A 56,437-nucleotide genomic window follows, 5' to 3' on the forward strand; every position below is an offset into this window, starting at 1 on the left:
TGTCAAAATAACTGGGTAATTTTGTTTACCCTTTGCAAGACTAGTGCCGTAACTCCCTGGTTTCACGCCAAAGCTGCCGCTTCCCAATATATTCACGCCAATGCCCTGGACCACCAGTTGAATTTCACAGGAAAACCAGAATTCCGCATGTTCAAGACCAAACTGGACAATAGCCTTTCTCGCAGTTTCATAAAAATACTGAGAAAAGCCAAAACTACTCCAGATTGGTTTCTTTTTTTATAAAAAGACAATCTATTTTAAAATACGCTCAACCGTTTCACGCCGGATAACCATTTTTTCACGCCAAATCAGCGCCTTTTCACGCCGTACCTGTATAGCTGTGTTGCGTGAGTGCCCTTTTCACGCGGGACTCCGTGTTTTTCACGCCAAACTCAGCACAATTCACGCGCACTATCCTGCATTTCACGCCGTACACACCCTCTTTCGCGCCGATGCGCCTGTTTCACGCCATACCGGCTGACTTTCACGCCGTAACTCCTGGTTTCACGCCAAAGCAGCCGCTTCCCAATATAATTACGCCAATGCCCTGGACCACCAGCTGAATTTCACAGGAAAACCAGAATTCCGCACATTCAAGGCCAAGCTCGCCAATAGCTTTTTTAATCTAATAAAAATACGGGTATAACAAATTTTATATAGGTGGAGAATGTCAAAACCCCTGGCATGTATGAACGGATATACAGTATATTTATTCACACTGGTTTATATTACTAATGAAATAGGCATTACTTCCTGTTACCATTTACGTGTACTGACTTTAACAGGAGGTATAGAAATGAAGAATGCTGCAATCATTTTTCTTGTGATCATCTTCACCCTTTCAGGCATGTCAGCTGCTCAAGCAGCATCTAATCACACCGTAAAGCAGGGTGAATCTCTATGGAGCATCGCCCGTTACCATGGTGTACCGGTAGCAGCCGTGAAAAAAATCAACAACCGCTATTCAAATATGATTTATTCAGGGGAGCAATTGAAAATCCCAACTCCCGTAAGTTCTAAAGAGCGTGACTTGCTCGCCCGCCTTGTCCGTGCCGAAGCGGAAGGTGAACCGTATGCCGGTAAAGTGGCCGTCGCAACCGTTGTATTAAATCGGGTTGACAGCAAGAAATTTCCTGACTCTGTAACAGGCGTGGTTTATGAAAAATCCTACGGGCATTATGCTTTTACCCCTGTTAAAAATGGCGAAATCAATCGCCCTGCCGATTTCAAATCCAAAAAAGCCGTCAATGAAGCGCTTGCCTACAGAGGCCAGGGCAGCGGATCCCTTTATTTTTTCAATCCGCAAACTTCTGTAAGCAAGTGGGTATTCAGCCGGGAAGTGACGGTTACGATTGGCAAACATCGTTTTGCTAAATAATGAGTTACCCTTTTAGAATTCGTAAGAAAAAGGCTCTGCAAATGCAGGCCTTTTTCTAGTTTAATAGTCTTGTTTTCTGAATTCCCCGTATGAAATATTCCGAAGAGGGACCACATCTCGTATAAATTCATGATATAACTCATTTACCTTCGGATCCTTATCAAATAGACTCATCACTTTTTTGGCGTGACTTTCCGACTTGAATTTGACGATCCCCAACCATATTTCTTCTTCGTCTTCCGGATTCAACAGCCGGCCAATGGAATTGAGCCCATAATCTTTTGCTGCGCTTTCCAGTTTGAAAACCTCTTCAGGTTCTCCGCCATACTCCTTATATTTTTCACCTGTTTGACGGAGTATCTCAAAGAACTTGTCACCGCGGGCAGGCTTCAATTTGTAAAAATATAATAAGTGATACCCCACTGAATCTCCCCCTTAAATTCCCAGCAAGTGATCATCATTTAAATCAATGTTAAATTCCACAGAGCTCCATTCGATAAACGAACTCCATATCAAGCTTGCATTCTTTTTGACTTCATCAAAATCATTGTTTTCAAACAACTTACGGATGGTTTGTTCATAATTCACCGGCAACAACTTTAGTAGAAAACTGTCTTCAATCTTGAACTTGTTGGATTTGTACCTCATTTTGTTGGCCAACCCGACAGTGATCGCACACCAGTATGCTATATTTGCAAACGGTAGACTTCCCTCATTTCAGCAATTTCTTTACTTGAAAAGTCCGTATGGAATTCAATTTTCATCACATTCTCCCCATCCAGCTGCGAGTCTGTTTGCTATAACCAGCGACACTGGCATAATAATAAATATTACAACTGCCAGGGACACTATTTCAGTGAAGGTGTTCCAGGGAATGTAGCGGTTATAAAGAAATCGATACAATTGGAAAAGGATAAAAAATGATCCCCCAAAAAGTGTCCAGAATAAAACAGTGTTCTTCTTCATTATTGATCTCACCAAAACAAACCATCCCTCCCGCATAATAATGGACTCGTTAAATTGAATGATAATACCTTATTTTTATGCCACACAAAAAGGATCTGCCAACACTCCCGGATCATGTTATGGACTGCAATGAAATAATGTAATCATTCACATGTTTTTTATTTAAACGGTGCACAAATTCACCATTTTGCTAAAAGCTGTTCCTCTGGCACAAACAAGCTTCCTTTTCACCTCATATAATATAACAGCAAAAAAGAAAGGAGTGAATGTATTCAATGAAGAGAAAAATCAGAAATACGGAACTGGCTGATTTCTTAAATAACCGTCACAAGCATAGTAAATTCGCCGGGCAGCGCCGCAAGCGCAAACAAGACGATCGAGTGAGTGACCTGGAAAGTTTATGTGATAAATTTGCTGACATTCTGAAAGCGGACAGCAATGAAATTGTGAATGGTGTTTGTGTAGCTACTCGCTTCCGGAATGAACTCAAACCGACCATTTTAAATCGGAAAACGGTCTCACCATTATCTATTGCGGCCCTGTTTTCATTTGAAGACCTTGATAGCAAGGGGAATGCATTGAACCTTGGAGAAACAGTCATTTTGCAAGAAGAGACACAAGAATTCATCAGTAAACTCCGCGAACAGGATTTAATCGTAACAGCCTTGCACAACCACTGGCTCTTTGAAAATCCGCGGCTACTGTATATTCACTGGGAATCAGTTGAACCGCCACTTGAGTTTGCCAGAAAAACCGCGAAAGCATTCAAGGTTTTGTAAAAGAAGACTCTATTTATTGCTCCTCTTTTCCCGGGGAGCATTTTTTATCACTTTAGAGAATGCAAGAGTTTGTTTCAGATATTCATCAATTAATTTTTGACTGCCTTGAAACGCCCTCCAGTTGAAAATGCGGTTCTGCGATTTTTAAGCCTTTCGTTTCCTTATACTTATCTTACTTGCAAATCCCAGCCATAATAGAAATGGTGGAATGAATAGAGTTTGAGGAAGCTTTACACCTTCCTTAATATAAAGACTGAGGGCTATCGTCAAGGCTATTAGCTAGCACAATATAAATAATCAAAGAACCAGGCAATGTCAAAATAAATATAAGTCTTACTCCAAATGAAGGAATGCCAAAAAATTCTGAAATTCCACCGCAGACACCATTTACTGATCTATCTCTGGACGATTTTTTCAACTGACTCTTGTTCAAATTAACCCCACTCCCTTTCCCAGTGCATCTTGAAATACTGCGGGGGATTTTTAAGCTGAGTGATTATAGCCGGCTCGAATTTTTCCGTTCCCCTTTAGCCGCTGCCTTCTTATCTGCTTTTTAAACCTTTTACTTAATACCAATTATTTCAAATACACGAGCCGAACTCAATCATTATTTTCATTAAAGAGGAGGCTCATTTATTACTCATATGCCTCTAATCGTACGACTTATCAAGTAGTTCTAAATAGTTTAAAGACAGGGCCTGAAAGTCTTACATAAATTGGTAATTTAAAGTAAAAAAGGTGCCCGGCCCCCGCTGTTCTATTGCGTAAGAGGGGTTCGGACACCTTCTTTTTATTCGACGAGTTCTGTTGCTTTTGCATTCATTTCAATCTGCTCCGCGTTTTTAGCACCCGGAATGACAGTCGTGACTGCCGGGTTTTTCAGGCACCATGCCAGCGCCCAGGAAGCCATCGGCACGCCTTCCGGAACTTCGCTGCGCTTGATTTCTTCCACCTGTTTCAACAGTTCGTCCGTCTTTTCACGGTCATGTTTTGAGCGGACGTCATCGTTCGCAAACTCAGCCCCGGGCTTGTATTTGCCGCTCAAATATCCGCTTGCCAGCGGAACGCGGGCGAGCACGCCGAGATTTTGCTCCTCGACCGCCGGGAATATTTTTTCTTCAGGAGCCCGGTCGAGCCTGTTGTAGACGACCTGGATTGCGTCAAAACCGTAGTCAGTGGCTTTCTTTGTCTGATAGTCGTCATCATTTTTGCGGAGGGATACACCAAGATGGCGGATTTTTCCCGCCTGGACCTGCTTATCAAGCATCGTCCAGAGGTCATCGTTATCAAATTCTTCATCAGAGCATGAATGGGCCTGATAAAGATCGATATAGTCCGTTTTCAGTGCCTTGAGCGATTCATCCAGCTGCTTGAGGACATCTTCAGGATCCCAGTGTCTCGTTCTGTCAAAGTTGCCATGGAAGTGGTGCCCGAATTTCGTTGCAACCACCCAGTCCTCACGGCTGCGGCGGCTCAAATAATCACCGATCAGCCGCTCCGATAAATGATCTCCGTAACATTCCGCCGTATCAATCAGATTGATGCCGACTTCCTTTGACTTATCGAGGATGCCGTCTACTTCATCCTGGGAAAATTCTTTTCCCCATTCTCCTCCATATTGCCATGTACCGACTCCAACGACAGAAACATCCAGGTTTGTCTTACCAAGTGTACGATATTTCATATGATCACCTCGTCTTTTTTTTTATGGAATATAACTCTTAATCTATGGATGGATATGTGTCTTTCCACGGCTTTGCTTTCTCGAGCTGGCCTGCCAGGCGGAACAGTGTTGCTTCATCACCAAACGGAGCCATGAAATGAACACCAATCGGAAGCCCTTCCGAATTTTGAAATAAGGGCACAGACATTGCCGGAATCCCGGTCGTATTGGCTAACGGCGTATACGGCACCCACCCATTCAGGCGGTCCACATATTCATCAGGGTTCCCTTGATAAGCCAGTTCACCTATTTGCAGAGGCGGTTCAGCAAGGGTCGGCGTCAGTAAGAGGTCATAGTCAGAAAAAAAACGGGCCATCATTCTTGCGGTTTGCTGCATGTAGCCAAGCGCAAATAAGTATTCTGTACCTTTGATTTCACTGCCCCGTTTATAAACCTCCCACGTATAAGGCTCAAGTTCATGTTCTTCCGGTGCCCTTCCAAGCATTCTGGACAGGGATGTGAGCCCTTGCGCCAAAGAGGTTTGCCATAGCACACTGAAAGCCTTGTTGAACTTTTCAACATGAATGGAAGGCCCCGCTTCCTCAACTTCATGACCAAGTCCGCTGCATAGTTTCACTGTGTCCAGTACCGATGCCTCACAATCAGGATGGATTTTTTTGCCGTCAAACCCTGTCGTCAGGAACGCGATTTTCAAGTTGCCGGGTTCACGGTTGACTTCACTTGCATAAGACCGTTCAGGGGGCGGGGCGCTGAAAGGCCCTCCCGGTGCGCTTCCCCTTGTGGCATCAAGAAGAGCCGCACTGTCTCTAACAGATCTTGATACACAATGATTGACCGCAAGTCCGACGGTGTCCGGGTTTCTCGGATTCCGGCCTCTGCTTGGCTTAAGGCCGAACAACCCGGTGCAGGAAGCAGGGATCCGAATCGAACCTCCCCCGTCGGAAGCATGCGCCATTGGCACGATTCCGGCAGCAACCGCCGCTGCCGAACCGCCGCTCGAGCCGCCGGCAGTATGGGCCAAATCCCATGGATTCCGGGTAGCCCCGTATGCAGCCGGTTCGGTTGTCGGAAGCAGCCCGAATTCACATGTATTTGTCTTGCCGACCGTGATCAGGCCGGATTCCCGTATCCTGGCCGCATAGTCACTGTCTCCCGGCGCAGTAAAATCTTTCAAATACCGGGAACCCGCTGTGTAGCTTGTCTCGCCGAAAAATTCAAGGTCCTTCATTAAAAAAGGCACACCGGCAAACGGACCGGTAACATCGCCTTTCCCGGCAGCCGCAAGCGCCTCTTCAAACATTTCAGCGGTGACAGCATTAATGGCAGGATTGATGTTCTCAATCCTGTTAATTGTCGCCTTGATCAATTCTTCAGGGTTAATTTCTTTTTTTCTAATTCGGTCTGCCTGTTCGACTGCATCCATCCATTCAAATGACATATACTCCCCCCTGTCGGTCCGTGTATCTCCTTGTTCAGCACGAGCATGCCAATTATTGATACCTGTGCAAGATTTTCAAATCGATTCGATTTTTCAAATGCCAGACCCAGCGCCCCATAAATGTCCGTTTTTTAAACAGAAGAATGCCTTCCCTGTTTCCGGATGAGAGGATAGATCTCTCACCTCTCGGCGGCTTGACCCGTTCTCCTTCTCCCGACCCCAAATATCCTTTCAGGTTCTCAAAAAGAATACGGCCTTCCTCAAGGGCATAGGTTTTATTTTTCACCGTTTTTGGATACTTCGCCAGCGACATGCAGTCTCCTGCCGCAAAAATAGCTGGAAACTTCTTGACCTGCAGTGTATCTTCCACGAGCAAGAACCCTTTCTCATCGACAGGAAGGCCGGCAATCTTGAATAATTCATGGCCCCGAGGTTCTGTAATCCAGACTAATTTTTCAAACGGGATATCAAGATTGGAAGACGTGTGGATGACATTATTCTTTACACTTGTCACTCCTGTATTCGTTAAGAGATGGACCCCTTTTTTCACAACAACCTTTTCAACCTTTTCAGAAACTGACTCTTCGTTATCCGGAAGCAATCGGCCGGGACTGACCAGAGTGATCGGTGTTTCCGTTCCCCTGCTTTTCCGCCAGGCGTTCAACGATAAACAAAATTCAACCGCTTCCTCCCCGCTGCCGTTGATGACAACTTTTTCGGCATCCTCCACCTCGCTGACTGCTTCGATAAAGCGGTAGTTCGGCTTCAGCCAGAGCGCATCTTTTTCTTCAAAGACAACATCAGTGTCCGAAGTGAGCGATCCGATATTGAAGGAAACAAGATCATACGGTAAGATTTCGCCTTTATCTGTCAGCACCATCTTTTGCCGCGGATCGATTGCGGTGACAGCCCCTTTGAGCCACTTTACCCCCGCCGCTTCAGCCTGCTGCGTAAGATTGATGGTGATTTGTTTTTCATTATAAATTTCTTCTATGTAGCCGGGAAACATCCCGGAATAATACTGGAATTCCGAAGGCGATATCAATGTGACTTCGGTGTCCGGAATCGGATTATTTTTGAGCAGTTTCATTACTTGCAAGTGAGCAAGCCCGCCCCCTGCGAGTAATAGTTTCTTCATAGTGGATGCCTCGCTTCTCCGTTAATAGTGCAGCTGGAATTGCATTCTTTAGTTTGAAGTATACGCCCGCATTCGCTTGAGAGCAAAGAAATCAAGTCCGGCAAGCCTTATCCGCAAAAAACTTCCATTAAAAAACGATACTCAGACATGAGTATCGCAAGGAATTATTCATTCAAGCCGGTTTCTTCGGAGTCCGTGTGAAAAAGGAAAGGACAAACGCAGCAACAGGCACCAGGAGAAACAACAGGTACCAGCCCTGTTGGCTGGATAAAATAATCGCCGGGGTTAAGAAGGCAAGCCCGCTGTACAATAAATGTTTCCATGACCGATTCAGTAATCCGCTAACAAACAACACAATAGAAGCCACAATCAGTCCCCATACAACAAATCCAATGACAACGAAACCTACTTGATGAAGGAATTCCATCATAATGCCCTCCCAGATTAAATTAATAGGACTGGCCGGCTGTCATCAAAGGGATTTCTACACCTCTATTATACTGCGAATCCCGCAGCACTTCACTTCGTGAACTATGCGGAAAATGAAATTTACAAGAGGTACTTTCAGCGTCAGCTAATGTCATAGTAAAAAGAACCTCGTATCTTCAAAAAGAGAACGCATACTGCCTTTCTTTGCCGAATTGGACCTTGCTTCACTAAAATGGGTATGCATTCCGCTTTTCGTTACTGAAAAAGCCCTCGCTCCATTAAAAAGAGAATGAAAGCGACTGTCAATTTTGAGCGTCAATCTGGCATTTAGCCAGCATCGTTCTTTTCCCGCACCAATACGCGCTTGCTCTTACGCTTCCACTTTACCTAATACCGTTTGAATGCGCTCCGCTTCTTCCGTTTTATCATGATATTCAAAAAAACCAAGCCGATTTCCCCACGGATCTGAAAAAGTGCCCCATTTCACGGGTACTTCTTCTCTCGAGTGCACCTCGAAATCAGCCACGTTTAATTCATTCATAACTCTTTCTTTCGCCGCGTCTATATTTTTGACACCCATCCTTAACGGACCGCTGCCTTCAGATGGGGTTCCTTCGGCAAGCTGCAGCCAGCTGCCGGGGAAAAGTTCCCATTCTTTTATCCCGTCATGAGGAGCGAAATCCGCTTTCCGTTCGAATAGGTTTTCATACCACTCTCCGCCTGCCTTCATGTCCGGCACCCGAAACTGAATCGTCATTTCAAAAATCAAATCAAACCGCCTCCTAAAATATGTATACATTACTTGTTCAACATGACTTGGAGGATTCCCTGCTTTGTGCTCAGCTCCATACAAAAAGACGCCCTCCTCATATGGAGAAGCGGCTCTTGTATTCATTCCGTAATAGGCCATACACAACCATATCTTCATATGTGTCCAGGAGAAGACGGTCTTGCCTTAATATCCCTTCCTTCTGTAACCCAGCCTTGTCCAGGACAGTTGCTGAAGCATGATTCCAGGAGAGTGCAGATGCACTTATTTTATTCAGATTAAGTTCTTCAAAACCAAACTTGATGATTCTGTTCACGGCTTCAGTCGCAAACCCATTTCCCCAATAACCGGTGCCGACCCAGTAACCCAGCTCGCCTTTATTGTTTCTTTTATCAACCCTGATGGCGATTGTTCCGATTATTGCGTTTTGATCCTTCGAAACGATTGCCAGCGGATATTCAATCCCTTTTTTGATTGACTCCGGCTGAGCAGCTATCCAATCTTCGGCATGTTCTGCTTCATATGGATGCGGAAGGCCTAAAATTTCCGCTAATTGTTTATTGTTTGCTAATTCTTTTATTCTAAAAGCATCATCTCTCGTAAAAATCCGTAAAAGTAATCGTTCGGTTTCTAGTTTGATATTCATGAATACACCCTTTATCCTTTCTTGAAAATCACCTTCAAGCAGTTAGAAAAACTCCCGATCAATAGGCCAGAAGCCTCTGCACGAACAACTATATAACAATTTTATACTTCCTTCAGCATATATTCAGGCATGTTATCTTCCTGCATCATATCGTAAACACTTCCACCAGATTGCCGTTAAACTGAATCCATGATCATTTTTTCAGTTCTTCAAAAGCAATGGTGAAACCCAACGTGTTTTTCAGGTAATTGCGGCGGTCTATCGTCATCACATCAAACGAATCACAAATGGAAATGATTTGTCCCTGCAAGGTGATCTCATCCCCTGCAAGTCTGCGTGGATAGCCTTTACCATGCCTTGTGAAGTGCTACTGGCCTGTGATTATTTATCAAAAACATGGTTAATAATAAATAGTGGCCTGACATATGGAAACGATGGGATAACCAAAAAGGTAACCAGTCTAATTTGGTCACCTTTTATCGCATCTACTTAAAAACAGCCTGGCATGCGAGCCGATATCCGTTGCGGGAAAGTGTTCCCAATTTCTTTTGCTCAGCATCGTTTACGGAGGTAATGAGATCCTTCCCATTTAGTACTTTTACCTGGCACTTGCCGCAGGTCCCCTTTTTGCACTTATAATCCAGTTTCATGTTCTGGTCGAGTGCAGAATCGAGGACCGTTTTATTCCGAACAGGCATCACCTGATAATGGGAACGGTGCTGTTCAATTTCAAGAGGCTTTTTTTCAGGGGATGATGAAAAAGTTTTCCGTTCAAACGATGGTTTGCTGCCCTGCTTTAAAGATCCGATTGTTAACCGTTTTGTCATTCTTTTCACCGTCCTTTGTTAACGATTTGTGACCAAGACGCGAAGCCTATTGACCGTAACTTGTTTATCATTTACAATGATGATAATGAGAATCGTTATCATCAATAAAGGGGAGAGTATCATCATGAACAATCAAATTAACGGTTTTGACGATATGCACACCGTCCTTGCGAATGAAAGGAAAGTTGGAGGCGTGATTGAAAGCGATTACCTTCGCCTGTCATCCGGAGAAATGTTCAAAAATGTCGCCATTACTAAAGTCGAATTGATGGGTTCTGCTCTGTGTTCCATTGGATGTGTTACCGAAGAAGGCGAACTGCTGCTTATAAATGTGAAAGAAATCAGTATGATCCACCAGCCCCACCATAAGAAAATTTATGAAATGGCCAACCAGGCATACAAGCAAGTTAAGCTGCAAGAAAAAATGAAATATTTGAAGCGGCTCTTTGACTTAAATGACGGAAGTTACAACCCTCTCTTCGCAGAAGAAGCTATGATGATTATTGATGATATCGGTCTGCATAATGTGAAAAAAGAGTTGGATATCAGCAGCGTTTATCCTGATGAAAAAGTATATACCATTGCATAAATAGCAAAGTCAGGACTCAACAGGAGCCCTGACTTTGCTGCTTTACGGCTGAACCTTTACTCATCAGGATCTTCAAGTGTGCAAATTGCCGTAGGACGTTTTATTCTCAAAACAATGGATTCATACACCCTGAAGAAATAATTCATGTTTTCTTCATCTAAGAAGGCTGTATCAAAGTCACTGGCGATTGCCAAGTCAAGGTTTTGTCTGCCCGGGTCCAAGACAACACCCCGCTTGCCGCTGATCATCGGAGACTGGAAAACTCCGGCTGTCATCAGTTCGCGCACATGATCAATCTCCAATACATGGGTATCCTGGTGAACCCGATGGATAAGGGCATACAATTCCGGGGACAGAACAAGGGCAAACGGCCCCGTATGGCCCATCTTCAGCAGTTTGTTTCTGGCTTCCACCACATCAGAAAACGCATTGCCGGATTTCATCCAGTCACTGCGTATGTGAGAAAGGTTTCCTTTCACATTCATAATGCCTTTAAGGTTGAACTCTTCGGCCCCGTTAAAAATTAGATCATCTTCAACGAGTGCGCATTGCTGGGCGGCATTTGCCGAAGCAGAAAAATCAATCGGGCTGTTGAGTGTCTTCGCCTGTTGAATATCTCTCCTGTAAAGGACAAAGTCCTTATACAATAAAGGAATGGTCAGATTGACCCGCCGAGTGGGGTTGGAGAGCTCTGAATCAGCTCCGTGGATGCTCATGCCTCCGCGGCCGGGTGCTTCATAAATATCTGTCGGCACAGACTGGACCCCTTCTCCCAATGGTCCGTAAATGTCAATGAATCGCCTGCCGACCAGCTGTTTTTTCGCGTGATCGAACACCGTCTGATCCAGTTCATCCCACTCCGTATTGCTTAACGGCGAGTCAGCATATAAGCTTGTCTTCTGCATACATATAAGCCTCCTTAAGATTTCTTTAAGCTTCCGACTGTCAGTTTTGGCCTTGCTGAATTCATTTCCGGTTCATCCGCTAATACCGCTTCATTGTCCGGCTGTGAATATGACTCGACTTTCAAGTTTGCGTCGATTTCCTCTTTTTCATCAGTTGGAATGGAAGCATTCAGGTTGATCGTATCAAATTCTTCGTTCAATGTTTCCAAAAGCCGTTTTGACTGCTGGTAATCCTCTGCAGTCAAATCCCGCAATGCCTGAATCGGCTGTTCGAATTCAGTATCTTTGAAGGTGTACAGGGAGAGATCCAAGTGTTCTAAGAAGTTATGTAATCCGAACTTTTCCAGGCTGATGTCCTGCAAAAGGTGGACAAATTCGGTGCTGTCCGGTGAGACCTTCGATTCGCTGCTGCTGATTGCATCAAGTTTTGGCAATAACTGTTCCAGCCGGTCAAAACGGTGATCTTCCTCTTCATAAATATGATGCCAGTAGAGACGTTCATGCTCATCTTCGGCTTTTTCAATAACAGGCGTTATGATATCTTTAAATTCATTTAAAGCCTCTCGTGTCCGCTTGAAAATATCCTCTAATTCGGAAAAAGATGTTGCCATTATCATATCACCACCTATTTATTTTCACCTTGCCGGTTGAACAGTACACCAGCATCTATTCCAGTTCCAATGTAGTTTCCCAAAGACTTTTGGTTATATTCAACGTATCAAACATCCGGTTGAATCTCAAAGGAAAAGGCCACCCTATTGTTTCTGAATGGCTGAGATGACTGGAAACTTAAACTTGTAAATACCCTTACCTCGTTAATATAAAACGCGGAACGCATTACCGTATGATACGTATTCTGCATCTATATATCGTTTCCTGTCGAAATCGTTCGTAAAATATATCCCAATCATTTTTAATTTGTTTTATTCAGTTCCTTTGCCAGATCCGTAACGGCATGAACGAAATCAGCCTTACTTTCAGTATAAGCCTCTCTGTCATGCTTATATATTATTGCTGACCTCCGTTTTAATTTGGCATACTCGCTTGCTGCAGAAGGATTTCCTCTTAGAAAATCCCTGAAATACAAACGCTCCCATAAAAAATCCTGTGTTTTTGTTCCCATATGGATATGGAAAGATACGTTGTCCAGGCCGGCTGGCGTATAACCTTTGACAAACATTAAATGATTTTCCTGCTCTTTCATATGTATATAACCATTTTGATCCATCACATGGATGATCTTTTCCCGGATATCAGTTTCCTCCGGTATTTCTACTAATATGTCTATGGTCGGCTTGGCTGATAAACCTGGAACAGCGGTACTGCCAATGTGTTCTATACGTAAAGCAATCTCCGCACCAAGTATCTTTACTAGATCTTCCTGTTCCTTTTCGTAAATAGAGGGCCAACTTGCATCATAGGGGACTACCGTTATCGGATATAATTTTCCAAGCTCTTTTTTATTCATATATTCTCCTTTCAGTTCAATGACTTATCCTTTTGCTTTTGAAAACACGAAAAGGCAAATCCGATAAATTAGAATGAAAAAAAGGAATACAATGAAGACGGAAAGGAAAAATTGATTTGCATGGAACTCGGTTCCGCAGCAGTCAATGCCGTATACATAAGGCAGAGGGGATCGATTTTCGGCCATTTCAGTTCAATGAAGCCGATAGGAAAACCGATCAAGACAGGAAACGCATTTTCCAGCTCTTCGTAAGTCCGTATCTGTTTTCCGCCATATAACCGAGACATTATTACAAACACAAATGCGGTAATCAATAGGCCTGAAAAAACTTTAATCTCTTTTCTCATATCAATGCTCCTATCAATCATCGAGCTGGCTTGATTTTAAACCTGCCGGCATGTCTTCTGGATGTCAGCTTCGAGTTTTTTTCTCCAGAATCGCTTTTAAAACTTGAAGATTTTCTCCTACTGCTTTTTTCAGGTTGCCTTGAAAAATTTTCGCGACAAGCCCATTCATCCCTGAAGAATGAATGGTTACATTATTTGTTAGCATTGTCTTTTCGGCATCAGAAGTGATTTCATAGGCTACTGAATATGGAAACCAGCCTCCGCTCAATTCCATTGTCAGCTTCTTGTTTTCAATACGCTCCGTTACGGTCACATTTTCCATTCCCGGCCCGATCTGATTCCTATGTAACTGGTACTTCTCCCCTTCGGCGCCATAACCTGTCCTTTTGATTTCTGATACGGCATAATTCCACTCAGGGTAATTTTCCATCCTGTTTAAGTAATTGAATATTTCCTCAGGTGCAGACTTTATCATCAGTGTATTACTAAATTGAAGCATCATATTTACCCTCTTTTCATATGTAGTATAAAACTTAAAACTGTTATACAGATTAAAGCCAGCACTGACTATTCTTACTCCATACAACTGTTTTCCACCATTTCAATGAGTCCTTTCAATTTTTGAAGAGCATCTTTTGCATCCAAGTAGTACATGTGTTGTTTCCCGGCCTTTTTCATCTTAACCACCTTAGCCTCTTTAAGGATTTTCAGATGGTGGGAAATCGCAGGTCTTGATGTTTTCGTCAAGGAAGTGATTTCACTTACACTTAATCTTTCATGCTCAATAAGAATCATGATGATGTCCTGCCTTACTGGATCTCCAAGAGCTAAAAGCAGGGGAACGTTTTCCCGGAACGATTCCTTGATTGAGTTTGCAATTTCCATTTTTTACCCCCTAACGTTAACGTGTTTAAACTCATAAACATATAGTACCATTATAAGGATTCCATAACAAAATATAAGATGTTATTACATAATGAGCTAAGGACCGCTAAATAAGCTTGTTCTGAAACCGATATTAAAGAAGGAGGTGAACATAAATTGAACGTTTTTTATGCAATCTTTTTTTCGTTGATATCTTTTATTAATTATGCCTTTCTGTTTGTCCTTGCTACAGCTTACTTAACCTATTACATAACATTCGAGAGTGCAACCGGGATAATGAATTGGATGCAAATTGGCATGCCTGTCCTATCTATCATCCTCTCGATTTTAACCGGCATATTCTTCTACATACTATTTAAAAAAAGGCTTGATAAAGTAATAAACATTTTTGCTTCTCTGCAAGTTATTCTTTTTTTATATAGCATTTATAAAATAGTACTGATTCTAGGAAATAATTCAATTACTATCTATCAATAAGCTGCCAACTGGTACTTGGAGACAACTGCAGGTGAACAGGGGTAAAAAGTTAACGATCACCCAGGGCTGGAGTTACATATACTCTTAAACGAGTAAAGTCCATTGCAGCCGCCTTCAGTATTTCCAGGCGGCAGGAATCTATCATCACCTTCACGAATTTTTATCACTCACTAGAAGATAATTAAATGACCAGTTCATGCCTTTCAATCCAAAGTGGAAACCGTCTTTTTTGCCATAACTGCGAGTTCAAGCCTTTCAAGTGTTTTGCAGTACTCATTTTCAATCTCCCCATTAAGAAAATCCTCTGCCCCCTTAAAATAGTCCGCTACCTGTATTATATCTTCAAACCAATCCCCGGGTTCGGCCGCGGGATGTTTTATATTTTCCCAGGAACTCTCTAGAACGGGGCTGTATATTCTTCTTCCTCCCGGCCGCAGTTTGCAGCCTTTCAATTGAAATTGATACTCTTCCCCCGGAAGGCCTTCATGGATTTTGTTGAAAATATGCGGCCAGAAATCTTTTCTTGAACCGGTATGGGGTTGGCTCATTGCCCACTTTTCCGCACCTTTTAATACATCTGTATCATTAAATAGGACCGCATATAAACGCTTTCCCAGCAGAATCCGCTGATGCAAGGATTCAAACTGGTTAACCGTCTGCCCTGCAAGGTTTACCGATCCATTCTTAACATAGGGAAAAAGAATATGATTAAAGGAAAGCAGGTCCTGAATTATAAATTCCAGCTTGTTAAAAACCTCTTTTTTATAACGTGGATGCTGTATGACCCTTTCTTCAATATAATTTTGCTCATTCACAATAAGGGCCGTTGTAAGAACAGACTCGTTTTTATTTTTCCAAAAGTGGTTCCATATAGTTTCCATGAAAATTGAAATATGGAGATAAGGCAGAAGGAAAAACAACGGTTTTCCTCTTTTCAGGCTTTCACGATAAAGCAGCAGCTGCGGGTAAGCATCCTGGAAAATAAGCCAATTCCCTCTTTCTATGAAAGAGAAAAACATTTCCCCTTCCTTTTTCGATAACAGTCTTATTAATAACTCACATTTCAAATCGGTCATGTTCCAGCCGCCATTCCTGGAGACCATATGTGCCAGAAAGGCCCAGTGGACTTCTGGATGTTCCATGTAAAAATCCAGGTAAGCCTTTGTTCTTGTTACGTTGTTTTTATTCAAATTCCCTGTTTCCTGTCTGATTCGATGGATTAGCTCTGTCTCTTCACCGGTTAGGGAAATGTGCTGTTTTCTTTTTTTGTTTTTCTTTAACCCTTGTTTGATCACCTTAATATGGTTCATGTTCTGTTTTCTTATGAAAATCCTCCCCCCTCGGCGGAGTTTTCTTCTGTTATATATGTATGTATCGGTGGAGGGGGTTTTGCCGGGAGTGAACGGTTTTGCGGTCATCCCTATTAGTTAGGATAAATATATGCAGACAAGAAAAAAGGAGGTTCGGGGAGCGCAACATGAGAAATGTCACGAAATGCATCCTAAAAACCCAAAAAAAAAACGCCCAGAAAATAGGCGTTTTTGGATGTTCCTGATTACCGATTAGAAAATGAAGCCGACCAAAGCACAACAAAGACTCTTTTTTCACAAGCAAACGGGTTATTGCTGACAATGTTGATGAAATTACTTCCCCTAAGCTTTATTATTCTTCAAATTTCTGAAGGGGACTGTCATCCCCCGTTCCTTATATACCGGGCCGCATCACTATACAGCCCGCTCTGGTTGGAGTATTTTATATAATTCTTTATCGTTGTGAGCCACTCAAGCGTTGAAGGCGATGTTTCTTCCACGGCCTTGATCAGGTCTTCCATTTCAATCAGCCGCTCTTGGCCGGTTTCCATAATTTCCGTTAATACATTTTCGGTCGCAGTTTCAATGACGTTTTCGATATCCGCTCCGGAATAATATTCGGTAAGGGCCGCCAATTCCCCAGCCGATACTCCGGGAGCAATCGGCTTTCCTGCAAGCTTCAGTTCGAATATTGCCGTACGTGCCGCAAGATCAGGAGGCGGCACAAATACCAGCTTGTCAAACCGGCCAGGCCGTTTGAAGGCAGAATCGACGTCCCACGGCATGTTCGTCGCACCGATGATCAGCAGTTTATCCGTATCTGTATGGACGCTCTCCATCTCTGTCAGCATCGAATCGACAAGCGGCCTCATCAAATCGGAATTCGCTTTGGAGCGGTTATACCCGAGCGTATCCACCTCATCAAAAAACAGCACCGCAGGCCGATTTGCCCGCGCCGTCTCAAACACCGCGTGCAAATTCCGCTCGCTCTCACCGAAGTAGGGGTTTAGAATATCAGATATATGAACGGGATAAAAATTGGCCCCCATCTCCCCTGCTGTCGCCTTGGCGATATAGGTTTTCCCACACCCCGGAGGGCCATACAGCAATATGCCGCCGCCCGTTTTTTTCCTGAATTTCGAGAACAGCCCCGGGTTGGCAAATGGTTTGATGATTTTCATTTCGATTGTCTTCTTCAACGGATCAAGTCCGCCGACATCTTCAAACGTGATTCGCTTCGGCCGGCGGTCGTCCAGATAGGATACATTCTTTTCTTGATGCTTCCCCTCCAGTACAGTTAGTTGTGCCCTTTGTGGTTCGGGACTGCCTGCAGGAGGAGTTGCTTCCTCATCCAGAGCCGCTTCCCCGGCCACTTTTTCATCTGTCATAACTTCAGCTGCAGGGATACTCTCCTTTGGCTCAGATGCCTCATCCAATGAAAAAACAGCCTTCTTCAAATAGCTGAGGACAAACTGCTCCATTTCTGCGTCTTCCTGGCCAAGCGCCTGTGAAAATGCGTACAGGCCATCTGCAAGCCGGCCGGCCTGAAGATATTCTTCCCCCAGCATATACCACGCTTGAACATTCTCTCTGTCCTTTTCTACTATTGTTTCAAGCATCGCGATTCGGTCCATCTATACCCTACCCTTCACAGCCATTTTATAAAGGAGCGGTGATACCCACGAATAGACAGCAAGAATGATATAAGAAACCAAAACCATAATGGCAAGCTGATCCAGCCCAAGCCAGAACAACAGGAATGTAATCGCGGCAAATCCTATATATAAAACAGCAGGTCCGCCTATTTTTTCCATAAGCCTGTCCGTAAAGAAGATCGGATGGTTTTCCCTATCCAGTTCTTCCAACAGCGACAATATATTCTGATCGGCCGGATCAAGCATAAATGCCTGCCGGTAATACTCCCGTGCCGCCTTTTTATCATTCTTTACAACATGAAAGATCGCGAGGTTAACCAACCTCTGCACTTCGCTGCTTGATGTTTCCAATACGCGCTGCAGCTGCTCCGCCTGCCTCGCTTTATCCCCTTTCGCAAGGTAATACCTGAACGCATATGTATTTACATAGTCGCTGTCGGGGGCGAGTTTTAGCGCTTCATCCAGGAGTCTGACCGCCTTCGCGTCATGACCGGTCAACATCATCAAATACCCGTACAGCGCATGGACCTCAGCCTGCTCAGGATCAAGCTCAAGTGACCGCAAATACGCCCGTTCCGCTTCCCGGTAATTGTTCTCATACCGGTAAACCGTCCCGATGAAACTGAGGGCATCCACTTCATCATAACCGTTGCGGATCGCTTCCTGTACAAGCTCCCTCGCCGCCCTGTAATCCCCCCTGGATAGGTGCACAACACCCATTAAATAGAGAGCATAGCCATCTTCAGGATTGGCTCCCAGCAATTTCTCAATATACGGGCTTGCATCCTCGTACCGTTCCATCCCGAAAAGATGCTCAATCATTCTGATATCATTCGCCCGCTGCTCTTGTTCAACAGACACCTATCATCACCTCAACGATCTCCGATTCATCCTGCCGGTACATTCCTCATCCTCAGACTGAGGATAATCCTATAATCAAAGCTGCTTCCACAATTACACCGATCACAATCCACTTAAGCGCGGAACCGAGAAGCGGCTCAACCTTGCTGCCGGTCACCAAATGCTGCTGAAATGGTTTATTCAGCAAAAACTTGTACCCGAGAAAAAGCAGTACACTGCCAATCTTGTATCCATATTTGATCATATCCTTGTCAATGGGCCCTGTTTCAGCAGACACCATTGCTACCAGCACAATTTTCGCAGTCAGCATCACCGCACCAGCGGCAACCAGCGCATATACGGCGTTTTTCTGCGCACCCAGCCATTTCGCATTCCGTGTCCCCAGTGCAACCATCGGTATCACACCCCCGAAAAACGCAACAAGAAACAACCTGTTGATATCATAAGTCCTTGTTTCCTGCCACCCCTCATCCAGCGATGCCTCGTAAAGCCTTTCAGGCTGACTCATCCCTTCACTCCTCTCCCATCTGCTTACACAATCACAAAGTAAAATTCATTCAACAAAAACATCTCACTATTTATTTCGGCCTCAATTCATTATTCTTTAAAGGATTTTTCGACTTGGCTATCCAAGGACCAAACTTAAATATGATAAACCATTAGCTTATTCCATCTAACCTTCCAATTTTTCTTGTGAATACGCTGATTATAGATGGATGCAAGGTATTCATTTTCCAAAAAATACGGAGTCGGTCTTACTTCTAAATTGATAATGTCATTAATTCCACATGGAGCTGTTAAAATGACGTTACCTCTTCCGTCAAGTTTTACTCCCAATGCTGTCGCCGTTTCCGGAAACTTGGAAATGGCATCAACAGAAGAAGAATAAGGTTCAACCTTATTTCTCAAGTGCATTCTGGCTTCATTCTTCACTGACCACGGAATAGCCGGTAAAAGAGATTTTAGTTTTTCTTCCAGCTTCTTTTCTTCAAATTCAGTAAGATTTGATGAATCAAAATAAATGACATCAATGTCCGGAATCGGTGTCCTTTCACAATATCCATGTAAAACATCCCAAATTTTTGACCTTACAAAACCTGCACAAATCCACCAATCAGGCAGATTTAATGACTTGGCGGTTCTTAATATTTGCATCATCCATCTATCTTTTTCTATAAAAGCAATGATGTCCTCTTCATTCATCACATCATCAAGCTCCTTTAAATTCATTCACTTTCGATCCTTTTTAGGCATGTTTAATTACTATTTTGTTTTTTATTAATTAGGGAGTTCAATAAACGGGGGTATCATAAGATTCTATGAATCCAAATAAGCTGTTACTGAAATGCTCCATACGATCAATAGAAAAGACAATGTCAACCAAAATGTATATTTAGCAGTAGGTTCGTCTCTTTTTACCTTCTTTAAAATCTCTACAAGACTAAGACAAAAGATAATTGCTAAAAGAGGCACTAAGTAAATACTGATGAACAAGAACATAGTCATTTATAATATACCCCTTCCGATTTAGAGCCTAATTTAATAGTGACCCTAAAATAAATGGTGCGATAATTAGAATGATAGAAATGAAAATCAGTCTAGCGGAAACCTTTTTCGGCAGTTTCTTGACACCCTTTCCCCTATACCAACCCGAGAATTGCAACTTGTTTCTATAAAGCACAAAGAGAGAAACAAATATTGCTAATGCACCAAGCCGCGAATAGGGTTCAGTTGCTTCATTGATTGTATAAATGTTTCCGATTAGTGTCCAACCTAAGCCTCCTAGAAGTCCAAATATAAATATGATACGAAGCAGTTCTAATAGTGTTCTCATACTCTTATCCACCTGCCTTTATTTATAATTTTTTATCTCATTTATACAACATTCCAGCCTTTTAACTCACTAAAAAGGAGTAGTTCTAACCACTCCTTGACCCTTAACTCTTTCGCCCATAAAAGTTATATCAGCTGAAAAAACAAACATAAATAGGACTCACACAATACCAATATTCTTATTGACTCAACTAAGGAGCCACAAGTTCAACTTTTATTCTATCTGGATCTTCGAAATAAACAGCATAGTGTCCATCTCCACCGGCATACGGATGTTTTTCAGGATAAAGGATGGGAATTCCTCTCTGCTTTAATTTCAGAGTGATTTCATCGATATGCTGGCGTGAAGCTGCATGAAATGCTAAATGATTAAGCCCTGTTAGGCATCTGTGATACGGAATGTCCAGAAACCTTTCATTTGCTTGGACAAATACTATGTATGTTTCCCCTATTTTCCAACTTTGTCCATGTTCCCATTTTTAAAAAGAGGAATACCCCAGTTCTTCTAGAAACCAACTCCAAAATTCTACGGACTTTACTAAATCAGAGACATAGATTTCTATATGATGAAGCAGTCCCTTTGGCAAATAGCATTCCTCCTGATTGATATGTATAAGCCCCTGTATGTTATGGATATAGTTTAATTTTCAGGTGACCGGCGTTCGTTATCATCTCGCAATAGACTATTTAACTTTTTAATTTCTTTTAGCTGGCCATCCAATTTATTTGAGTCGAAGCTTATATCTTTTATCTCGTTTATAGAATCTGAGATTTCTTGTATGTTGGGATTTGATGGTAATTCACCCTCAATTATTTGTTCTTTTAATAAACGACTGTGTTGACTAAGGCTCTTATATAAAGCATAAATCTCATTTTCCTGTTCTTCTGATAACACTTGTTTTATTTCGTTTAACCTTAGAAAGTAGAGGTTGTTTTGTATTGAGTAAGCATCTAACATTCCCTCAACTACCCGGAGGTCTTCCCCTTCTATGATTCGCTTTAATATCATCTCGTATTGAAACAGAGTTTCCGAATGGTGGAATCTTAAAGACTCTTTAACAATCTGGTTAATCTGTTCTTCATGTCTCTTTGTTTCCGTCTTATCAGAAGAGCAAGCTGTAAGAAATAAAAATAAAGTTATAAAGATGAAAATGTACTTTCTCATTTCTTCCTCCTTAGCAAAACAGTGTTCAAATGATCACTAGGATTTATTATTTTGTTTCCTAATTAAATAGGCAATTGTGTAATACCATACCCAAAACACTAACGGTGTCAGGATTGCGAATGCTTTCGTTTCTTTAGGTAAAATGACTGCCAGAAACACTCCGGCCAATAGAAATGGGAACATTGATACCCAATAAAGCTTTGATTTAATCACAATCTATCTCCTTTCAAAGACATTAAAAGTAACGACAAATTCTGTGGTCTGGTTGTATAAAACGATTTTACTTCCCTTCTATTTGCCACTCTCCTGATTCACCCGTACTATGACATTAAATATGAAGGAAATGGAAATTGAAAAAGCTATCGAACCTAAAAAAACCTTCCATAATGGATAACTTATGTAATTTCCGAAAAGCAGCAATAAAATAAACGGTATGCCAAACCACTTTGATTGAAATAACTCATTATGTCCCTTCTTGCCTGCCACCGAGTTTCTTGCAGTTAAAAGTGGCGCGAAAATCAAGAAAGACATAATCAGAGTCAAAATAATACTTTGAAAATCAAGGTACATGAGACCACTCCGTATCTACAAATCTTATCTTCCTTTCCATTTCCATATATCCAATCTCATAGTCATTTCTTGAAAGTATGATAAGAAATAAAGGCTTGAACTAAAATTACATCGAGCCTGTCTAGATGAATGCATTAACAACCCAAATTAATTAATAGTTGCGGGAGCATATATGTATAACTTCCTTTAACTTACAGCAAATTCCTTTCCAAGCATTACTTTTAGTATAAACTTGATGAAAAAAGCATGCATTTATATAATTGGTTAAGATTGGCAAGCGAATTATATAAATACTCCTTTTTGTAGCATCATTCAAACACATCTATAAAAATAGTTATGTTTTGGAGGGTCAACTGTGAATATCGGAGACAGAGTTAAAACGCTAAGAAAGGAATTGGGTCTTTCTCAAAAACAACTGGCAGAGGGAGTCTGCAGCCAGGCGGCCATTAGCAAGATGGAAAATCAAAACTTCATCCCTTCCGCTGATATTTTATATAAAATATCACAAAAAATGGGGGTGCCGATTTCTTATCTTCTGGAGTTGTCTGTTGATGAAAGAGTGGATTATGTCGAGGAAGTAAACCATCAGCTTACAAAGTTGTTTGAAGAAAAGGATTATCAAGCGGCTCTTAAAACGGTTTTGGCCGAGTGGAAAAACCCGACATTTAAAAACACCCGTTTTAAGCGTACGCTGCTCTGGAGAAGAGGGGTTTGTACATACTATATTGAAAATAATGCAGAAGCTGCCATTAAGTATATCGATGAGGCATTAAATCTGTCTGAAACCACCTCCAATCATATACCTGTTCAATACTGGCGATAGCTTCCTCGAAATCTGTTTGAACATAAGTGCCTTTACATAGTTTATCCATGTGGTGTTCAATAAAAGCTCTATGTTCTTCAGAAAGACGATCGAAGAACCTTTTAGTTATGTTTGGAAGAGAAAATTCCTTATTTAAACCAACAGACAAACCGTTACCAGTCAGTACAACTTTGTTCGCCATTATAAACCTCCCCAACCAGCTGTGCCTAATCCTAGCAATAGCAAAAGCTGGTATTATAGTATTTCGTTTTACTATCGATATCAATATGACAACTAGAGAAGGTTATCCTTAGCAACGCCTCTGTTTATGTAACCGAATCCGTTAATGTAGTCCGATCATTGCTTGAGAATCATGGATGGTAGAGCTTATTTTCAGTAAATCCAGATCTACTTTCCGTTCTTCTTCAAAAAGGTAGTGATGGGCGTTTGAGACCGCATACCCCAGATCAACCACTGCATGTGAAGATCAGCAGTACTGATCCCAGTACTCCTGGAGCAAAATCGAGCTGAAGAGGTATTTTTTGCAGGACCGGTAAACGGTCCTTCTATGAATACCCAGCAGCTGCCTCATTTGTTTTCCGAGTTCTTCCATAACCTAAAGCTCCTTTTTCTCATGAACCTTCTCCATTCCTCAGGGGGCTTCTCATCTGGGTTCGATGTCTTTCCTTCCTCTTTTAAGGCACTTTGCAATTCGTTAAGTAACAGGCGGGCTCCTTCCTGGCTTAAGTTGATCTTTCCACCAGCCATCTTGAGCCCATGAAGTGTAACTTCCCCCGTTACAGCACATTGGTTTCGCGATTCAAACCTTTGTAGAATGATGCGTTTCTCCTCGACAAAGATTTCGAGGGAATCCCTCAGGCCGTTGTTGAACACGCGCCGTGTTTCCACAGGCAGCACAATCCTTAGTACTTCCCCACCTTTAGGCCTTCAATTAAAAACTGATAGCCTTTTTGATTGACAGAAAAACAGGTTAAGCTAAAAAAAACGGAAAATACCTCCTGAGTTTATAGTGCTGAAAAGGATCTTTCCTTTTCCAAGAAACAGCAGAAAGCAGTGTTGCTGCGGGATATTTATAATCTATCCAATGAAGACGGTGCAAGCCGGATGGGAATCAAGCTGAACACCTATAAAACGCTGCTGTTCGGACTAGCAATCAGAGACTTCAAACTATTGAACTATATTTTATTCAGTCTTTTAAAAAATAACTGTTACAACTAAAAGTTATAACAGCTAGCTTTCAAACTCTATTCAAAAAATATATCTTTTTAATCACATGTCTCTTTAATGCATATATCCCGGGTCTCCTTCCTCACTTTGGATAATAATGGTGTTATCTGCATCTGTAACTTCTTTAATAGTTTCTTGTGTAGATAATGCCACACTTTGAAAAGATGTAACTCCAATCAATGACAGAGCCATGACTAAGACAATTAAAATTTTTTTCAAAGTAACTCACTCCCCCTGTATTTTCTAGGAAAAGTGTAACAAAATACAAAAATTGATGAATTCCCCTCTAAAGACTATAGAACCATAAATTAGGACAAAATCCTTTGGTTTTTTCCTGTTTTTGTGAGATTATATAAATATAATTATAGTAGATGGAGGTGTAAAATATGGCTGTAGGTGAACGAATTAAATCTTTGCGAAAACAGTTGGGAATCTCTCAAAAAGAATTATGTAAAGGAATATGTACTCAAGCATTTATCAGTAAACTTGAAAATGACAACATATCCCCTTCCGGAGAATTGTTATGGCAGCTGGCACAGCGCCTTGGTGTCCAGTTGGATTATTTAATCGCCTCCTCCTTCGATGAACGATATGATTACTCTGAAGAGGTTTTAAAACAGTTGCAAAAAGCAGCCAGAAAGCGAGATTATCAAACCATAAGAAACATTATAATTACGGAGGAAAAAAATCCTTACTTCAAATCACGTCACAGGAGAATTCTCCTATGGTTCAGGGGGATTTATGTCTATTATCTACAAAAAAATTTCAAATTAGCCATTTCTTATCTTGATGAAGCCTTGGCGCTTTCCAAAAACACTTCGCTCATTTATGACAACATAAATCTACAAATTCTTATTTCCAAAGCAATTTTCTATTCAGAATCTAAACACTTCGAAATATCATTCCGTCTTTATGAGGAAGCTATTCACATCATTAAAACACTCCCCATTTCAATCGAAAATGAGTCCATTATCAAACTTTATTACAATTATGCGATTGCTTTAAGAGAAACAGGTATGTATAAAAAATCTAATTCTTACCTCGAAAAGGGAATTCAATATGGCAAAGAACACCATTCATTCTTTGCTCTTGGGGACATGTATTATTATATTGCTAGAAACTATGAAGCTCTAAGCGAAAAAAGCATAGTAACAAAAATGTATTATAACAAAGCGATAATGGTCTATGAGTTAACGGATAACGAAAAAATGCTACAAACTACCAAACAAAGGATTAATGAAATTCAACCATAAAACTATCTGCATTTTCTATCATACTTTTAATAACCGATTGGGGGGTGTCATGTCGACGGATAAAGGATTAAACTGCAAGTACGCACCGGATGAAAAAATCAGAAAAAGAAAACCGTAAGAGCTGCCTGCCATTACGGTTTTATTGAAATTTATCATGAATACTTGCATAGTGTTTCCGGCTCAATATGATTTTCAATCGAAGTAATCCCGTTCAGCAATTATCGGAATGAATTTTTCCTGTAAACCATCATCAAATACTTCGGGCGAAATAATCTTAGTTTCAGTTCTACTCCCCCGCTACTTTTTTGTACCTTGGTATAATATCCTTCATCACAAATAATTAAGACTCTTTCAACTTCTGGATCCTTTACGGTTTTCACAATAAATTCATACAGATCCATTTCATCTTTTAAATCCCATTTATCTAGTACCACATCAACACCATCCTCACGTAGACGCGAAGCCAATTCATAAACCCAATCTTCATGTTCTGCCTTTATCCAACTATAAGGTATGAAGGTTTTGAATGGCCTAGGAATTTCTTTCATTGGACTTTCTCTTTTAACCTCTTCACATAAGTAAATTCTACAAAAAAGAAGCTGCTAAAATCAGCAGCTCAGAAGGAAAATTGTCGTATCACTTGAAGTATATTTTTCCATTCAGTTTAGATCAAGTGAATTTAAAGCCGGAAAAACACCAATAACTGTTTAAAAGGAAAACATTCTTTATGTTATAGTTTGGATTAAATTGACAGAATACACCGGAATTTTACTATTTGGACTAAAAATATGTCTTTGAAAAAACCTAATAAATATAACGATGTTTATATATTTGTTCAAAACGGCGTGCAAATCAAACGATATGGAATGTCAACTAATAAGATGAACGGAGAATGAAATCACAGAAAAATACAATTATTGTTATGTTAAGAATGTATTAAAAATATTTCAGGGGGTTATTAAATGAGTGTAAAACGAAAGATTAGTAAGTTGGTATTATCAACAGCCTTAGTAGGAACTCTTTCACTAGGTGGTTTAGGACTGGGACCTTCAGTAGAAAATGCGTATGCTGCTGAAGACGGTCCTGATCAGTATATTGCTTACACTGGATATGAATATGATAAGAGTAGTCAATATACTGGTAAAAAAATAACATGGAGCCATGATCACGATAACTCATACGGAACTACTACAGATACTGTGACACATTCTGTTTCCCGTACAAAGTATACGAATGCATCTGTTTCAACTTCTGCAAGTTTTGATGCAATGGTTTCAGAAGTTGGCATTAGTTACGAAGTTGGTTGGGGAAGCAATCAGACAGTATCAACTAGCGTCACCTATACAATTCCAGCCGGTGCAAGATATACTTTAAGATACGGAAGCAGGTACGTTAAAACTTCCGGATATGAAAGATATTATAGCAGAGGTACCCTTGCTAGCAGCAAGTGGGTAAATGGTGAATGGACTTATAGAGGGTATTCTGATAAAGTAGCTTACTAATAATCATTTAACTGGAGGGTCCGAATTGAAATTACGTAAATCTCTTACAGTCATACTTTCCTCGTTGTTTTTATTTTTCTCTATAGGATGCCAGGACATACAAAAAAACAATACCGTTAATAATACGAAAGAAGCTGAAACAATTCAAAATGAACCACAACAATCCCTTAAAACAGAGGAATCTAAAGACTTGTCTATAGATTTTGGTAATAAATTCAACCCTCCACACTTTCTTGTACAGGCTTTTTCAATTGAACCAAAAGAAAATACACTTGAATTTCAAATAGATTATAAATTAAGTGACGAGTTGTTTCAGTTTATCCTAGAACATCAACCTGAAGTATACTTTTCTATCCAATACCCTGAAAAAATCAAGAAATTTACAACTACACCTGCTAGTCCGCTTGTGAAGGCACCAAAATTCACAAAAGACACCACACAAAGAAGTTTTCAACTATCTTTTTCACAAGAGCTTTCTAAAAAAATCGGTGAAACTGAAGCAGATAAAATAAAAGAAGAGTTAACTGGTTACCAGTTAACAGTATTTAATAAAAGCAAGCAGCCTGTACATATTTATGATGACATCTTTTACTATAGTCAGGTTGAATATGGCATTTCTGATATTAAAGAAAAATAAAATCAATGACCTGATTTTTTACTGAGGCGCAATAACGAAAGAAGCTCGGAATCTCAACGAGCTTCTTTTAATTTACTTTTGGTATTAGATAATTTAACTAAAGCTTAACGCTACTCCCATAAAGTCTTCGCTTCACTCTGCCGTTAAAGACCTCTTTCCAGTATCCTTTTGACATGTCCGCATTGCCACACCTGTGAAGGTCTGGGAACCGAGAAATGAGTTTGTCATACAATGCCTCAGTCATAAACGCTGTTTTCCAGATAGCGAAGCGGCTCCTCGGCATCGTATGTATGATAGGCGGCCGCAAAGTCGATGGCGATGGATTTTGTTTTTTCCAACACGTCTGTCGGAAAGCGTTCCGTCTGGTCATATTCATTCCCCACATCCTCTTGCACAGGCGCATCAGCTTTTACGAAAAGAAGCAGCAGTTAGGAGATTGCCGTACTCGATACCGGAGTGGACTATTACCATCTTGATTTGGACGGCAAGACTCTATGATGTTATGACTTCGTCGATAATGATTATACGCGATGGACTTGAACGGCCACGATACCCATGTCGCGGGAACAGCTGCAGCGGAAACCAATAATTCAACAGGAGTAGCCGGCATGGCATCGAATACTGACATTCTTGCCGTCCGTGTCCTGGATGCGAACGGCAGCGGGTCGCTTGCTGATTTTGCGGACAGGATAACGTATGTTGCGGATTATGGAGCTGAAGTGATAACCATGTCCCTCGGCTGTGAATGCAGCATAACAACGCTCGCCAATGCGGTCAACGGAACAGCGGATCTGTCCTGGTTGCTGCTGCAGGCCATGACACAGCGTATCCACTACCTTTGAGCCTGCTTCCTACACCAATGTCATTTCAGTTGGAGCCGTTGATCGATATGACCAGAAAGTGTCATTCTCCAACTATGGCAAATGGGTGAATGTAACAACTCCTGGTGTCGATATCGCTTCCACGACGCCTAATAATGGATATTCGTACATGTCCGGCACTTCGATGGCTTCCCCTCACGCAGCCGGTCTTGCAGGCCTGCTTGCTTTACAGGGAAGAAGCAATTACCAAATCCGCCAGGCAATCGAACAGACAGTCGATAACATCAGCGGAACGGGATCATATTTTGAACATGGCAGAATCAATTCGTATGATGCTATCAGGTATTAAACCTTTTTAAACAGAGAACAACAAAGGGGTTCAACCAGCATAGAAATTGCTCAGGGCTAAAGCTCAAAAAATCGAGTATGAAACTTTTATGTTTCATACTCGATTTTAAACTCCTATTTATCATATTTCTCAATGGCATCTGAACTTTTTGCTTCAAAACTAACAGATCACTTTTTTAATGTTTTGGCTAAAATTTTATTATACACCCACCGATACCAGCCGCTTTTCACTTCAACCCCTGTTAAATATGTTTGCAATTCATCAAATGGTTTTTTCCACGCTCTTATTGCCTCTATATGATCAATAACAGGCTGCCTTTTATAATAATTCATTTGAATCGTTTACTGATATCTGTCTTAAGGGGCTTTGGAGATAGAAGCGGTAGAGGAAGAATGAACTCAGATACAACCCTTAGAGTTCCACTTCCTCCTCGCGGTTTATGTCTAGTAACAGGAGAAGAAACCCCTACTGCTGGCGAAAGTACTACTGCCAGATATTTAAATATTAAAATGGAGCAGACAGTGTGAATCTTAAGGTTCTGACTCAGTTACAAAACAACTATGCTGAACTTAAAAGGGTTTATAAGAAATACCTTGAATGGTTAGCTCCTCAAATCGATAATTTAATTGACGAATATAAAGCTAATTACGCAAAAACCAGAAATTTGTTCTCAAGCAAATTCCAAAGTCATCCAAGGATCCCTGACACACTTGCAAGTCTATATCTTGGTTTTATTCAATACTTGAAGTTTCTGACCAGTCAAGAAATTATTGATCCGGATACAATGAAAGGATTGAAAATATCCATGGTTCAAACCTTAACAAAACCAGGCGAGGAACATTCCTATGATGTCAGATCAGAAAAGCCAACCTCTGAATTTCTGTTCGCAGTCTCTTCCCTGCTTAGTTTGAATATCCATCTGTCCTTTTTGTACAACGAATGATCTCATTTGCCAAAACAACAATATATTATTTTAGTTCAAACAACGCCCTGTTAGTAATATTGTGACCGATTGAAACAGATGACACAGTGATACTCACGAAAAAATGTATATACAATAATAATTATGCACATTAACGAAGTAGTGCTTGTTACACGAAGCAGATTACTTCAAGAGGAATTTAAACAATTGGCATTGAACTACTGTATAAACACCTATATTTTCGGGAGTATTGAATAAAATGGATATAAAAAGTGAAGCCCCAAGAGATAATTAAAAATCATTTTTGAGGATTAAGAATATACGCGGTAAAATTACCCTTCCCGTTATTGGTAATCCGGCACGATTCTATTGTTTTTGCTTTTTCTGGCTTTTCAAAGAAAAAGTAGTTGACGATTAAAGTTAACTTATGATAAAATTAAAAATTTGATAAAAAATAATATATATGTTAAGGTTAAGAAGGTTACCATATACGGAGGTGGATTATTTGTTTCAAATTGGCGAAAACATTATTTATCCAATGCACGGAGCAGGTATAATTAAAGCCATAGAAGAAAAGGAAATCTCAGGGGTGAAGCAACAGTATTATGTCATAAAAATGTTAATCGGTAATATGCAAGTCATGATTCCTACGGGTAAAATATTGAGTTCAAGTATACGCCCTGTTACTGACATAATTGCATTAAAACACATCATACACATTTTTCAGCATGGAGAATCAGATAGATTACTGCCGTGGAAACAAAGGTATAAAGTGAACACGGACAAAATAAAAACGGGTAAAATACAAGAATGTGCTGAAGTTGTACGTGATTTAATGCGTATGAAGAAAGAAAAAGTACTTAATACAAGCGAACAAAAAATGTTAGATAACGCACATGAATTTTTGATTAGTGAACTGGGATGCATTAAAGGGATTACTGAAAATCAAATAAAAAGTTTCCGGTAAGGTTAATTTAAGATAACGTATGACATCTCCCGAAAACATCCTGAATTTTTTAGGAATATGTTTATTATGGAAGTAAATCTTTTCAAAGACATTCAACTTCTCCAATTCACCTTTAGAGATTACCTCTTTTTTTATTTCTACAATCTAATCCATTTTTATTATTTGAATTTCTTTTACGAACGTTTGAAGTTTCATCAAATAACTCGATAAAATAGTCACTTGATTTTTGCAATCCTGATTTACACTGGCACGGACAAGGAGCCGTAAGCATGAAAGAGAAGTAGGGCTTTCATTGTTTTAGGTATACAATTTATTATTTAAGTCATTACTTCTAGAAGAAAAAACAATCAATCTCACCTCTATCTTTAAGAATTTTTTACATCTACTGAGACAGTTTTGAATAGTAATTGTTTATCTTCTTTACGTAAAAGAGAAAAACGAATTGGTAACACCATATGGTCAACTACAAAAATGGTTTCCAGATCAGGAAACCATTTTTTATTGAGTATTATACAGAGGACATAAAAAAACAGGCCCTATATAAAGAGCCTGATTGTATATAAACGATTTAAGATTAAGCAGCTTTTTGAACGTTAGCGGCTTGAGCTCCACGAGCACCTTGCTCAACGTCAAACGTTACTTTTTGTCCTTCGTCTAAAGATTTGAAGCCGTCACTTTGAATTGCAGAGAAGTGTACGAATACATCGTCTCCATTTTCACGTTCGATAAAGCCAAAACCTTTTTCTGCATTAAACCATTTAACTGTACCTTGTTCCATTTTTGTTGCCTCCTAGTGCGTTACCACACATTGTATTAATATCCTTGCCCAAAGTATCATCAAGATGAAAAAATGATATTCATACTATCCTTTACACCGAACAAAAATAATTCTTCTTTATCATATCAGGAAACGGAAAAAATTGCAAATTAATACAATTTAACTAAAATAGTAAAATTTCCAGTAAAGTGTGTCAGTTATTTTAGCAGAAATAGTTTCATTTTAATTGATGGTCACAAATATTAGGTCAGCCTCATAAGACCAAATTATCTCCGCCTTTCTTGTATATGAAAGAGTCGCATTTAAAATGGACAGTATAGCCGGCTAAAAATATACAAAATCGTCGCCTTAAATTTCGACAAACTTCATAATTAAATTGAATCAAGTGGGGGTTGATACCTGTCAATCCAGTTGAAGAAACTTCACCTCCCCCAATAAAAGAAAAAGAATTTATTACATGGAATAAAACACAGATACACCGATTTTTAGAGGTTGCCCGTTCTGAAGATGCCCACATACCATTTTTATTAGCTATTTATACAGGGATGCGTAGAGGTGAAGTGCTTGGCCTTAAGTGGGGCGATATTGACTTTGCTAATAAACGGATTAAAATTCAAAGAAGCCTGGCTCGTACTTCCAAAGGTATTGTATTTAAGACACCAAAAACAAGAAGATCAAAAAGGCCTGTGGCTATTTCCAATTATATTGTCGATGAGTTAAAAAACGAAAAGATAAAACAGGATTTACGAAAGGAAAGTTCTGAGGAAGTTTATGAGGAGTTAGATCTGATTATATGTACTGAAACAGGTAAACCAAAAGATCCACGGAATTTGTTGCGTCTTTTCTACTCCTTGATTGAGAAGGCTCAGGTACCCAAAATCAGTTATCATGATCTCAGGCATACTCATGCCACCCTTATGCTGGAGATCGGTGAAAACCCAAAAATCGTTTCTGAACGATTAGGCCACAGTCGGGTTGGTATTACACTAGACCGCTATTCACATGTGAATCAGGATATGCAACAAAGCGCAGCCGAGAAGTTCGAAAAGGCCCTTTTACATGATAATGAAAAGTGATGTGGTCAAAATGTGGCCAACCTCAAAACAACATAAAAAAGACCACTTCCGAAAAAGTGATCTTTTACTGGAAACCCTCGTTCCAAAGGGTTTCTCCGGGTTTGGCACCCAATGATTCCGACTGGGCTCGAACCAGCGACCTCTACCCTGTCAAGGTAGCGCTCTCCCAGCTGAGCTACGGAATCATGATAGGAATGTAATTGTAAGCCGATTAGCTGGGAACTTATCGACAAGTAATAATATATCAGGAAAGCTGATTGATTGTCAACATGGTTTTTCATATTAATTTATTTGGACTTCGACGTCCTTTAAACGATGATCCTTTTTCTATTATTAGGGTGGTCCCTTCAGAGCAGAATTGCAAGGCAATTCTCAGGCATTTTTCACAATTCCGCCTTTTCATCAGACAGGTTTCTTTGGCATCCTCTTCAGGGAAATAGTAAGCAGGGCTTAACTGCACAGAACTCGCATATAGTTTTTAAGAATGGAAGGAGACCAATTATGACGAACGGACCGTTACATATCACTTCGGAGATCGGCAGGCTGGAGAAGGTTGTGCTGCAGCGGCCGGGGGCAGAATTGGAGAATTTGACGCCGGAGTATTTGCATAAGCTGCTGTTTGATGATATTCCGAATTTGCCGGCTGTGCAGAGAGAACATGTCGAGTTTGCAAAGGCACTCGAGAATTACGGGGCTGAGGTGCTTTATCTTGAGGACCTTGCAGCTGAAGCTCTTCAGGATGACAAAGTAAGGACACAGTTTGTGGATGAATTTTTGCAGCTGCCGATGCGGACGAATGTCAATGAAGAATCGGTGTTTGCGAGTTTGAAAGATTACTTGCTGAAGCAGTCTCCTTTTGAGATGGTGCGCCGGATGATGAACGGGGTCCGGATTGATGAAGTGGAAGTGCGGAAAAATCATAAGCTGCACAGTTTGATGGAAGACCATTACCCTTTTTACCTTGATCCGCTCACAAATCTCTATTTCACACGCGATCCGGCAGCTGTCATCGGGAACGGCATTTCGATCAACCATATGACACAGGAAGCGCGCCGCAACGAGCCGCTTTTCATGAAGTATGTGATGAGGCATCACCTTGATTTTGCCGCGCATGACATTCCGTTTTTGTATGATGTGGACGAGCCATTTTTCATGGAGGGCGGCGACCAGCTGGTTCTTAGTGACGAGGTCCTTGCAATCGGGATCAGTGCGCGGACGAGTGCGCATGCAGTTGAGATGCTGGCCGGAAAACTTTTTGATAAAACGTATGACTTTAAAAAAGTGATGGCAGTTGAAATCACGAAGAAGCGTGCCTTTATGCATCTTGATACGGTGTTCACCCAAATCGATCATAACAAGTTCACGATCCATCCGGAAATTGAAGGTGAGGGCGGCGAAATGAGGATTTTCATCCTTGAGCAGGATGAGATTGGCGAAATCAAGATTGAAAGACGGTCCAACCTGCTGGAGACGCTGAAGGATTTGCTTGGCATCGATGATATCGAACTTATTCCGTGCGGCGGCAATGACCCTATCGCTTCAGCACGTGAACAATGGAATGACGGATCAAATACGCTTGCCGTCTCTCCTGGCGTCGTTGTGACATATGACCGTAATTACGTGACGAATAAGGTGCTGAGGGAGCATGGTGTCGAAGTGATTGAAGTGCCGAGTTCGGAGTTGTCCCGAGGCCGCGGCGGCCCGCGCTGCATGAGCATGCCGATTGTGAGGAAGGTTCCAGGCACCGGGTAACTAAAAGTAGGAATGTAAAGTCTGTCTTCATCGGCAGGCTTTTTTCGTTATCTGGTGAATATTAGGAATAGGTTCATGTTATGATGATTAGTGATAGTATTCAGCAGACATAATTGCAGGGAAAGAAGGGGTTCAATGGCACATTTTGATGCATATGCGAATGAATATGATGCATGGTACACGACACCGCTCGGGCAATATGCCGATGATGTGGAGAAGGTTCTGATCAAAGATCTCGCCGATCCGAAAGAGGACGAACGTGCGCTTGACATCGGTTCCGGAACCGGAAATTATTCAATTTGGCTGGCGGAAAGAGGCCTGGATGTGACAGCGCTGGACCAGTCGGATGAAATGACGAAGATCGCTAAGAAGAAGGCATTTGCTAGAGGCCTTTCGATTGATTTCCGCCTCGGGCATGCTGAAACCCTTCCATTTGAAGATGAATCGTTCGATCTGGTCACATCGGTTACAGCGGTTGAATTCATGGATAATCCGTCAACCGTTTTGAAGGAAGCGATGCGGGTGCTGAAGCCCGGCGGTCGCCTTGTAATCGGCCTGCTGACCCTCGACAGCCCGTGGGGTGAGATGTACCGCCAAAGTGTTGCCGCCAATCCTGACAGCCTGTTTGCAAAAGCGCACCTTTATAAGGAAGAGGAAGTGAAGGATTTGCTTCCGCAGGAATACACGCTGAAAAAAGGGTTATATTATCCGCCTCACCAGGAATTTGATGCTGAAGAGGCGGCCGAAACGGAATATAAGAACCAGAAAATGCAGACGGACAGGGCCGGGTTTTTTGCTGTCCGCTGGGTGAAGGAGGAGCAACGATGATTTCATGCCAGCTGTCTCTTTACCCCCTCGGCACCGAGTCGTACGATGATGTTGTCTCCCGTGCGGTCGAACACATTTTGCCGCTGAAGGAAGAAGGCCTTACAATTGAAGTCGGCAGTATGAGTTCTGTCGTGAAAGGACCGGATGATGTTGTCTGGAAAGCAGTCCGGACGCTTTTTGAAGCGGCAAAAGATGAGAAGATTGTGCTGAACACCACATTTTCCAATGAATGCGGATGTGATTTGTAAGTCTTTCCCTTCCCTTCTGGCTATAGCCGGGAGGGATTTTTTTGTAACTTCTCCCCTTTCCGGTTCGTATCACTTTATATAGAGATTATATTAGGGGGCTTTTGGTATGCAAGTTGACTACGGGTTTGAGGGAAGTATCGTTGCTTCCATTCTTCAGCTGGCCGCTTGGGGGATTCTCGGTTTTACCATTTATTCAATTTATCGCAAACAAGAAGAAAAGCCGAAAATGTGGAAAGCTGCACTGATTGCGCTCATCGGCATTTTTTCCTTTTCAATCACTCTTCCATGGCATGGACAGTTCATTAAGGTTCCGGTTTTGCCGCTCGGTGCCTGGTTTGTTTTTCTTTATTTCAATCGCCGCGGGGAAGGCTGGCAAAGGTTCCGGCGTTTTGCCTGGAGCGGATTTTTTGCCAATTTTCTTTTTCTGACGGCGGCACTGGCGGCCCCTCCGATTGAAAACCTCGTTTATCCGGAAGACGCTGCATCCACCTATATTGCAGATGCCGATCATGCATCGGTTACCTTGCTCTATCCAGCTGCGGATTCTGCAATCGTAAATGAAGAAGCACTCCTTGGGCAAGTTAAGGAAATGAAAAGGGAGACTGTCCGGCCTATAGAATGGCATGAGGAAAGCTGGAACCGGCAAAACGAGCGCTTCCCGTATCAATTGACCGGCACGTCGCCTAAATGGGGAAGCGGCATTCCTCTTGTCATCTATGTAGAAAAAGACGGCAAAGGCCTGCTCGTGGAAACGCCTGAAAACCAGTTCTATTTCCGTTCACCAGATTCATTTTTAGAGGGGGGAGAATAGAATGACCCGTAATGTTAAAACAACAATTGGAATTGCAATAATTTTTGCAGCAGTTGCAGTCATCTACATGTTCTATTTTGCCCCTCCCGCTCCTTTACCTGATGAAGCACAGCTGCTGGAAAAGATGGATGAGACCTTTCCTGCAGGCCATGCAACAGAAATACTGGATACACTTCAGCTGGACAGCGGGTATGTGTTTGTGCCATTCATCAGCAGCGGTGACGATTATGGTGCAAGCTACTGGGAATGGAAACTTCATGACTGGAAACCGGTCCGGATCGACACAACCGGGGAACCGCAAATCTGGACACCGGAGCCCGGGGACGACTCCTCCTCTTATGCCGTCTGGAACTTTCACCCAAAGGACAAGATCAGCAAAGCTTCCTTTTATTTGCTTCGGGACAACAGCTATTCGATCTCGCCCCGGTCAGAAATCTACATACCGAAAGTGCAGTTGGAAACCGCGGCTGATGTCAGCGCGAAGTCTTACGGCATAATGGAAATGCCGGAAAGCTGGAATTCGCTTCTTGACCCTTCAAAAGATATTCAGGAGGCGCGATATCCGAACACATACCTCAACTTCGGTTTTTCAGAACAAACGATGAGAACGGGTGCCATTCTCTATGACAGCGAAGGAAACCAGGCCTTTCCTGACCACTCTGTTAATGGCAAAGGATATTCGAATGGAAATATAATGCTTGAATATATGCATTTTTTAAATGAAGAAGAATTATTATCCAATGAATAGAAAAAAAAACGGAACCTTCGCTGACTGGGGTTCCGTTTATTCTTCCATCCCTTTTTTATCCTTCACTTCCCATGCCAAAGCCGCAAAAACTTAAGTCCATCAAAACCGTAAAGGGGGAAAATTCACGGAAGCTGCCGTAGATTCCCGGTTATATGAATACCATATTTACCGATTTTTCATCCAGCCTTGCCTTCCGGCCGTTCTTCCTTGCCCATCAGCAGGAAGCTGAGCAAATATGCTGAACTTGTCACGGTAAACAGGGCAAATATTCCTGGTGTGAGTGCAAAATACAGGCTCAGCGGAAGTGACCACAGGAATGCGATTAACATGAAACTTTTTTTGACAGACAGTGACGCCCGAATCGCCATTGCGGCAGGGAGAACGAGCATAAAAAAGGTGTTAAAAGCGGGTTCGGGTCCGCTCGCACTGGCGTAAGGATTAACGAAACTGAATATAAACCATAACATGATGGTTGCCAGTCCAGCTCCAATCCCGACAATTGCTGACCATTTTTTAATACCATCCGCCCCCTCTTCTTAGCGCTTTCATGACAGGCCCTGCCACCAATACAGCGAGATCATGGTGCTTAGCAAGCCAACTAACAGGGAAACGTCGCTCCTCCCTTTTTCTATGACTAAGGAAGCCGCAGCTATATACAAGATAAACAGAAGCACAAAATGGATTGGTGCAAAGTCCGCATAGGATTGAGCGGTGAATAAGATGATAAGCACGATGACATGGAGTCCGTCATATTGCTGCAGTCCTAACCCTTTCGTCATTTCATTCCCACCTTTACTTGATACACTATGCCTCTTTCAAACTGTCAAGCATCACATATCCCAGCGCAATCCCCGCAATGAGCGCCAGCGGAATGTCCGAATTACCCACGATTGCAGCACCAAACGGAAGCATTCTTCCAAAAGGAAGTGAAAAGTAAAGATGCATCATCTGTGAGACATACAGTGCCGGCAAGCCGATGCCGAGCAGTTTCGCCCAGTTGATGGACCACTCTTTCCCTTCTTTGATATCACGGATGAATGTTGGCAGCCGGAACAGCATGCCGATCATGACTGGAAACAGAGTTGCGTAGATGAGGACCAGTCCCATTGGAACCCCTTCATAAAAAGTGTTCCGTAAGTCAAGGGGAACCTTAAACCCCCAATAAACTAGCGCACCCATTACTGCTGCGTACAGGGCATATAAAATCAGGCGCTTCATATGAACCGTCTCCTTTCATCCTTATTCACAAGCTGAAGTTCCGAGTTTTATCTTCACCTTTTATTATACGGGATAACCTGGTGTAAAGTTTCAATTTTCTGTATTTTTAAGGGAATACAATTGCGCAAGGCGTCCGCTTGGCGGTGTACGCATAAGCGGGGTACCCGCAGGGAGGTTCGCTTTCCTCCCCGAGGGGATCGCCGCTCATGACGATAGCCGCTGGCACCTGGAGCCGGACGATTCCCAATACGATGCCAGACCAACACAGCCTGAGTACCCCGGGGATGGAAATTTGCACGTTCTTCCACCGTTTCAAGAAAGCCGACGGCCAAAACCGGGTTGTTAACTCATATACAGGATCATTCCAACCATTTAAGCCCGGTAACCATCCGGATTTGTCTCATTTTATAAAAAGACTATTCCTTTTCTTCGTATTTCACGCCAGATGACTGTTCCTTCGCGCCATATCCCCGGCCTTTCACGCCGTATGCGAACAACCGCAATCAGGGGGTGCACTTTCGCGCGGAATCCCGTTTCTTTCACGCCAAACGATCAGTGTTTCATGCGCAATAGCCCATATTTCATGCCGTAGAGGCCAACTTTCACGCCGTAGCAGCTGTTTCGCGCCGTTCAGCCCGGCTTTCACGCCGGAACTCCTTTTTTCATGCAAGGCGACAGACCCTGGCTCGCAGCTGGACATCTCGAATTGCGCAAGGCGCCCGCTTATGACGATAGCCACTGTGCCTAAGCTGGACATTGACCTTGCATGAAACTTATGCTTTCTTACTTAGTAAAAAAACCCGCCCGATGTCCGGACAGGTTTTTCAGCGAAGCAATCTTCTCAATATCTTTCTGGCAATATAGCCTTTCGTACCGCCTTTGATGTAGCCTCCGCGATAGCCTCTTTTTCCGCCGCGCAGCACCCGGCTGACGGAATAGACGCCTTTTGCAATCATAATCAGCCTGCGCATCGTCATCCTCCTCTTTTATAGGCATCCCCGAAGCCTTGAATGTTTCAGGGCGCCGGAAGTGAGTGTGTCAGATTTTATCAGCTTAAGCGCTCTTCATGGTCACGTTTTTGGATTTCATCATCACCGAATCCGTCTTCCCTGTCACGCAGCAGGTGGGCAAGCCGGCTCGCTGCATTTGATGCGATACTTGCGACGAGGTCATCAAGAAACGTGTGGATCTTATTCTTTTCCGGTACTGTATCCAGTTCATGGATGACGCCGGTCTTTTGCTTATCGAGAAAACCGAATGTAGTGACAGCGATGCTTCCATAGCCGAATACTGCTCCGATCGCGAGGGTTTCATCGACGCCGAATAGGCCTTCATCAGCTGCGACGATGGATTGCAGCGGCTCGGACAGTTTGCCCTGCTCTGCCAATTTATCAAGCTCGATGCCGACAAGGACGGCATGCTGGATTTCACGTTTTTGCAGGACCGCTTCGACACTTTCGATGCAGTCCCTCAGGTCGATCTGATCACCGGCAAAAGGTGCTTGCAGATCATAGACAATTTCAGCGATCGACTTGATTGTGACCCCCCGTTCTTCAATCAGCGCACGTGCCGCAGCTTCTACGTCCCTGCTGTGCACACGTTTTATATCTGAGTTACCCATAATCAAACTCTCCTCTCAACAACGTATCTTTTTGGTGTATTCCCTATTATAGCACTTATTAATCTTTCAGCCTTACTGGAAGAAACTCACGGCAATTGCCTCCGGCCAATTATGCTACAATTATTGAAGAGAGTATACAGATTGATTGGATGGAGGCGGTAACATGGCAGATATTCAAAGAGGAAAAATCGAAGAACAGATGCTGTACAGTGACATATTGGGTGAAGACGTGACATTGCTCGTTTATTACCCGCCCAACTTTTCACCGTTATATAAATATACCATTTTAATTGCACAGGACGGCCGTGATTACTTTACGCTCGGCAGGATCGCCCGGACTGCAGACAGGCTGTTGGATGAACAAAAAATCGAAAACACAATCATTGTCGGTATTCCTTACCGGGATGTGGAAGACAGGCGGGCCAAATACCATCCGAAGGGGGAAAAACACAGGGCATACCTCCGCTTTCTGGCGAATGAACTTGTCCCTTACCTGGATCATGCTTTCCCAACTTATCAGATGGGCGGCGGGCGGGCGCTTATCGGTGACTCACTTGCGGGAACGGTATCCCTTCTCGCTGCGCTTTCCTATCCGCATACGTTCGGCCGGGTGCTGCTGCAGTCGCCTTACGTGACAGATGACGTGCTGTCAGCGGTTGAGTCGTTTGAGCATACGCAGCTGCTTGAGGTTTATCATGTTATAGGAAAAAACGAAACAGCGGTCGAAACGACGAATGGGAAGACGAAAGATTTTATTAGGCCGAACCGGAAACTGAATGAACTTTTCAAAGCAAAAGGATTCACCTTTTTTTATGATGAATTTGACGGCGACCATACATGGACATACTGGCAGCCGGATCTTGAGCGGGCTCTTGCTGTAATGCTGAAACGTTATTAATTTTGCCGAGGTATGAAGTTGTAAGAATTTTTGATATAATATGGTAAGAATTATATGATATCAGCATCCTGCTTAGGAGGGAACCGGACATGTCATTGAAGTATGGTGTAGCTATTTTTCCATCTAAGACCCTGCAAGATCTCGCAAATTCTTATCGCAAACGCTATGATTCCCACTATTCGCTAATCCCGCCTCATCTTACCCTGAAGGAACCGTTCGAGGTAGATGACAGCGATCTGGATGAGCTTGTACAGAAAATTGGCGGCATTGCAAAGCAGGTCGATCCTTTCACTTTGCATGTGTATAAAGTGGGGACATTTTATCCTGCTAATAATACGATATATTTGAAAGTCGAACGGCAGGATGAGCTTGAAAAGCTGCATCAGCTGCTTTATTCAGGGAATTTAAAACAGGAACAGCGCTATTCGTTCGTTCCTCATATCACCATTGCCCAGGATTTGTCCGATGATGAACATTCCGATGTTCTCGGAAGGACAAAAATGATGGATATCGAATACGAAGAAACTGTTGACCGCTTCCAGCTCCTTTATCAGCTGGAGAATGGTTCATGGACCGTCTATGAAACATTCCGGCTTGGGAAGGACGAGTAGGAAATGGACGTAAGATTGGTTCAGACAGACAGCGAGCTTGAAGACGCTTTTGAAGTGCGGAAGATTGTGTTCGTGGATGAGCAAAATGTTCCTGTTGAAGAAGAAATTGACCAGTATGAAGAGGATTCTGTTCATTTTGTGGCCTATGACGCCAGCAAACCAGTTGCGGCCGGGCGGCTTCGGATCCTGGAGGATACAGGTAAAGTCGAACGGATTTGCGTTCTCGCGGACTACCGTAAAACGGGACTCGGGAAGCAAGTCATGGAAGCGATTGAACAGCACGCCGCCGAACTCGGCGCCTCAACAGCAAAATTGAATGCCCAGACACATGCAGAAGCCTTCTACGGCAAGCTCGGCTATGAAACAGTTTCCGGTCTATTCATGGACGCCGGCATTCCGCATGTGACGATGGTGAAAAAACTGAAATAACCGCTGATATGCGGGCTATTTCGCAACCCAATAAATTCATTCAAAAAGCAGCGGCCGCTTTTCACAGCGGCCGTTTTTTATTTGCCTGTGACAGTGACTGTTCGACAGGTGCCTGTCACCTGTCGAACGAGTGTCGAATAGGAGGAGGGAAGTTGATGAATCATGCTTTTTCGGTTGCCGATCCTGAGATGATTGAAGATGTGTCTCAAAAGGGGCTGGCAGCAAAACCGTTTGTTTTGAAGTATGCAAAAGTTTTAGATCAAATATGGGAGGTCATCCCGCCGAAGGGAATCGTGTTTCACGATTATCTTTCCGCGACAGAAGTGTTTGCCAACACGCCGCTGCCCGCGTATACGTCGAAGAATCTGATTCATGTGTGTCCTGTCGAGAATGTATGGGAGGACATTTTTTTGAACGCAGCGTCGGAGTGCAGGCAGCTGAATGTTGAGCTCTTTTACAAAACGCTGAGTTCCGTTGATATGGCGGTCATTGCCGCCCATCAATATACACACCATCTCGCCTGTTTTCTTGATTCCTTGGAAGAAGCCGATGATGCCGCCTGGTTCATTGAGGGTCTCTCTTGTTACTTGCCGCGGCGGCTTCTGTACGATGAGGAGCGCTTTGAGGCCGTCATGGCTGTTGAAGAGGATCTGATCCGTACGTATCGCCCGCTATTCGGCAATTACGCACTGCGGGCGTTCGGACAGGCGGAAGAGCCGGGTAACGGTCCTGCTGGAACATTGTACGATTACTGGCGCAGCACCAGGACGGTCCGTTATCTTGTTGAGGAATGCGCTGCCGGCAACATCAAGCCGCTGCTTCAGCATTATGTGGACTGGAAAAATGAAGGGAAACGGTATCCGTTCAATCGCTACCTTGCCCACCGGTATAAGATTGAAAATGGGCAGGCGGCAGATCTGGGGCTTGTGTAACATAACCACGAATCATCCCAGGATAAGCGGAACTGACCATTTTGTCTTACCGCTTGGATGCTGCACGCTGCAGATTGGATGACGGTCATTTTTGAGGGGCCGCTTTACGTCTTTGTTAGAATGAACAGCCGTTTTTATGTCCATACTATCCTGTAAGTATGCATGAGGCGGGTGAATCAGTTTGAATGATTTTTTACAAATTGGTACTGAACTGGTTATCGGTTTTATCGCCCTGTTCTTCCTGACGAAATTATTGGGGAAAAACCAGATTTCTCAGATTACAGCGTTTGACTTTGTATCAGCTATCGTACTTGGTGAACTCGTCGGTAATGCTCTGTACGATAACGAAACAAAAATCACGAAAGTTTTATTTGCCGTGGTGCTCTGGGGAATGCTGATCTATTCAACCGAACTGATCACACAAAAATTCAAGCGTGCCCGCTCATTTTTAGAAGGACAGCCCTCCATCCTGATTTCCCATGGGAAACTGGATCGGCAGGCACTAAAGAAAAATCAGCTGGATATCAATCAGCTGCAGCATTTGCTGAGATCAAAAGACGTATTTTCACTCCGGGAGGTTGAATATGCCATCCTGGAAACAGACGGCAGCGTCAACGTCCTGAAGAAATCCGCGTTCGCCAACCCGACCCGCAGCGATATGAATCTGCCGGAAGAAAAAGTGATTCTTCCAATTACCCTCATAACCGACGGCGAAGTCATCTGGGACAATCTTGAACAATCGGGATTCGACAAGGACTGGCTTCAGGGGCAAATCCAGGTGCACGGAGCCCGGGAGATCAAAGACGTCCTCTATGCCGAATGGAAGGAAGGCGAATCGCTTCACGTGATCACGATGTGAGCTTTTTGAATAATGCCAGGCAATTGCGTCGCAATTGCCTGGCATTTTTTGTTGCTGTTTATTTCAGTTTCACGCACATTTTGTAATCGTGCACAACAAACTCCGCTTTTGAGCGGGCGATGAGGGCTTCAGCGTAGGCGGTGACTGCGGTGCGGTACAGTGCCCAGCTGCCGAGGTTGTTCAGGTGCACATTCCACGTTTTGCACATGAGCCGGACGAGGTCTTCCTGGCTCAGCAGCCCGCCTTCATTTTCAAGCAGCGAAACCATGCTCGCAAGGACTTTTTCATGATAATCAAGATTAGCCTGGACGGTTTTCTGCCATTCTTTTTCAAACTGGCCATGCCCCGGCACCGCCCCATCACATTCCATTCCAAGAAGCTTATTCAGTGAAGCAATCGTTTTACCCGCATCAATCAGGTATGGAATTTTATGTTTAGCCAGCTGGTCAGTGCCAAAGTATCCATCAGCGGCAAACAACACCCCATCTGCGAGCAGGCCGAGCTGGTACATACTATGGCCACCTAACTCCACCAGCTCAACAGCAAACGGGCCGATCCGGCACTCCCCCTCTTCAACGACTGCATCCGCCGTCAGCGGCGGTCCTTCCAGAAACTTATTACGCAGTTCAGCGGGCGGTTCGTTCCCCTGGAACAAATAATACGGCTCAAGGATAGGGTAACGAAGCACCGCCTCCTCAAGGGCCGGTGCATAAACCGTCACACCTCCGCCCTTTACCAGCTCCTGTGCGCCGCCGTAATGGTCGGCATGCGCATGGGTAATGAACAAATCAGTGAGCGGCATCCCCTTCTCACCCAGCTTCCGCTTCACTTTTTTCGCCGCCGATTTATCGAGGCCCGCATCAATCATCAATCCCGATTCACCGTCCGTCATGTACCCGATGTTTACCGCCCCGTTAAAATAAAAACACCGTTCTGAAATCTGGATCATCTCCATCGGAGTCCCTCCCCCTTTTGTATGGCTGCATAAGTTTCATACTTCGGTTTTTTGGCAAGACCAAAAGCGCAAGGCGCCCGCTTAGCGGCGTACGCATAAGCGGGGGGTCCCGCAGGGAAGTGCTCTTTTCTCCCGGAGGGGATCACCGCTTATGACGATAGCCGCTGGCGCCTGGAGCTGGACGATTCTCTTCTGGCTTTTTATCCACTGCGCTTAAATTTTATCATTTCCTTAACAATCAAAAAGGCCCCGTTCAATAGGGGCCCTTTTAAATCGATTCGTTTATTTTATATCCTTTTCCTGTTAACTCTGACAAAATCTCATTGAATTTCTTTGATTTTTTCACTTTTGTTTTATCATATAAAAATTCGACAGGTTTATGTCGTTCCAGGTTGTTCTGTCCATAGTTCAAAAGCTTTGTATCGAGCGTCGCCCGGTACACAGGAGATACTGTTAAGGCAGTCTGCCTGGTTGCAGTTGTGCGGTTCGCATATTGCGTATATTGGTCATGATTGATTGGTAAGATGTAACCCATTTCCCCCGCCTCCTCATTTCCTACTAATTACTTATTTACCCTTTTCCAGCCAGATTCAACCCTCTTTTTATCAAAAAATACCTGTTACGATAACTTATGATTTGATAAGATTAAACTTGTCGTTTCACCGAAAAAGGGCTATTCAGCATTCTACCGTCAGTGATGGTGCACGCCTTACCATATTATTCGCTTCTTGGCCGCGTTTTTTGAGGAGGTGCCGTCCATGAAAACGGCAAAACGGAACTATTCAATTATTCATTTACATACAATTCCCCGTGAAGATTATCAGTCCATCCACGAAGAAAGCATGAGGGGCGGACTGTCATGCCCTGTCTGCGGAAAAGAAGTGCGTCTCCACCTCGGCATTACCCGTGAGCCGCATTTTTATCATCCGGGCAATGTGGAACAGAATCACCTTTGTACAGCCGAAATAGATGATTCGGAACCGTTTGAAAATCGTAAGGAGCCGGAAGCTGCCGAAACAAAAACACCATCTTCCGGCGGCTTCTCGCTTCCGAAATCACGGGCAATCGGTCAGACCGCGAGTGATTCTGCCAAAACGGTGTGGAAGCCTTCAAAGCCGCTGACAGGGCTTCCTCCGTACCGTAAGCCTGATGTATCGCCTGCAGTTGTTGCCGACCATTATTTCCAGCTTTTAACGGAGCATGGTGTGTTCCTTGATGAAGAGCAATGGGAGGCGGTTTCACATACAGAAGGCCCGCTCCTTGTGTTCGCCGGGGCCGGGAGCGGCAAAACAAGGGTCCTAACGGCAAGGACGGCATATATGATTTGCGAGAAGGCAATCAACCCTGCTTCCATCATGCTTGTCACCTTTACCGCGAAGGCATCCAAAGAAATGAAGAAGCGGATTGCCGGTTACCCCGGCCTTTCGCAATCCTCCCTCCGCTCTTTAGTCGCAGGTACGTTCCACAGCATCTTTTATAAAATCCTTGCCCATCATGAATCCGAAAAATGGCAGTCTTGCAACTTGCTGAAGTGGGAATGGCAGCGTGAAAAAATCATCAAAGAAGCCGGTCGTGAACTTGATCTTGATGAGAAGGAATTCGCATTTGATGCAGCGCTCCAGCAAATCGGGTACTGGAAAAATTCCCGGATGCTTCCGGCGGACATAAAGCCGGATGATCAGTGGGAAGAACGGGCGGCTTTTTTATACAAACGGTATGAGGAGGCGAAAAAACAAAAAGGCTGGTTTGATTTTGATGATATGCTCTCCGGGTGCTATGAGCTGTTGTCTGAAAATAAGGAACTGCTTGAAAAGTATCAGCAGCGGTTTCAGTATTTCCTTATTGATGAATTTCAGGATATTAACAGGATCCAATATGATATCATCAAACTTCTATCCAGCCATACAGGCAATGTATGTGCAGTCGGCGATGATGATCAATCGATTTACGGCTTCCGCGGCAGCGAGCCGGCGTATATCCTGAATTTCCCGCGTGATTTCGCCAACACACGCACCGTGACGCTCGATCAGAATTACCGGTCTGCTCACCCTGTCGTTTCCGCTGCCAATGAAGTCATCTGTTTGAATAAGAACCGTAAAGACAAACGGATGCAAGCCCGATATGACAACCAAATGCCTCCAGTCGCATTTTATCCTCATGATGAAGAGGAAGAGGCTACAATGATTGTGACGGATATGAAAGAAAAGATTCAAAACGGAGTACGGCCAAGTGAATTCGCGATTCTCTACCGGACGCATTCCGCCTCGCGCGCAATGTTCGAGCGGCTTGCCCAGTCCAATCTTCCTTTTGTAGTGGATAGGGATGCGGAATCATTTTATGAGCGGAGGATGGTGCGGACAATGCTTGCGTATATGCGGCTGAGTCTGAATCCTGATGACAGCAAGGCGATGAGTGATCTATTGATGGCGCTGTTCATCAAGCGTTCCGCCCTTCGTGACTTGAAGGCTTCGAGCATATTGGAGGATTGTTCCATGCTCGATGCACTGCAGGAGCTTGACAGCATCCATCCGTTTCAGAAAAAGAAACTGAAGAAAATCATTCCGCTGTTTTCCAAATTGAAGACCCTTGCACCAGTAGCCGCCATCAGCATGATCGAGCAGGAGATGGGGTTTCAGGATTTCATAAAGAAAAGCGGGAATGAAGGCAATACGATTGAAAAAGGATCCGATGATATCCGCGATTTGAAGGTCGTTGCCAAAAAGTTCCCGGCGATTGCCGATTTGCTTGCTCACGCTGACCACATGACAGCGATGAACGACGAAATGAAAAAGCTCAGCAAACAATTTGAAGACGCCATACAGTTATCCACCATCCACCGTTCCAAAGGCCTTGAATACGAACATGTATATATTCTAGGGGCAGCAGAAGGAGGCCTTCCGCATGACCATGCCCTCGAATCATGGCGCAACGGCGATGACATCGCCCTCGAAGAAGAACGCCGCCTCCTCTACGTCGCCATGACCCGAGCCAAAGAATCGCTTACCCTCTCCATCCCTGAAAGGCGCCGCGGCAAAGCCGCCAACCCATCGCGATTCTTGAAACACCTGCTGCGCGGGACAGTTGTGAAGAAATGAATTGAAATGCCTGGCTATTGCGTCGCAATTGCCAGGCATTTTCAGTTGCGCTTTTTCTGCCGAAAACAAAAAGTTTGTCCATTCGCACAAACAGCTTCATGCATTCTGTTTCAAAAACCGCTCTAACTATGCACATAATAAAAACAGGCTTGCTAAGGAGGAATGAGTGTGGGACTTCGATTAAGTGTCCTTGACCAGTCACCGGTCTTAAGAGGAGATACAGCACGAGATGCATTACTGCAAACGACAGAGCTTGCAAGAAAGGTAGAGGAACTCGGATACCACCGTTTCTGGGTTTCTGAGCATCACAGTACGCCAAGCCTTGCCGGCTCTTCACCTGAGGTGCTTATTGCGCACCTTGCCGCCAACACTTCAACCATTCGGATCGGAAGCGGCGGTGTCCTCCTGCCGCATTACAGCGCCTATAAGGTGGCAGAAAACTTCCGGATCCTTGAGAACTTGCATCCTGGCCGGATCGATCTCGGCATCGGCCGCGCACCCGGCGGCATGCCGAATGTGAACCGGGCTCTCCATGACGGCCAGATCCGCAGCGCCGAACGGTATCCGGAACAAATTGATGAACTGCTCGCCTACCTTCGCGGTGAAGATCCCTATATGATGGGTGTCTACGCAACACCGACAGGGCCATCGATCCCTGAGTTATGGTTTCTAGGCTCAAGCGCAGCCAGCGCACTCCTTGCAGCTGAAATCGGCGCGTCTTTCACTTTCGCACATTTTATCAATTCACAAGGAGGCATGCTTGCGACCGATCGGTACCGATCCCGTTTCAGGCCTTCCGGACTGAACAGCGAACCGAAAACAAGTGTCAGTGTTTTCACGATTGCGGCTGATACCGAGCAGGAAGCGGAACGTCTCGCATCGAGCCTCGATCTCGCCCTGCTTCTTATTGAACAGGGTAAATCAAAGAACGGTTTTCCGCCGCCTGAAGAAGCACTGTCCTATACGTACAGCCCGTTTGAACGAGAGCGCGTGAGGGAAAACCGGAACCGTATGGTAGTCGGCGATGCCGCTCAAGTGAAGCAGCAGCTTGAAGAATTGGCAAAAGCATACGGGACTGAAGAAATAATCATCAACACGATTACATATCCTTTTGAAGAAAGGATCCGGTCATACGAACTTCTTGCCGACGCCTTCAGTTTGAACAATAATGAACAGGAGGGAAATTAAATGAAAGTACTTGTTATCGGCGCAAACGGCCAGGTAGGGAAACACATCGTCAGGCAATTAACGGAAAGCGAGCATGACCCGGTTGCAATGGTGCGTGACACCAACCAGGTGCCCCAATTTGAGGACATGGGTGCGAAAACCGTTTTAGCAGACCTTGAAAATGATTTTTCCCATGCCTTTTACGGATGTGATGCTGTCATTTTCGCTGCCGGCTCCGGACCGCATACGGGGGCGGATAAAACGATTCTTATCGACCAGGAAGGTGCGATCAAGTCCATTGATTATGCCAAACAGTTTGGCGTAAAGCATTTCGTCATGCTCGGCTCGATGGGATCGGACGCACCGGAAAAAGGCCCTGATTCCATGAAGTTTTATCTATATGCAAAGCGCCGTGCGGATGAATATTTGAAAACATCAGGATTGAACTATACAATCATCCGCCCTGGTGCCCTGACGAACACCGAGCCAGACGGAAAAGTCGATTTGCGGGAGAACGTCGGCGACCGAACCGGCCGCTCCATTCCACGAGCTGATGTGGCACGGGTCCTCGTTGAATCAGTCGGCAAACATAACGTCCGCGGCAAAACCCTTGAGCTACTGGAAGGTGAGAAGGACATCGGAAAAGCAGTCGAATCTGTTTAAAGGGGCCCCGCTTGACGAAAATTGCCTGGCAATTGCCAGGCACAAAAACACAAACCAAAAACCACCCATCAATCGGGTGGTTTTTTTGACATATTCTATACCCGCACCTGCTTTTTCTGCAGCATTTTAATCAGTTCTGCGTCTGATGAAGCGGGGATTTTAAACGTGTTGTGGTAGTTTTCAGGGCCTTTTCCGGTGATGAGGACCCATTCTCCTTCCTGTGCATTGTTCCATGCGGTCTGTATTGCTTCTGTCCGGTCATGGATGACAGACACTTTCTCAGGTCCTGCCTTCCCTTTTAAATTCTCAAGATCACTCAGCATTTCTTCCTCCGGCACTCCATTCAAGTCATCAAATGTGAGAATGACTTTGTCACTGTGTTCTATCGAAGAAAGAACCATTTCTTCCCGCTTGGAAAGATCGCGCTGCCCCCTGAAACCGAAAATATGTGTCACTGCAACAGGCTCAAAGCTGCGGATCGTTTCCAGGAAAACAGTCAAGGCAGATGGCGTGTGGGCATAATCCACAATGAATTTCCCGCCGTTCGGATGACGATACGTTTCAAATCGGCCCGGCACTCCCGGGAAACAGCGGAGCGCCTCTAAAATCACTTCCGGCTCAACGCCGATTTGCCTTGCTGTCAAAAATGCAGCCGTCGCATTTTCGATGTTGAATTTTCCAGGGAGCGGTATTTTGACATGGCGCAATTCGCCCTTGTCTAGAATATCAAAATTGGCCCCGTTCAAGCTTACTACCTCTTGTAAGACAGTATCATTATTCGGTTCACTTCCGAATGATGAAACGGACTGCCCTTTTCCTTCCAGCCGGTCAGCAAGCTTCCTCCCCCACGGACAATCACGGTTTACGATCGCCATTCCCTGGTCCTTCATATATTCAAAAAGCCTTGCTTTCACTTCAAAGTACTCTTCCATGCTCTTATGGTAATCAAGATGGTCATGGCTGAGATTCGTGAAAACGGCATAATCGAACATTTCGCCGCCGACGCGGTCCTGGTCAATCCCGTGGGAAGAAACTTCCATGACGACCGCTTCGTCTTTTGAATCATGCAGCATTTTCTGAAGCGACACAGCATCCGGTGTTGTGTTATCCGTTTTTTGCTTTTTGCCATTGATAACATATCCTACGGTTCCAAGCAGCGCACTGGAAATCCCGGCATACTCTAGAATATGCCGTACCATAAATGAAGTGGTCGTTTTCCCATTCGTGCCGGTGATGCCGATCAGAATGTGCTTATCCGCCGGGTTCCCATAAAATGCCCTGGCCAGCTTGCCAAGTGCTTTGCGGGCATTGCCTGTCCGGTAATAAGGCACCGGGAGCCCTTCCATTTCCTGTTCCCCGATTACAGCTGCCGCCCCTTTTTGAATGGCGTCCTCTATGTACTGATGTCCATCCACCTGATACCCTTTAATGGCGACAAAAAGATGGCCGGGCTGCACTTTGCCGGAATGGAAACTGATTCCGCTTATATCAACCGGTTCCCTAGAGATTGCCGGTGTAATGTCAAGATCGTGAAATAACTTGGCTAGTTTCATGGCTTCTCCTTTTTCTCGCAAAATTAGTAGAGGTTGATAATATATTTCGCAAAATCACTGGTTTTCATGTCCACTTTTCAATACCTTTGAATCATTTCCCGCTACAGCAATAAAAATAACCCTTTTTTTTGTAATTGAGGCAGCCATCATCCTTCTTTTTGCTTACCCTGAAGAATGTTGTTTTAACTTCCTCGAGTCTCCCCCGCACAAAGGAAATGTGGAGCATTTTACAGAAGTCTCGCTCGTTCGGCCCCGAAACATCATTGTTAATTAAAATTATACTTCAACCTGGCCTTTTCAACAGAGGCAAGGAAAGAGGGAAATGTGAAATTTTCTATGTCCTGCCTTCCTGACAAATTAAAGTCCTGTACAGGAACAAATGCGCAAGGTGCCCGCTTATGACGATAACCGCCGGCTCATGGAACTGAACGATTCTCTTCTGGCTTTTTATCCGCAACGCTTACATTTTATAATTTCCTTAACAGTAAAAAAGAAGAGCCCGCATAATGGACTCTTCCCTGCAAACCATTTACCAGAACCGGCGCCGTCTCCGCTCAGAACTTTCGTGCTTCAAACCGGAGCTTTCCGGGCCGAGCCCTGAACTTTCATGGCTTTCACGATGATGGCCGCGGCCTGAACTTTCGAGACCCCGTTCCGCGCCTCTTCCTCTTCTGCCGCCGAACCATGGATCAAAGCGATCCCTGTGGTGATCCCGGCGCCGTTCACGCGGGCGGATGATGACTTCATCTGCATCAACAAATAGACGGTCAACCTTAATGACCCTTTTCTTGTTTTCAGACATAATGTTGCATTCCCTCCCCTGCCTATGGCATTGTACACTGTTAACATATTCAGCTACCGTTCCGGCAGTATAGGCTCATATCCAATTTTTCAAGAATTCCTTAATTCCTAAAGAAACTATATGAAGTCGGGACAATGACCCACACCATCTGTCTCCCCGTTCATATCCTGTTAGAGACAATAGGTCAATAACTCATGTTAAAGGGAGGAAATCATTTATGGGTTGCCGTAAAGATCATGATACAGGTAACTGTGTATGTGACATCGTTAAGGCTATTGCCGATGCACAATCAGATGTGGTGGAAAATTGCTGTGATGTAAGCTGTGAAAAATCAATCGAGGATCTTCTAAGTCCTGTTGCAGCAAATGATCTCGATACTGTTCCTTTCATTCTTTTCTGTGAAGGGGACTGCAAGCCTTTTAAAGGCTTCGGTGTAAGAACAGACAACAGTGATCTCGAATGCTTTGAAAGCTTCATCTTCCGTGTGAAGTCTGTCGATAAAGATTGCTGTGCTCTTCTGGAACTGCTTGATACCGGTGACGGAAATGCTTGTAAAGATCCATGCGATCAGTTTAAAGGTGATGTGGGAACCGGTGATCTGACCCGCACTGGCATTTGCATTACAGTAGACCTTGACTGCTTCTGCGGCATCAGCTGCCTGCCAGCGGTCAGCACAATGGACTAAGGATCAAATAAGAAGACTGCGGATATATTTTCGCAGTCTTTTTTTCTGTTTTGGGTTTAAATCGTCAGCAGGAAATTGCTTCGGCGCAAGTGGACAATTTTAAGAATATAGATTGGTTCTATACGCCTCTGTCTTCGCACGATTCAACGTCCGTAAAGAAAACCCGCCACTTATCGAGCCTTTAGGAGGATGCCGTGATTTTCTAATTCGGTTCGTACAATCCGTCTTCACCTTAGACGGAATTTATACCCGGCGCAAAGACCTGGTCCCAAAAAAACAAGCCCGCATTCTCGGGCTTGTTTTCTGACTGTCAATTGAAACTTTTCATCTTGATGTCTCGAATCTCTTCAATCCGTATATTCAGATTGCGAGGCGAACCAAAGTGGAAAACCATGATTTTATCTTCCTTTTTAGAGGCTACGATCCCCCGGTAACTGCGTTGTTCAGTCACTATTTCACATTTAATCGGCGGGATTCCGAACGGCAAGTTCAGCAAATAATCGATGCGTTCCGGGATGCTCATTTCTTTAAAAGCCAGGCTGTCCTTATGTGTGTTCTCTTTTTTATGTTTGGAGTCTTCCTTTTGGGAAGCCGTTACCTCTGGTTCTTTATCGGTGTCCGGCTGTTTCTTGTTTTCATCATTTCCTTTTCCTTTTATCCCTTTTCCATTTTTGGATTCAGCCTTCTTCTGCTTCTGCAATGCTGGTGAATCATTTCCCTGTTTTTCAGGTTCAGCCTGATGCGGGTTCACTTTGAAAATGTTCTGCATCCTTTTGGGCGTATTGCCAAAAGACGGCTGATTAATATAAAGCATTGGCCCGTTATTCTTTTCCTTATGAATGCTCATCAAAACCCTCCTCATGCTTTCATAAGCCATTCTCCATTGACATAGTATGCGGTTATCCGGGAGATGTGCCTAACGCTGATGGAGCGATTGCCAGGCAATTGCCTGGCAATCTCTCCAAACCCCAGTTCCTTGCAACTCTTTCTTTCAGCAGTTTGCATAAAGAAACCCCTGCCGGGTGCCGGCAGGGGTTATGGTGTTGGGTTTTGTTATCTTCCAAGGATATGGAAGCCGGAGTCGACGTGGAGGGTCTCTCCTGTCAGTCCGCGCGACAGGTCGCTCATCAGGAATACAGCTGTATCTCCGACTTCTTCGGTTGTCGTGGTCCGTCGCAGCGGTGCCCTTTCCTCGATGTCCTTGAGGATTGAGTTGAAGTCACCGACGCCTTTGGCAGACAGTGTCCGGATAGGCCCGGCAGAGATGGCATTGACACGGATTCCTTCTTTACCAAGATCGGCAGCAAGGTATTTCACGCTTGCATCAAGGGAAGCTTTGGCGACACCCATCACGTTATAATTCTCAACCACGCGCTCGCCGCCGAGATAAGTAAGGGTAACGATGCTTCCGCCTTCTGACATCAGATCGTATTCACGGATTGCTTTGGCAACGGCAGTAAGGGAATAAGCACTGATATTCTGTGAAAGCAAGAATCCTTCCCGTGTTGTATTCAGAAAGTCCCCTTTCAACTCTTCCTTATTGGCAAAAGCGATGCAGTGCGCCAGTCCATGAACAACGCCCGCTTTTTCTTTGATTTCAGCAAAACATTTGTCAATATCCGCATCGTCTGTCACATCACATGGCAGCACAGGGGCATCCTCCTGCCCTTCAAGTGTTTCCACAAGCTGGCGGACATTTTTCTCAAGCCGTTCGCCTGCGTATGTGAAAATCAGGCTGGCACCGGCATTATGAAGTGAACGGGCAATTCCCCATGCGATGCTGCGCTTGTTCGCAACACCCATAATTACATATGTACGGCCTTTCAAATTCAACATCTTATATCCCCCTCAATTATTTTTGAGACATGTTATTAGTACCTGGTTATATGAATAATATTATAACACAGTTTTTCTCCCTAAAACCAATATTAGCAAAAGTTAAACTTGAGACTGCAGGGGTCCAGGATAACTTTTTACCATATGAAAAGCCGCCCTGGCTGCAGAGCGGCTGTTTTTCGGTCAATCACGTATTTATGCTTGCTGGTTTGCATCAGTTGATCTACACATATTCCAATTCTTCACGAAGTTCTTCGGCATATTCTTTTGACCCTGTTACAATCAGGCGGTCCCCAAGCACAAGTTCGGTATCCCCATGCGGAACGATCGAATCTTTCCCGCGGAAGATGCGGACCATGATGACATCCCCGGTGAATGGGAAGTTCCGCAAATAGATGCCATCGTATGCCGGATTATTCATATTTACCTGATACAGCGCACTTTCCTGTTTCGTGAACATGTTCATGACGCCGGGAGACTCGATCATTGCCTTAAGCAGAGCTTTTGTCGAGAAGAAAACCGAGAATACCTCGATGCCGTTCGCTTTCATCGCTTCATCAAGTTCCGATGTCTCCACCCGGGCAATGACGCGTTCAATTCCCGCCTTCTTCCCGTAGATTGCAATTTCGCCGTTAACCTCTTCATCACCCGTCGATACAACGAGCACATCAACATCAAAAACTTGCAGCTGTTTCAAATTATCAATGGAATAACTGTCAAGTTCGATGATGTCAAAACAGGAATTCGAAATTTGCTTATCAATTTTATCCTGGCGGGTGTGGAACAGGTACGTTTTGAAATGATCATAGTCAAGTTCGCGTGTAACCGGCAGTGTATAGCGGTTCGCCCCTATGAAGGCAATTGTGGTGATATGGTCATCTTCTGTTTCATTTTTATAAAGCTTCGCAAACAGGATCGGTGACACGATACATGTAATGACCGCCACCAGAATGAGCGCTGAGGACATCTGCTTATCAATAATATCCATCCGTTCACCGATTGTCGCCGCCGCAATAACAAGCGAGAGTGTCGATGTCAAAATAAGCCCGGATGCCATGACATTATTCCAGGCATACCACCTTTTCAGAACAAGTGACGGGAGCATCTTGGAAATCAAAAGAGCCAAAAACAGCAGCGGAATCAAAAGGAGCACTTTCGGTTCGCTGAACAGCCCCCAGATTTCAAGGTCAACTCCGACCATCACAAAGAAAACCGGAATTAAAAAGCCATACCCGAATGAATCCAGCTTGTGCACCATTTCCGGATTCGGCGAAAGCAATGATACGAGCACGCCGGCCAGGAACGCACCGAGAATGTTTTCTGCCCCGACGGTTTCAGATAGGCCGACAAGAATGATGAGCAATGCGAAAATGGCCCGCATTCCGATTTGGATCGTGCCCGTCGACATTGTTTCAAGAAATGACCGGTGCTTGAAATGTTTGCCGAGGAAATAAAACAGGACACCGACTCCGAACAGGATCAGAAGCAGCCACATGCTTCCATGTCCTTCTCCGTATAATGAAACAAATACGGCAAGCAGGATCATCGTAACCAGGTCGGCAATAACCGCGACAAGGAGGATCGTCTGGCCCAAGTTCGATTTCATAATACCGGCATCCTTCAAAGTCGGAACGACAATGCCGAGCGATATCGTGGAAATGATCAAGGTCATCAAGAAAGCATTTTCGATAAACCCGGCCCACACGAAGCCAAGGGACATGAGCAAGGATACTGTAAACACAATAATGAAGATGACCGATGCAACTAAAAATGCATTGGGAGCATCTTTGCCATTAGGCAGTTTTTCTTTCTTCGTGGTACCGGCAAACGCACTGAAATCAATTTCAAGTCCGCTCAAAAACATCAGGAAAATAAAGCCGAACGTTGAAATCGTTTCGAGCCAGACATCCTGCTGGACAATATCTAAGCCGCTTTTGCCTATAATCAACCCCATAATGATTTCCGCCACTACGACCGGAATGATCCGGAGCCTGAAACGGTGCAGTAAAATCGGCGTGATAAAAGCGACAATAAGGACAATGACGAGTGATGTAAATGAGGCATGTGATTCCATTGCCTACCTCCTTTCAAACCTTCACTTATAAATAGAGGATCCGCTGTTAAAATAGACCACGGCGGTTACGATATATTTTCATAACAAATACTGCATGAAAACAGTAGCCATGCCGAAATAAATCAACAGGCTGATAATGTCATTAAGCGTTGTGATGAACGGTCCTGATGCTACAGCC

General features: G+C 43.7%; 67 protein-coding genes, 1 tRNA gene and 4 pseudogenes (1 of these 72 cut by a window edge). 28 read left to right on the plus strand and 44 right to left on the minus strand.

What is annotated here, in order from left to right:
* Positions 1-243 (plus strand): hypothetical protein (locus A4U59_RS21960; RefSeq protein WP_211274894.1); only part of this gene is annotated, 243 nt, incomplete at its 5' end.
* Between the two features lie 553 nt (positions 244-796).
* Positions 797-1,378 (plus strand): cell wall hydrolase, encoded by a 582-nt coding sequence (locus A4U59_RS02925; protein WP_070119665.1) that lies wholly within the window; start codon positions 797-799, stop codon positions 1,376-1,378.
* A 60-nt stretch (positions 1,379-1,438) separates the two neighbouring features.
* Here A4U59_RS02925 and A4U59_RS02930 read toward each other — a convergent pair whose 3' ends face one another.
* Positions 1,439-1,801: a hypothetical protein gene (locus tag A4U59_RS02930; RefSeq protein ID WP_070119666.1), complete on the minus strand. Its 363-nt coding sequence runs from the start codon at positions 1,799-1,801 to the stop codon at positions 1,439-1,441.
* A gap of 12 nt (positions 1,802-1,813) precedes the next feature.
* A complete protein-coding gene (locus A4U59_RS02935; RefSeq protein WP_281183308.1) occupies positions 1,814-2,068 on the minus strand; it encodes a kanamycin nucleotidyltransferase C-terminal domain-containing protein in 255 nt (84 codons plus the stop codon).
* Between the two features lie 551 nt (positions 2,069-2,619).
* On the opposite strand from A4U59_RS02935, the gene A4U59_RS02945 reads away from it, so the two are divergent.
* Positions 2,620-3,123 (plus strand): DUF1259 domain-containing protein, encoded by a 504-nt coding sequence (locus A4U59_RS02945; RefSeq protein ID WP_083270625.1) that lies wholly within the window; start codon positions 2,620-2,622, stop codon positions 3,121-3,123.
* A 241-nt stretch (positions 3,124-3,364) separates the two neighbouring features.
* Here the strand turns inward: A4U59_RS02945 and A4U59_RS20750 are convergent, their stop codons facing one another.
* The 9 genes and pseudogenes from A4U59_RS20750 to A4U59_RS20755 all read right to left on the minus strand — a co-directional run bounded on the left by A4U59_RS20750 (position 3,365) and on the right by A4U59_RS20755 (position 10,054).
* Entirely contained in the window at positions 3,365-3,556 is a 192-nt protein-coding gene (locus A4U59_RS20750) for a PspC domain-containing protein (RefSeq protein ID WP_083270626.1), read from the minus strand.
* 357 nt (positions 3,557-3,913) lie between these two features.
* On the minus strand, positions 3,914-4,807 hold the full coding sequence (locus A4U59_RS02950; protein ID WP_070119669.1) for an aldo/keto reductase: 894 nt from the start codon (positions 4,805-4,807) through the stop codon (positions 3,914-3,916).
* A gap of 37 nt (positions 4,808-4,844) precedes the next feature.
* On the minus strand, positions 4,845-6,245 hold the full coding sequence (locus A4U59_RS02955; protein ID WP_070119670.1) for an amidase: 1,401 nt from the start codon (positions 6,243-6,245) through the stop codon (positions 4,845-4,847).
* A gap of 52 nt (positions 6,246-6,297) precedes the next feature.
* On the minus strand, positions 6,298-7,383 hold the full coding sequence (locus A4U59_RS02960; protein ID WP_083270627.1) for an NAD(P)/FAD-dependent oxidoreductase: 1,086 nt from the start codon (positions 7,381-7,383) through the stop codon (positions 6,298-6,300).
* 172 nt (positions 7,384-7,555) lie between these two features.
* Positions 7,556-7,810 carry a hypothetical protein gene (locus A4U59_RS02965; protein WP_070119672.1) on the minus strand — a complete coding sequence of 85 codons (255 nt, stop codon included), beginning with the start codon at positions 7,808-7,810 and terminating at the stop codon, positions 7,556-7,558.
* A 372-nt stretch (positions 7,811-8,182) separates the two neighbouring features.
* Complete coding sequence (locus A4U59_RS02970; protein ID WP_070119784.1) at positions 8,183-8,581, minus strand: VOC family protein; 399 nt, start codon at positions 8,579-8,581, stop codon at positions 8,183-8,185.
* A 97-nt stretch (positions 8,582-8,678) separates the two neighbouring features.
* Positions 8,679-9,227: a GNAT family N-acetyltransferase gene (locus A4U59_RS02975; protein ID WP_070119673.1), complete on the minus strand. Its 549-nt coding sequence runs from the start codon at positions 9,225-9,227 to the stop codon at positions 8,679-8,681.
* 193 nt (positions 9,228-9,420) lie between these two features.
* Positions 9,421-9,570 (minus strand): annotated as a pseudogene (locus tag A4U59_RS22330) (HD-GYP domain-containing protein); the annotation flags it as partial.
* 142 nt (positions 9,571-9,712) lie between these two features.
* Positions 9,713-10,054: a 2Fe-2S iron-sulfur cluster-binding protein gene (locus A4U59_RS20755; protein ID WP_083270628.1), complete on the minus strand. Its 342-nt coding sequence runs from the start codon at positions 10,052-10,054 to the stop codon at positions 9,713-9,715.
* Positions 10,055-10,130: 76 nt separating this feature from the next.
* Between A4U59_RS20755 and A4U59_RS02985 the strand changes: the two genes are divergently transcribed.
* Complete coding sequence (locus tag A4U59_RS02985) at positions 10,131-10,643, plus strand: hypothetical protein (RefSeq protein WP_245680482.1); 513 nt, start codon at positions 10,131-10,133, stop codon at positions 10,641-10,643.
* A gap of 56 nt (positions 10,644-10,699) precedes the next feature.
* On the opposite strand, the gene A4U59_RS02990 is transcribed toward A4U59_RS02985, so the two are convergent.
* The 13 genes and pseudogenes from A4U59_RS02990 to A4U59_RS03060 form a co-directional block, all read right to left on the minus strand.
* Entirely contained in the window at positions 10,700-11,548 is an 849-nt protein-coding gene (locus tag A4U59_RS02990; RefSeq protein ID WP_070119675.1) for a family 1 encapsulin nanocompartment shell protein, read from the minus strand.
* A gap of 14 nt (positions 11,549-11,562) precedes the next feature.
* Positions 11,563-12,159, minus strand: coding sequence for an IMEF encapsulin system ferritin-like cargo protein (locus A4U59_RS02995; protein WP_070119676.1), 597 nt, complete (start codon positions 12,157-12,159; stop codon positions 11,563-11,565).
* A 302-nt stretch (positions 12,160-12,461) separates the two neighbouring features.
* Entirely contained in the window at positions 12,462-13,016 is a 555-nt protein-coding gene (locus A4U59_RS03000; protein ID WP_070119677.1) for a GrpB family protein, read from the minus strand.
* Positions 13,017-13,084: 68 nt separating this feature from the next.
* A complete protein-coding gene (locus A4U59_RS03005) occupies positions 13,085-13,363 on the minus strand; it encodes a hypothetical protein (protein WP_070119678.1) in 279 nt (92 codons plus the stop codon).
* Positions 13,364-13,427: 64 nt separating this feature from the next.
* Positions 13,428-13,865, minus strand: coding sequence for an SRPBCC family protein (locus A4U59_RS03010; RefSeq protein ID WP_070119679.1), 438 nt, complete (start codon positions 13,863-13,865; stop codon positions 13,428-13,430).
* A 71-nt stretch (positions 13,866-13,936) separates the two neighbouring features.
* Entirely contained in the window at positions 13,937-14,248 is a 312-nt protein-coding gene (locus A4U59_RS03015; protein ID WP_070119680.1) for an ArsR/SmtB family transcription factor, read from the minus strand.
* Between the two features lie 680 nt (positions 14,249-14,928).
* A complete protein-coding gene (locus A4U59_RS03025) occupies positions 14,929-16,035 on the minus strand; it encodes a DUF2515 domain-containing protein (protein ID WP_070119682.1) in 1,107 nt (368 codons plus the stop codon).
* Between the two features lie 380 nt (positions 16,036-16,415).
* Positions 16,416-17,669, minus strand: coding sequence for an ATP-binding protein (locus tag A4U59_RS03030; protein WP_070119683.1), 1,254 nt, complete (start codon positions 17,667-17,669; stop codon positions 16,416-16,418).
* Positions 17,670-18,551: a tetratricopeptide repeat protein gene (locus A4U59_RS03035; protein ID WP_070119684.1), complete on the minus strand. Its 882-nt coding sequence runs from the start codon at positions 18,549-18,551 to the stop codon at positions 17,670-17,672. It abuts the gene before it with no gap.
* 52 nt (positions 18,552-18,603) lie between these two features.
* Positions 18,604-19,059 carry a hypothetical protein gene (locus A4U59_RS03040; protein WP_070119685.1) on the minus strand — a complete coding sequence of 152 codons (456 nt, stop codon included), beginning with the start codon at positions 19,057-19,059 and terminating at the stop codon, positions 18,604-18,606.
* A 134-nt stretch (positions 19,060-19,193) separates the two neighbouring features.
* On the minus strand, positions 19,194-19,781 hold the full coding sequence (locus A4U59_RS03045) for a nucleotidyltransferase family protein (RefSeq protein ID WP_070119686.1): 588 nt from the start codon (positions 19,779-19,781) through the stop codon (positions 19,194-19,196).
* Positions 19,782-20,575: 794 nt separating this feature from the next.
* A pseudogene (locus A4U59_RS20760) lies at positions 20,576-20,971 on the minus strand (VOC family protein).
* Positions 20,972-21,024: 53 nt separating this feature from the next.
* Positions 21,025-21,549, minus strand: coding sequence for a hypothetical protein (locus tag A4U59_RS03060; protein WP_070119689.1), 525 nt, complete (start codon positions 21,547-21,549; stop codon positions 21,025-21,027).
* Between the two features lie 925 nt (positions 21,550-22,474).
* Between A4U59_RS03060 and A4U59_RS03070 the strand changes: the two genes are divergently transcribed.
* Positions 22,475-22,942 (plus strand): helix-turn-helix domain-containing protein, encoded by a 468-nt coding sequence (locus tag A4U59_RS03070; RefSeq protein WP_070119691.1) that lies wholly within the window; start codon positions 22,475-22,477, stop codon positions 22,940-22,942.
* 567 nt (positions 22,943-23,509) lie between these two features.
* Here A4U59_RS03070 and A4U59_RS21240 read toward each other — a convergent pair.
* Complete coding sequence (locus tag A4U59_RS21240; protein WP_245680483.1) at positions 23,510-23,830, minus strand: transition state regulator Abh; 321 nt, start codon at positions 23,828-23,830, stop codon at positions 23,510-23,512.
* Positions 23,831-23,989: 159 nt separating this feature from the next.
* Between A4U59_RS21240 and A4U59_RS21245 the strand changes: the two are divergent.
* A pseudogene (locus A4U59_RS21245) lies at positions 23,990-24,160 on the plus strand (hypothetical protein); the annotation flags it as partial.
* Positions 24,161-24,223: 63 nt separating this feature from the next.
* Here the strand turns inward: A4U59_RS21245 and A4U59_RS21250 are convergent.
* A complete protein-coding gene (locus A4U59_RS21250; protein WP_157888124.1) occupies positions 24,224-24,388 on the minus strand; it encodes a hypothetical protein in 165 nt (54 codons plus the stop codon).
* A 167-nt stretch (positions 24,389-24,555) separates the two neighbouring features.
* Here A4U59_RS21250 and A4U59_RS03080 point away from each other — a divergent pair, with 167 nt between their 5' ends.
* Positions 24,556-25,422 carry a helix-turn-helix domain-containing protein gene (locus A4U59_RS03080; RefSeq protein ID WP_070119693.1) on the plus strand — a complete coding sequence of 289 codons (867 nt, stop codon included), beginning with the start codon at positions 24,556-24,558 and terminating at the stop codon, positions 25,420-25,422.
* A gap of 218 nt (positions 25,423-25,640) precedes the next feature.
* Here A4U59_RS03080 and A4U59_RS03085 read toward each other — a convergent pair whose 3' ends face one another.
* Positions 25,641-25,970, minus strand: coding sequence for a toll/interleukin-1 receptor domain-containing protein (locus tag A4U59_RS03085; protein WP_070119694.1), 330 nt, complete (start codon positions 25,968-25,970; stop codon positions 25,641-25,643).
* Between the two features lie 414 nt (positions 25,971-26,384).
* Here A4U59_RS03085 and A4U59_RS03090 point away from each other — a divergent pair, with 414 nt between their 5' ends.
* Together A4U59_RS03090 and A4U59_RS03095 are read left to right on the plus strand one after the other, a co-directional pair.
* The gene (locus tag A4U59_RS03090; protein WP_070119695.1) at positions 26,385-26,924 is read left to right on the plus strand and encodes a hypothetical protein; all 540 of its coding nucleotides are present in this window, start codon (positions 26,385-26,387) and stop codon (positions 26,922-26,924) included.
* Between the two features lie 25 nt (positions 26,925-26,949).
* A complete protein-coding gene (locus A4U59_RS03095; RefSeq protein ID WP_070119696.1) occupies positions 26,950-27,561 on the plus strand; it encodes a hypothetical protein in 612 nt (203 codons plus the stop codon).
* Between the two features lie 236 nt (positions 27,562-27,797).
* On the opposite strand, the gene A4U59_RS22170 is transcribed toward A4U59_RS03095, so the two are convergent.
* Positions 27,798-27,956 carry a hypothetical protein gene (locus A4U59_RS22170; protein ID WP_245680484.1) on the minus strand — a complete coding sequence of 53 codons (159 nt, stop codon included), beginning with the start codon at positions 27,954-27,956 and terminating at the stop codon, positions 27,798-27,800.
* A gap of 135 nt (positions 27,957-28,091) precedes the next feature.
* Between A4U59_RS22170 and A4U59_RS22335 the strand changes: the two genes are divergently transcribed.
* The 4 genes and pseudogenes from A4U59_RS22335 (at position 28,092) to A4U59_RS03110 (ending at position 30,620) form a co-directional block, all read left to right on the plus strand.
* Positions 28,092-28,403: a S8 family serine peptidase gene (locus A4U59_RS22335; RefSeq protein ID WP_281183306.1), complete on the plus strand. Its 312-nt coding sequence runs from the start codon at positions 28,092-28,094 to the stop codon at positions 28,401-28,403.
* Positions 28,404-28,413: 10 nt separating this feature from the next.
* Positions 28,414-28,731 (plus strand): annotated as a pseudogene (locus A4U59_RS22340) (S8 family serine peptidase); the annotation flags it as partial.
* Between the two features lie 523 nt (positions 28,732-29,254).
* Complete coding sequence (locus A4U59_RS03105) at positions 29,255-29,674, plus strand: hypothetical protein (RefSeq protein WP_070119697.1); 420 nt, start codon at positions 29,255-29,257, stop codon at positions 29,672-29,674.
* Positions 29,675-30,158: 484 nt separating this feature from the next.
* The gene (locus A4U59_RS03110) at positions 30,159-30,620 is read left to right on the plus strand and encodes a CarD family transcriptional regulator (protein WP_169823897.1); all 462 of its coding nucleotides are present in this window, start codon (positions 30,159-30,161) and stop codon (positions 30,618-30,620) included.
* A gap of 574 nt (positions 30,621-31,194) precedes the next feature.
* On the opposite strand, the gene cspC is transcribed toward A4U59_RS03110, so the two are convergent.
* Entirely contained in the window at positions 31,195-31,398 is a 204-nt protein-coding gene (gene cspC, locus A4U59_RS03115) for a cold shock protein CspC (protein WP_003328189.1), read from the minus strand.
* Positions 31,399-31,790: 392 nt separating this feature from the next.
* On the opposite strand from cspC, the gene A4U59_RS03120 reads away from it, so the two are divergent.
* Entirely contained in the window at positions 31,791-32,474 is a 684-nt protein-coding gene (locus A4U59_RS03120; RefSeq protein ID WP_070119699.1) for a site-specific integrase, read from the plus strand.
* A gap of 112 nt (positions 32,475-32,586) precedes the next feature.
* On the opposite strand, the gene A4U59_RS03125 is transcribed toward A4U59_RS03120, so the two are convergent.
* Positions 32,587-32,659 (minus strand) — tRNA-Val (locus A4U59_RS03125).
* 316 nt (positions 32,660-32,975) lie between these two features.
* On the opposite strand from A4U59_RS03125, the gene arcA reads away from it, so the two are divergent.
* The 5 genes from arcA to A4U59_RS03150 all read left to right on the plus strand — a co-directional run bounded on the left by arcA (position 32,976) and on the right by A4U59_RS03150 (position 36,861).
* Positions 32,976-34,226 carry an arginine deiminase gene (gene arcA / locus A4U59_RS03130; protein ID WP_070119700.1) on the plus strand — a complete coding sequence of 417 codons (1,251 nt, stop codon included), beginning with the start codon at positions 32,976-32,978 and terminating at the stop codon, positions 34,224-34,226.
* A 135-nt stretch (positions 34,227-34,361) separates the two neighbouring features.
* Positions 34,362-35,054: a class I SAM-dependent methyltransferase gene (locus tag A4U59_RS03135; protein WP_070119701.1), complete on the plus strand. Its 693-nt coding sequence runs from the start codon at positions 34,362-34,364 to the stop codon at positions 35,052-35,054.
* Positions 35,051-35,302: a YkoF family thiamine/hydroxymethylpyrimidine-binding protein gene (locus tag A4U59_RS03140; RefSeq protein WP_070119702.1), complete on the plus strand. Its 252-nt coding sequence runs from the start codon at positions 35,051-35,053 to the stop codon at positions 35,300-35,302. Before A4U59_RS03135 ends, A4U59_RS03140 begins: the two co-directional genes overlap by 4 nt.
* Before the next feature lie 106 nt (positions 35,303-35,408).
* A complete protein-coding gene (locus A4U59_RS03145) occupies positions 35,409-36,113 on the plus strand; it encodes a hypothetical protein (protein WP_070119703.1) in 705 nt (234 codons plus the stop codon).
* Position 36,114: 1 nt separating this feature from the next.
* Positions 36,115-36,861, plus strand: a complete 747-nt coding sequence (locus A4U59_RS03150) for a hypothetical protein (RefSeq protein WP_070119704.1) — start codon at positions 36,115-36,117, stop codon at positions 36,859-36,861.
* Positions 36,862-37,037: 176 nt separating this feature from the next.
* On the opposite strand, the gene A4U59_RS03155 is transcribed toward A4U59_RS03150, so the two are convergent.
* The 6 genes from A4U59_RS03155 to A4U59_RS03175 form a co-directional block, all read right to left on the minus strand.
* Entirely contained in the window at positions 37,038-37,328 is a 291-nt protein-coding gene (locus tag A4U59_RS03155) for a hypothetical protein (protein ID WP_083270630.1), read from the minus strand.
* A gap of 78 nt (positions 37,329-37,406) precedes the next feature.
* Positions 37,407-37,640, minus strand: a complete 234-nt coding sequence (locus tag A4U59_RS03160; protein ID WP_070119706.1) for a hypothetical protein — start codon at positions 37,638-37,640, stop codon at positions 37,407-37,409.
* 25 nt (positions 37,641-37,665) lie between these two features.
* Positions 37,666-38,079 (minus strand): hypothetical protein, encoded by a 414-nt coding sequence (locus tag A4U59_RS03165; RefSeq protein ID WP_070119707.1) that lies wholly within the window; start codon positions 38,077-38,079, stop codon positions 37,666-37,668.
* A 478-nt stretch (positions 38,080-38,557) separates the two neighbouring features.
* Positions 38,558-38,836: a hypothetical protein gene (locus tag A4U59_RS21620; protein WP_169823898.1), complete on the minus strand. Its 279-nt coding sequence runs from the start codon at positions 38,834-38,836 to the stop codon at positions 38,558-38,560.
* Between the two features lie 67 nt (positions 38,837-38,903).
* Positions 38,904-39,050: a hypothetical protein gene (locus A4U59_RS21255; RefSeq protein ID WP_157888125.1), complete on the minus strand. Its 147-nt coding sequence runs from the start codon at positions 39,048-39,050 to the stop codon at positions 38,904-38,906.
* 77 nt (positions 39,051-39,127) lie between these two features.
* Complete coding sequence (locus A4U59_RS03175; protein ID WP_070119709.1) at positions 39,128-39,700, minus strand: phosphatidylglycerophosphatase A family protein; 573 nt, start codon at positions 39,698-39,700, stop codon at positions 39,128-39,130.
* A gap of 163 nt (positions 39,701-39,863) precedes the next feature.
* Here A4U59_RS03175 and A4U59_RS03180 point away from each other — a divergent pair, with 163 nt between their 5' ends.
* The 5 genes from A4U59_RS03180 (at position 39,864) to A4U59_RS03200 (ending at position 43,429) form a co-directional block, all read left to right on the plus strand.
* Positions 39,864-40,598 carry an alpha/beta hydrolase gene (locus tag A4U59_RS03180; RefSeq protein WP_070119710.1) on the plus strand — a complete coding sequence of 245 codons (735 nt, stop codon included), beginning with the start codon at positions 39,864-39,866 and terminating at the stop codon, positions 40,596-40,598.
* Between the two features lie 95 nt (positions 40,599-40,693).
* A complete protein-coding gene (locus A4U59_RS03185) occupies positions 40,694-41,209 on the plus strand; it encodes a YjcG family protein (RefSeq protein WP_070119786.1) in 516 nt (171 codons plus the stop codon).
* 3 nt (positions 41,210-41,212) lie between these two features.
* Complete coding sequence (locus A4U59_RS03190; protein WP_070119711.1) at positions 41,213-41,638, plus strand: GNAT family N-acetyltransferase; 426 nt, start codon at positions 41,213-41,215, stop codon at positions 41,636-41,638.
* A 155-nt stretch (positions 41,639-41,793) separates the two neighbouring features.
* Entirely contained in the window at positions 41,794-42,570 is a 777-nt protein-coding gene (locus tag A4U59_RS03195) for a hypothetical protein (protein ID WP_070119712.1), read from the plus strand.
* A 181-nt stretch (positions 42,571-42,751) separates the two neighbouring features.
* Positions 42,752-43,429, plus strand: coding sequence for a DUF421 domain-containing protein (locus A4U59_RS03200; protein WP_070119713.1), 678 nt, complete (start codon positions 42,752-42,754; stop codon positions 43,427-43,429).
* A 58-nt stretch (positions 43,430-43,487) separates the two neighbouring features.
* Here the strand turns inward: A4U59_RS03200 and A4U59_RS03205 are convergent, their stop codons facing one another.
* Positions 43,488-44,384 (minus strand): MBL fold metallo-hydrolase, encoded by an 897-nt coding sequence (locus A4U59_RS03205; protein ID WP_070119714.1) that lies wholly within the window; start codon positions 44,382-44,384, stop codon positions 43,488-43,490.
* A 268-nt stretch (positions 44,385-44,652) separates the two neighbouring features.
* The gene (locus A4U59_RS03210) at positions 44,653-44,919 is read right to left on the minus strand and encodes a hypothetical protein (RefSeq protein WP_070119715.1); all 267 of its coding nucleotides are present in this window, start codon (positions 44,917-44,919) and stop codon (positions 44,653-44,655) included.
* 223 nt (positions 44,920-45,142) lie between these two features.
* On the opposite strand from A4U59_RS03210, the gene A4U59_RS03215 reads away from it, so the two are divergent.
* From A4U59_RS03215 to A4U59_RS03225, 3 genes are all read left to right on the plus strand, one after another.
* The gene (locus tag A4U59_RS03215; protein WP_070119716.1) at positions 45,143-47,479 is read left to right on the plus strand and encodes a UvrD-helicase domain-containing protein; all 2,337 of its coding nucleotides are present in this window, start codon (positions 45,143-45,145) and stop codon (positions 47,477-47,479) included.
* A gap of 168 nt (positions 47,480-47,647) precedes the next feature.
* Positions 47,648-48,667 carry an LLM class flavin-dependent oxidoreductase gene (locus tag A4U59_RS03220; protein WP_070119717.1) on the plus strand — a complete coding sequence of 340 codons (1,020 nt, stop codon included), beginning with the start codon at positions 47,648-47,650 and terminating at the stop codon, positions 48,665-48,667.
* A complete protein-coding gene (locus A4U59_RS03225) occupies positions 48,668-49,309 on the plus strand; it encodes an SDR family oxidoreductase (RefSeq protein ID WP_070119718.1) in 642 nt (213 codons plus the stop codon).
* A 95-nt stretch (positions 49,310-49,404) separates the two neighbouring features.
* Here the strand turns inward: A4U59_RS03225 and A4U59_RS03230 are convergent, their stop codons facing one another.
* A complete protein-coding gene (locus A4U59_RS03230) occupies positions 49,405-50,862 on the minus strand; it encodes a UDP-N-acetylmuramoyl-L-alanyl-D-glutamate--2,6-diaminopimelate ligase (protein WP_070119719.1) in 1,458 nt (485 codons plus the stop codon).
* 529 nt (positions 50,863-51,391) lie between these two features.
* On the minus strand, positions 51,392-51,664 hold the full coding sequence (locus A4U59_RS03235) for a hypothetical protein (RefSeq protein WP_070119720.1): 273 nt from the start codon (positions 51,662-51,664) through the stop codon (positions 51,392-51,394).
* 217 nt (positions 51,665-51,881) lie between these two features.
* Between A4U59_RS03235 and A4U59_RS03240 the strand changes: the two genes are divergently transcribed.
* Entirely contained in the window at positions 51,882-52,349 is a 468-nt protein-coding gene (locus A4U59_RS03240; RefSeq protein WP_070119721.1) for a CotY/CotZ family spore coat protein, read from the plus strand.
* A gap of 310 nt (positions 52,350-52,659) precedes the next feature.
* Here A4U59_RS03240 and A4U59_RS03245 read toward each other — a convergent pair whose 3' ends face one another.
* The 4 genes from A4U59_RS03245 to mgtE form a co-directional block, all read right to left on the minus strand.
* Positions 52,660-53,196, minus strand: a complete 537-nt coding sequence (locus A4U59_RS03245; RefSeq protein ID WP_070119722.1) for a CotO family spore coat protein — start codon at positions 53,194-53,196, stop codon at positions 52,660-52,662.
* A gap of 206 nt (positions 53,197-53,402) precedes the next feature.
* Complete coding sequence (gene fabI, locus A4U59_RS03250; protein ID WP_070119723.1) at positions 53,403-54,185, minus strand: enoyl-ACP reductase FabI; 783 nt, start codon at positions 54,183-54,185, stop codon at positions 53,403-53,405.
* Between the two features lie 223 nt (positions 54,186-54,408).
* A complete protein-coding gene (locus A4U59_RS03255) occupies positions 54,409-56,259 on the minus strand; it encodes a monovalent cation:proton antiporter family protein (RefSeq protein WP_070119724.1) in 1,851 nt (616 codons plus the stop codon).
* Between the two features lie 78 nt (positions 56,260-56,337).
* On the minus strand, positions 56,338-56,437 hold the end of the coding sequence (gene mgtE, locus A4U59_RS03260) for a magnesium transporter (RefSeq protein ID WP_070119725.1). The gene runs 1,265 nt beyond the window's last position; only the last 100 of its 1,365 coding nucleotides appear in the window; its start codon lies off the right edge, out of view; its stop codon occupies positions 56,338-56,340.

It is taken from the genome of Bacillus marinisedimentorum (assembly GCF_001644195.2).
Taxonomy (GTDB): Bacteria; Bacillota; Bacilli; order Bacillales; family Bacillaceae_O; genus Bacillus_BL; species Bacillus_BL marinisedimentorum.

Bases quoted from the DNA above. Each gene is read 5' to 3' on its own strand.
- A4U59_RS02925 (WP_070119665.1), top strand. From the start codon at position 797: ATGAAGAATGCTGCAATCATTTTTCTTGTGATCATCTTCACCCTTTCA.
- A4U59_RS02945 (WP_083270625.1), top strand. From the start codon at position 2,620: ATGAAGAGAAAAATCAGAAATACGGAACTGGCTGATTTCTTAAATAAC.
- A4U59_RS02950 (WP_070119669.1), bottom strand. From the start codon at position 4,807: ATGAAATATCGTACACTTGGTAAGACAAACCTGGATGTTTCTGTCGTT.
- A4U59_RS02955 (WP_070119670.1), bottom strand. From the start codon at position 6,245: ATGTCATTTGAATGGATGGATGCAGTCGAACAGGCAGACCGAATTAGA.
- A4U59_RS02960 (WP_083270627.1), bottom strand. From the start codon at position 7,383: ATGAAGAAACTATTACTCGCAGGGGGCGGGCTTGCTCACTTGCAAGTA.
- A4U59_RS02965 (WP_070119672.1), bottom strand. From the start codon at position 7,810: ATGGAATTCCTTCATCAAGTAGGTTTCGTTGTCATTGGATTTGTTGTA.
- A4U59_RS02975 (WP_070119673.1), bottom strand. From the start codon at position 9,227: ATGAATATCAAACTAGAAACCGAACGATTACTTTTACGGATTTTTACG.
- A4U59_RS20755 (WP_083270628.1), bottom strand. From the start codon at position 10,054: ATGACAAAACGGTTAACAATCGGATCTTTAAAGCAGGGCAGCAAACCA.
- A4U59_RS02985 (WP_245680482.1), top strand. From the start codon at position 10,131: ATGATGATAATGAGAATCGTTATCATCAATAAAGGGGAGAGTATCATC.
- A4U59_RS02990 (WP_070119675.1), bottom strand. From the start codon at position 11,548: ATGCAGAAGACAAGCTTATATGCTGACTCGCCGTTAAGCAATACGGAG.
- A4U59_RS02995 (WP_070119676.1), bottom strand. From the start codon at position 12,159: ATGGCAACATCTTTTTCCGAATTAGAGGATATTTTCAAGCGGACACGA.
- A4U59_RS03000 (WP_070119677.1), bottom strand. From the start codon at position 13,016: ATGAATAAAAAAGAGCTTGGAAAATTATATCCGATAACGGTAGTCCCC.
- A4U59_RS03005 (WP_070119678.1), bottom strand. From the start codon at position 13,363: ATGAGAAAAGAGATTAAAGTTTTTTCAGGCCTATTGATTACCGCATTT.
- A4U59_RS03010 (WP_070119679.1), bottom strand. From the start codon at position 13,865: ATGATGCTTCAATTTAGTAATACACTGATGATAAAGTCTGCACCTGAG.
- A4U59_RS03015 (WP_070119680.1), bottom strand. From the start codon at position 14,248: ATGGAAATTGCAAACTCAATCAAGGAATCGTTCCGGGAAAACGTTCCC.
- A4U59_RS03025 (WP_070119682.1), bottom strand. From the start codon at position 16,035: ATGAACCATATTAAGGTGATCAAACAAGGGTTAAAGAAAAACAAAAAA.
- A4U59_RS03030 (WP_070119683.1), bottom strand. From the start codon at position 17,669: ATGGACCGAATCGCGATGCTTGAAACAATAGTAGAAAAGGACAGAGAG.
- A4U59_RS03040 (WP_070119685.1), bottom strand. From the start codon at position 19,059: ATGAGTCAGCCTGAAAGGCTTTACGAGGCATCGCTGGATGAGGGGTGG.
- A4U59_RS03045 (WP_070119686.1), bottom strand. From the start codon at position 19,781: ATGAATTTAAAGGAGCTTGATGATGTGATGAATGAAGAGGACATCATT.
- A4U59_RS03060 (WP_070119689.1), bottom strand. From the start codon at position 21,549: ATGAGAAAGTACATTTTCATCTTTATAACTTTATTTTTATTTCTTACA.
- A4U59_RS03080 (WP_070119693.1), top strand. From the start codon at position 24,556: ATGGCTGTAGGTGAACGAATTAAATCTTTGCGAAAACAGTTGGGAATC.
- A4U59_RS03085 (WP_070119694.1), bottom strand. From the start codon at position 25,970: ATGAAAGAAATTCCTAGGCCATTCAAAACCTTCATACCTTATAGTTGG.
- A4U59_RS03090 (WP_070119695.1), top strand. From the start codon at position 26,385: ATGAGTGTAAAACGAAAGATTAGTAAGTTGGTATTATCAACAGCCTTA.
- A4U59_RS22335 (WP_281183306.1), top strand. From the start codon at position 28,092: ATGGACTTGAACGGCCACGATACCCATGTCGCGGGAACAGCTGCAGCG.
- cspC (WP_003328189.1), bottom strand. From the start codon at position 31,398: ATGGAACAAGGTACAGTTAAATGGTTTAATGCAGAAAAAGGTTTTGGC.
- arcA (WP_070119700.1), top strand. From the start codon at position 32,976: ATGACGAACGGACCGTTACATATCACTTCGGAGATCGGCAGGCTGGAG.
- A4U59_RS03135 (WP_070119701.1), top strand. From the start codon at position 34,362: ATGGCACATTTTGATGCATATGCGAATGAATATGATGCATGGTACACG.
- A4U59_RS03140 (WP_070119702.1), top strand. From the start codon at position 35,051: ATGATTTCATGCCAGCTGTCTCTTTACCCCCTCGGCACCGAGTCGTAC.
- A4U59_RS03145 (WP_070119703.1), top strand. From the start codon at position 35,409: ATGCAAGTTGACTACGGGTTTGAGGGAAGTATCGTTGCTTCCATTCTT.
- A4U59_RS03150 (WP_070119704.1), top strand. From the start codon at position 36,115: ATGACCCGTAATGTTAAAACAACAATTGGAATTGCAATAATTTTTGCA.
- A4U59_RS03155 (WP_083270630.1), bottom strand. From the start codon at position 37,328: ATGTTATGGTTTATATTCAGTTTCGTTAATCCTTACGCCAGTGCGAGC.
- A4U59_RS03160 (WP_070119706.1), bottom strand. From the start codon at position 37,640: ATGACGAAAGGGTTAGGACTGCAGCAATATGACGGACTCCATGTCATC.
- A4U59_RS03165 (WP_070119707.1), bottom strand. From the start codon at position 38,079: ATGAAGCGCCTGATTTTATATGCCCTGTACGCAGCAGTAATGGGTGCG.
- A4U59_RS21620 (WP_169823898.1), bottom strand. From the start codon at position 38,836: ATGTCCAGCTTAGGCACAGTGGCTATCGTCATAAGCGGGCGCCTTGCG.
- A4U59_RS21255 (WP_157888125.1), bottom strand. From the start codon at position 39,050: ATGCGCAGGCTGATTATGATTGCAAAAGGCGTCTATTCCGTCAGCCGG.
- A4U59_RS03175 (WP_070119709.1), bottom strand. From the start codon at position 39,700: ATGGGTAACTCAGATATAAAACGTGTGCACAGCAGGGACGTAGAAGCT.
- A4U59_RS03180 (WP_070119710.1), top strand. From the start codon at position 39,864: ATGGCAGATATTCAAAGAGGAAAAATCGAAGAACAGATGCTGTACAGT.
- A4U59_RS03190 (WP_070119711.1), top strand. From the start codon at position 41,213: ATGGACGTAAGATTGGTTCAGACAGACAGCGAGCTTGAAGACGCTTTT.
- A4U59_RS03195 (WP_070119712.1), top strand. From the start codon at position 41,794: ATGAATCATGCTTTTTCGGTTGCCGATCCTGAGATGATTGAAGATGTG.
- A4U59_RS03205 (WP_070119714.1), bottom strand. From the start codon at position 44,384: ATGGAGATGATCCAGATTTCAGAACGGTGTTTTTATTTTAACGGGGCG.
- A4U59_RS03210 (WP_070119715.1), bottom strand. From the start codon at position 44,919: ATGGGTTACATCTTACCAATCAATCATGACCAATATACGCAATATGCG.
- A4U59_RS03215 (WP_070119716.1), top strand. From the start codon at position 45,143: ATGAAAACGGCAAAACGGAACTATTCAATTATTCATTTACATACAATT.
- A4U59_RS03225 (WP_070119718.1), top strand. From the start codon at position 48,668: ATGAAAGTACTTGTTATCGGCGCAAACGGCCAGGTAGGGAAACACATC.
- A4U59_RS03230 (WP_070119719.1), bottom strand. From the start codon at position 50,862: ATGAAACTAGCCAAGTTATTTCACGATCTTGACATTACACCGGCAATC.
- A4U59_RS03235 (WP_070119720.1), bottom strand. From the start codon at position 51,664: ATGTCTGAAAACAAGAAAAGGGTCATTAAGGTTGACCGTCTATTTGTT.
- A4U59_RS03240 (WP_070119721.1), top strand. From the start codon at position 51,882: ATGGGTTGCCGTAAAGATCATGATACAGGTAACTGTGTATGTGACATC.
- A4U59_RS03245 (WP_070119722.1), bottom strand. From the start codon at position 53,196: ATGAGCATTCATAAGGAAAAGAATAACGGGCCAATGCTTTATATTAAT.
- fabI (WP_070119723.1), bottom strand. From the start codon at position 54,185: ATGTTGAATTTGAAAGGCCGTACATATGTAATTATGGGTGTTGCGAAC.
- A4U59_RS03255 (WP_070119724.1), bottom strand. From the start codon at position 56,259: ATGGAATCACATGCCTCATTTACATCACTCGTCATTGTCCTTATTGTC.